Source organism: Clostridium celatum (genome assembly GCF_021412605.1).
Lineage (GTDB): Bacteria > Bacillota > Clostridia > Clostridiales > Clostridiaceae > Clostridium > Clostridium celatum.
In genome coordinates, this window is the sequence record NZ_JAJKGM010000024.1 from 1 (window position 1) to 52,661 (window position 52,661).

At 26.8% G+C, this 52,661-nt stretch carries 44 protein-coding genes and 2 pseudogenes; 37 read left to right on the forward strand and 9 right to left on the reverse strand.

Going from position 1 to position 52,661, the window contains the following annotated elements; translation table 11 throughout:
- Positions 1 to 139: 139 nt before the first annotated feature.
- The 4 genes and pseudogenes from LPC13_RS10680 to LPC13_RS17255 all read left to right on the forward strand — a co-directional run bounded on the left by LPC13_RS10680 (position 140) and on the right by LPC13_RS17255 (position 3,056).
- Positions 140 to 706, forward strand: a complete 567-nt coding sequence (locus LPC13_RS10680; RefSeq protein ID WP_005209715.1) for a sensor histidine kinase — start codon at positions 140 to 142, stop codon at positions 704 to 706.
- A 325-nt stretch (positions 707 to 1,031) separates the two neighbouring features.
- Positions 1,032 to 2,069: pseudogene (gene recA / locus LPC13_RS10685) on the forward strand (recombinase RecA).
- A gap of 270 nt (positions 2,070 to 2,339) precedes the next feature.
- Positions 2,340 to 2,702: a hypothetical protein gene (locus LPC13_RS10690; protein WP_051040629.1), complete on the forward strand. Its 363-nt coding sequence runs from the start codon at positions 2,340 to 2,342 to the stop codon at positions 2,700 to 2,702.
- 12 nt (positions 2,703 to 2,714) lie between these two features.
- Positions 2,715 to 3,056 (forward strand): hypothetical protein, encoded by a 342-nt coding sequence (locus LPC13_RS17255; protein ID WP_455423676.1) that lies wholly within the window; start codon positions 2,715 to 2,717, stop codon positions 3,054 to 3,056.
- 123 nt (positions 3,057 to 3,179) lie between these two features.
- Here LPC13_RS17255 and LPC13_RS10700 read toward each other — a convergent pair whose 3' ends face one another.
- Positions 3,180 to 3,764 carry a TetR-like C-terminal domain-containing protein gene (locus LPC13_RS10700; RefSeq protein WP_005209724.1) on the reverse strand — a complete coding sequence of 195 codons (585 nt, stop codon included), beginning with the start codon at positions 3,762 to 3,764 and terminating at the stop codon, positions 3,180 to 3,182.
- Between the two features lie 153 nt (positions 3,765 to 3,917).
- Between LPC13_RS10700 and LPC13_RS10705 the strand changes: the two genes are divergently transcribed.
- Positions 3,918 to 6,029: an efflux RND transporter permease subunit gene (locus tag LPC13_RS10705; RefSeq protein WP_005209725.1), complete on the forward strand. Its 2,112-nt coding sequence runs from the start codon at positions 3,918 to 3,920 to the stop codon at positions 6,027 to 6,029.
- A 16-nt stretch (positions 6,030 to 6,045) separates the two neighbouring features.
- Entirely contained in the window at positions 6,046 to 7,992 is a 1,947-nt protein-coding gene (locus LPC13_RS10710) for a GumC domain-containing protein (RefSeq protein ID WP_005209726.1), read from the forward strand.
- A gap of 193 nt (positions 7,993 to 8,185) precedes the next feature.
- Here LPC13_RS10710 and LPC13_RS10715 read toward each other — a convergent pair whose 3' ends face one another.
- Complete coding sequence (locus LPC13_RS10715) at positions 8,186 to 8,893, reverse strand: GntR family transcriptional regulator (RefSeq protein ID WP_195245154.1); 708 nt, start codon at positions 8,891 to 8,893, stop codon at positions 8,186 to 8,188.
- Between the two features lie 179 nt (positions 8,894 to 9,072).
- Between LPC13_RS10715 and LPC13_RS10720 the strand changes: the two genes are divergently transcribed.
- From LPC13_RS10720 to LPC13_RS10770, 11 genes are all read left to right on the forward strand, one after another.
- Positions 9,073 to 10,980, forward strand: a complete 1,908-nt coding sequence (locus LPC13_RS10720) for a beta-glucoside-specific PTS transporter subunit IIABC (RefSeq protein ID WP_040418341.1) — start codon at positions 9,073 to 9,075, stop codon at positions 10,978 to 10,980.
- A gap of 43 nt (positions 10,981 to 11,023) precedes the next feature.
- Entirely contained in the window at positions 11,024 to 12,469 is a 1,446-nt protein-coding gene (locus LPC13_RS10725; RefSeq protein ID WP_195245155.1) for a 6-phospho-beta-glucosidase, read from the forward strand.
- Positions 12,470 to 12,661: 192 nt separating this feature from the next.
- Positions 12,662 to 13,519 (forward strand): MIP/aquaporin family protein, encoded by an 858-nt coding sequence (locus LPC13_RS10730; protein WP_320414756.1) that lies wholly within the window; start codon positions 12,662 to 12,664, stop codon positions 13,517 to 13,519.
- A gap of 127 nt (positions 13,520 to 13,646) precedes the next feature.
- Entirely contained in the window at positions 13,647 to 13,796 is a 150-nt protein-coding gene (locus LPC13_RS10735) for a hypothetical protein (RefSeq protein ID WP_005209737.1), read from the forward strand.
- Between the two features lie 233 nt (positions 13,797 to 14,029).
- On the forward strand, positions 14,030 to 15,670 hold the full coding sequence (locus LPC13_RS10740; RefSeq protein WP_005209738.1) for a potassium/proton antiporter: 1,641 nt from the start codon (positions 14,030 to 14,032) through the stop codon (positions 15,668 to 15,670).
- Positions 15,671 to 15,958: 288 nt separating this feature from the next.
- Positions 15,959 to 16,774, forward strand: coding sequence for a hypothetical protein (locus LPC13_RS10745; protein ID WP_005209740.1), 816 nt, complete (start codon positions 15,959 to 15,961; stop codon positions 16,772 to 16,774).
- Positions 16,775 to 16,885: 111 nt separating this feature from the next.
- Positions 16,886 to 18,016, forward strand: a complete 1,131-nt coding sequence (locus LPC13_RS10750) for an ATP-binding protein (protein ID WP_234088801.1) — start codon at positions 16,886 to 16,888, stop codon at positions 18,014 to 18,016.
- Between the two features lie 3 nt (positions 18,017 to 18,019).
- On the forward strand, positions 18,020 to 19,429 hold the full coding sequence (locus LPC13_RS10755; protein ID WP_195245159.1) for a vWA domain-containing protein: 1,410 nt from the start codon (positions 18,020 to 18,022) through the stop codon (positions 19,427 to 19,429).
- 183 nt (positions 19,430 to 19,612) lie between these two features.
- Complete coding sequence (locus LPC13_RS10760; RefSeq protein ID WP_234088806.1) at positions 19,613 to 20,509, forward strand: tetratricopeptide repeat protein; 897 nt, start codon at positions 19,613 to 19,615, stop codon at positions 20,507 to 20,509.
- Between the two features lie 100 nt (positions 20,510 to 20,609).
- A complete protein-coding gene (locus LPC13_RS10765) occupies positions 20,610 to 21,197 on the forward strand; it encodes an ECF transporter S component (protein ID WP_005209752.1) in 588 nt (195 codons plus the stop codon).
- 315 nt (positions 21,198 to 21,512) lie between these two features.
- Positions 21,513 to 22,340 carry a glycerophosphodiester phosphodiesterase family protein gene (locus tag LPC13_RS10770; RefSeq protein ID WP_005209754.1) on the forward strand — a complete coding sequence of 276 codons (828 nt, stop codon included), beginning with the start codon at positions 21,513 to 21,515 and terminating at the stop codon, positions 22,338 to 22,340.
- Between the two features lie 36 nt (positions 22,341 to 22,376).
- Here LPC13_RS10770 and LPC13_RS10775 read toward each other — a convergent pair whose 3' ends face one another.
- The 3 genes from LPC13_RS10775 to LPC13_RS10785 form a co-directional block, all read right to left on the reverse strand.
- Positions 22,377 to 23,234 carry a hypothetical protein gene (locus LPC13_RS10775; RefSeq protein WP_005209756.1) on the reverse strand — a complete coding sequence of 286 codons (858 nt, stop codon included), beginning with the start codon at positions 23,232 to 23,234 and terminating at the stop codon, positions 22,377 to 22,379.
- 227 nt (positions 23,235 to 23,461) lie between these two features.
- Positions 23,462 to 24,496: a DNA/RNA non-specific endonuclease gene (locus LPC13_RS10780; protein ID WP_005209758.1), complete on the reverse strand. Its 1,035-nt coding sequence runs from the start codon at positions 24,494 to 24,496 to the stop codon at positions 23,462 to 23,464.
- Positions 24,497 to 24,498: 2 nt separating this feature from the next.
- Entirely contained in the window at positions 24,499 to 24,915 is a 417-nt protein-coding gene (locus LPC13_RS10785; protein ID WP_005209759.1) for a hypothetical protein, read from the reverse strand.
- 250 nt (positions 24,916 to 25,165) lie between these two features.
- Here LPC13_RS10785 and LPC13_RS10790 point away from each other — a divergent pair, with 250 nt between their 5' ends.
- Positions 25,166 to 25,795 (forward strand): histidine phosphatase family protein, encoded by a 630-nt coding sequence (locus LPC13_RS10790; RefSeq protein ID WP_005209760.1) that lies wholly within the window; start codon positions 25,166 to 25,168, stop codon positions 25,793 to 25,795.
- A gap of 169 nt (positions 25,796 to 25,964) precedes the next feature.
- On the opposite strand, the gene LPC13_RS10795 is transcribed toward LPC13_RS10790, so the two are convergent.
- Positions 25,965 to 26,612 (reverse strand): guanylate kinase, encoded by a 648-nt coding sequence (locus LPC13_RS10795; RefSeq protein WP_005209761.1) that lies wholly within the window; start codon positions 26,610 to 26,612, stop codon positions 25,965 to 25,967.
- Between the two features lie 111 nt (positions 26,613 to 26,723).
- Here LPC13_RS10795 and LPC13_RS10800 point away from each other — a divergent pair, with 111 nt between their 5' ends.
- Positions 26,724 to 27,380, forward strand: a complete 657-nt coding sequence (locus LPC13_RS10800; protein ID WP_005209762.1) for an FMN-dependent NADH-azoreductase — start codon at positions 26,724 to 26,726, stop codon at positions 27,378 to 27,380.
- 357 nt (positions 27,381 to 27,737) lie between these two features.
- On the opposite strand, the gene LPC13_RS10805 is transcribed toward LPC13_RS10800, so the two are convergent.
- Entirely contained in the window at positions 27,738 to 27,917 is a 180-nt protein-coding gene (locus tag LPC13_RS10805; protein ID WP_005209763.1) for a hypothetical protein, read from the reverse strand.
- Positions 27,918 to 28,087: 170 nt separating this feature from the next.
- Here LPC13_RS10805 and LPC13_RS10810 point away from each other — a divergent pair, with 170 nt between their 5' ends.
- The 7 genes from LPC13_RS10810 (at position 28,088) to LPC13_RS10840 (ending at position 33,707) form a co-directional block, all read left to right on the forward strand.
- On the forward strand, positions 28,088 to 28,843 hold the full coding sequence (locus LPC13_RS10810) for an AIM24 family protein (RefSeq protein WP_040418346.1): 756 nt from the start codon (positions 28,088 to 28,090) through the stop codon (positions 28,841 to 28,843).
- An 86-nt stretch (positions 28,844 to 28,929) separates the two neighbouring features.
- Positions 28,930 to 29,901 (forward strand): Gfo/Idh/MocA family protein, encoded by a 972-nt coding sequence (locus tag LPC13_RS10815; protein ID WP_005209768.1) that lies wholly within the window; start codon positions 28,930 to 28,932, stop codon positions 29,899 to 29,901.
- 300 nt (positions 29,902 to 30,201) lie between these two features.
- Positions 30,202 to 30,702, forward strand: coding sequence for a hypothetical protein (locus LPC13_RS10820; protein ID WP_234088802.1), 501 nt, complete (start codon positions 30,202 to 30,204; stop codon positions 30,700 to 30,702).
- A gap of 209 nt (positions 30,703 to 30,911) precedes the next feature.
- A complete protein-coding gene (locus LPC13_RS10825; protein ID WP_005209773.1) occupies positions 30,912 to 31,154 on the forward strand; it encodes a hypothetical protein in 243 nt (80 codons plus the stop codon).
- A 255-nt stretch (positions 31,155 to 31,409) separates the two neighbouring features.
- A complete protein-coding gene (locus tag LPC13_RS10830) occupies positions 31,410 to 32,063 on the forward strand; it encodes an SIMPL domain-containing protein (RefSeq protein WP_234088803.1) in 654 nt (217 codons plus the stop codon).
- Between the two features lie 244 nt (positions 32,064 to 32,307).
- On the forward strand, positions 32,308 to 32,745 hold the full coding sequence (locus LPC13_RS10835) for an N-acetyltransferase (RefSeq protein ID WP_005209776.1): 438 nt from the start codon (positions 32,308 to 32,310) through the stop codon (positions 32,743 to 32,745).
- A gap of 47 nt (positions 32,746 to 32,792) precedes the next feature.
- Positions 32,793 to 33,707 (forward strand): Ppx/GppA family phosphatase, encoded by a 915-nt coding sequence (locus LPC13_RS10840; protein WP_040418358.1) that lies wholly within the window; start codon positions 32,793 to 32,795, stop codon positions 33,705 to 33,707.
- Between the two features lie 78 nt (positions 33,708 to 33,785).
- On the opposite strand, the gene LPC13_RS10845 is transcribed toward LPC13_RS10840, so the two are convergent.
- Positions 33,786 to 35,519 (reverse strand): ABC-F family ATP-binding cassette domain-containing protein, encoded by a 1,734-nt coding sequence (locus LPC13_RS10845; protein ID WP_005209778.1) that lies wholly within the window; start codon positions 35,517 to 35,519, stop codon positions 33,786 to 33,788.
- A gap of 295 nt (positions 35,520 to 35,814) precedes the next feature.
- On the opposite strand from LPC13_RS10845, the gene LPC13_RS10850 reads away from it, so the two are divergent.
- The 4 genes from LPC13_RS10850 (at position 35,815) to LPC13_RS10865 (ending at position 40,236) form a co-directional block, all read left to right on the forward strand.
- On the forward strand, positions 35,815 to 36,243 hold the full coding sequence (locus LPC13_RS10850; RefSeq protein ID WP_005209779.1) for a hypothetical protein: 429 nt from the start codon (positions 35,815 to 35,817) through the stop codon (positions 36,241 to 36,243).
- A gap of 50 nt (positions 36,244 to 36,293) precedes the next feature.
- Positions 36,294 to 36,701: a secondary thiamine-phosphate synthase enzyme YjbQ gene (locus LPC13_RS10855; RefSeq protein ID WP_005209780.1), complete on the forward strand. Its 408-nt coding sequence runs from the start codon at positions 36,294 to 36,296 to the stop codon at positions 36,699 to 36,701.
- 145 nt (positions 36,702 to 36,846) lie between these two features.
- Positions 36,847 to 37,041, forward strand: a complete 195-nt coding sequence (locus LPC13_RS10860) for a hypothetical protein (RefSeq protein ID WP_005209781.1) — start codon at positions 36,847 to 36,849, stop codon at positions 37,039 to 37,041.
- Between the two features lie 24 nt (positions 37,042 to 37,065).
- The gene (locus LPC13_RS10865) at positions 37,066 to 40,236 is read left to right on the forward strand and encodes a DEAD/DEAH box helicase (protein ID WP_234088804.1); all 3,171 of its coding nucleotides are present in this window, start codon (positions 37,066 to 37,068) and stop codon (positions 40,234 to 40,236) included.
- A 12-nt stretch (positions 40,237 to 40,248) separates the two neighbouring features.
- On the opposite strand, the pseudogene LPC13_RS17180 reads toward LPC13_RS10865, so the two are convergent.
- Positions 40,249 to 40,320, reverse strand: a pseudogene (locus LPC13_RS17180) (hypothetical protein); the annotation flags it as partial.
- A gap of 232 nt (positions 40,321 to 40,552) precedes the next feature.
- On the opposite strand from LPC13_RS17180, the gene LPC13_RS10870 reads away from it, so the two are divergent.
- From LPC13_RS10870 to LPC13_RS10900, 7 genes are all read left to right on the forward strand, one after another.
- On the forward strand, positions 40,553 to 45,316 hold the full coding sequence (locus LPC13_RS10870; RefSeq protein WP_051040631.1) for a glycosyl hydrolase family 95 catalytic domain-containing protein: 4,764 nt from the start codon (positions 40,553 to 40,555) through the stop codon (positions 45,314 to 45,316).
- Positions 45,317 to 45,490: 174 nt separating this feature from the next.
- Positions 45,491 to 47,344 (forward strand): FAD-dependent oxidoreductase, encoded by a 1,854-nt coding sequence (locus LPC13_RS10875; RefSeq protein WP_005209788.1) that lies wholly within the window; start codon positions 45,491 to 45,493, stop codon positions 47,342 to 47,344.
- 10 nt (positions 47,345 to 47,354) lie between these two features.
- Entirely contained in the window at positions 47,355 to 48,284 is a 930-nt protein-coding gene (locus LPC13_RS10880; protein ID WP_005209790.1) for an ABC transporter ATP-binding protein, read from the forward strand.
- A 17-nt stretch (positions 48,285 to 48,301) separates the two neighbouring features.
- Complete coding sequence (locus LPC13_RS10885; RefSeq protein WP_005209798.1) at positions 48,302 to 49,450, forward strand: ABC transporter permease; 1,149 nt, start codon at positions 48,302 to 48,304, stop codon at positions 49,448 to 49,450.
- Entirely contained in the window at positions 49,434 to 50,555 is a 1,122-nt protein-coding gene (locus tag LPC13_RS10890) for an ABC transporter permease (protein ID WP_316319565.1), read from the forward strand. The genes LPC13_RS10885 and LPC13_RS10890 overlap by 17 nt, the downstream gene beginning before the upstream one ends.
- 69 nt (positions 50,556 to 50,624) lie before the next feature.
- A complete protein-coding gene (locus LPC13_RS10895; RefSeq protein ID WP_005209802.1) occupies positions 50,625 to 52,061 on the forward strand; it encodes a deoxyguanosinetriphosphate triphosphohydrolase in 1,437 nt (478 codons plus the stop codon).
- A gap of 116 nt (positions 52,062 to 52,177) precedes the next feature.
- Positions 52,178 to 52,564, forward strand: a complete 387-nt coding sequence (locus LPC13_RS10900) for a (deoxy)nucleoside triphosphate pyrophosphohydrolase (RefSeq protein ID WP_040418349.1) — start codon at positions 52,178 to 52,180, stop codon at positions 52,562 to 52,564.
- Positions 52,565 to 52,661 lie beyond the last annotated feature (97 nt).

The following is a 52,661-nucleotide window of genomic DNA, read 5'->3' on the forward strand; positions in this document are numbered from 1 at the left end:
ATCAATGTGAATTATTAGCTAGAAGTGCAGCATAAAAAAGTTTGACTTTTTGTGTCCAAAATATTGACATAAGACCACAACTGTACAATTAATAAATTCACTTAGTAAAAATATTGCATATGATAAACTTAAAGATTATATGAATATTATAAGTAAAAATTGTGATAATTTATTAAAAATAATAAATGATATTATAGATACTTCAAAGATAGAAAGTGGAAAATATAAAATAAATAAAAAAAATAATGATATAGTATATATAGTTGAAGAAGCTGCTCTTAATATGAGTAAATTTATAGAAGAAAAAGGAGTATCTCTTATAATTGATCCAGATATGGAGGAGAAAATTATATCCTGTGATGAAGTTGAAATAGAACGATGCATAATCAATTTATTAGGTAATGCAGTTAAGTTTACTGATAAAGGTGGAGAAATTAGAGTCTATATTAAGGAACTTAAAAATAATATTGAGATAACAATTGAAGATACAGGTATAGGAATATCACAAGAAGATCAAGAGTTTATATTCAAACGATTTTCACAAGTTGAAGGTACAGAAGTTATGAAGACAAGTAGTAGTGGTATAGGTCTTACTCTTGTTAAATATATAGTTGAACTACATCATGGATATATTAGACTTGAAAGTGAGATTAATAAAGGTAGTAGATTCACTATAGGAATTCCAGATGTACTAGAAAGTATATAGTGTAAATATTTAATATATTAAAATGAATCTTTAGTAAGCAAGACTCCAAATATTGATTTGGTGAGTGAAACTTATACCTGAAAATATGTATGAGTAGATATTTCTTATTGATACTTAGAATAAAGTTAAGATATAAACAATCTAAAAACAATAAAAAGATTAAAACTAAAATTATGGTATTACATCAATTGAAAAAAATATGCTATACTTTAAAAGTCAATGCGTTGTACCAACGGTCATACCACTTGCCGTTGGTTCAACGCATTTTTTATTTAAATAAAAATGAGCATAATTAAAAAATCAATCAAAATGGAGATGATAATAAATGGGTATTGATAATAATAAGATTGCAGCAATAGAATTAGTTATGAACCAGATAGAAAAGCAGTATGGAAAAGGATCTATTGTTAGACTTGGATCAAATACAATAATGAATATAGAAGCTATATCAACTGGTTGCTTAGCAGTAGATATAGCATTAGGGATTGGTGGAGTTCCAAGGGGGAGAATAATAGAAATATATTGACCTGAGTCTTCAGGAAAAACAACTGTTACATTGAGTATAGTGGCAGAAGCACAAAAATTAGGTGGAGTAGCAGCTTTTGTGGATGCTGAACATGCATTAGATCCATCATATGCAAGAAAGATAGGCGTTAATACAGATGAATTAATAGTTAGTCAACCTGATACGGGAGAGCAAGCACTAGAGATAGTAGAAGCTCTTGTAAGATCGAATGCAATAGATGTAATAGTAGTTGACTCTGTTGCAGCATTAGTTCCAAGAGCGGAAATAGAAGGTGAAATGGGAGATTCACATATTGGATTACAAGCTAGATTGATGTCACAAGCATTAAGAAAGCTTACTGGGGCAATTAATAAGTCTAAATGCGTAGTAATATTTATAAATCAATTGAGAGAGAAAATAGGAATTATGTTTGGAAATCCAGAAACGACAGCAGGAGGAAGAGCCCTTAAGTTTTATTCATCTGTAAGATTAGATATAAGAAAAATTGATACAATAAAAGTTGGAGATACTGTTTTAGGAAGTAGAACTAGAATAAAAGTAATAAAGAATAAAGTAGCTCCACCATTTAAACAAGCTGAATTTGATATAATGTATAATGAAGGAATTTCTAGAGAAGGTAATTTAATAGATATAGCTGTTGAAGCAGGAATAATTCAAAAGAGTGGAGCATGGTTTGCATATGAAGATATAAGATTGGGGCAAGGTAGGGAAAATTCTAAAGTTTACTTAAAGGAAAATCCAGAGGTGGCCCTAAAAATAGAAAATATTATAAGAGAAAAACATAACTTAACATTAATAAGCAATGCAAAAAATGAGAATATAGTTGTAGGGGAATAAAATAATATTGAATTTAATAAAGCAATAAAATGTAAAATATGAACTATCTCCTAGATGATGTCATATAAAATACTTCAAATTGCATATTATTATTTTTTGTAATACCTTATATCAAAGAAGTATTGTTAAACATACTATAATTAATATGAAAAAATAGTTTTTACCTTGAGCTACGTATATAAGATAAGCTATTTTGTAGAAATGTAATTTGAGGGTGAGAATATATTAAATCAATTTTGGACACCAAGAAAAGTTTATGAGCCTTGTGGTATGTTCACATATGGACACATGATTTTATTAGGATTAAGTATAATTTTATTGATAGGATTATTGGTTATTTCTAGGAATGTTGATGAAAAACAAGTAAAAAAAATAACTCGAGTATCTGCAATTATTATTACAATTCTTGAAGGTATACAGATAGGTTTTAATTTTTACTTTGGTTATACTTGGATAAATGCATGGTTTCCAATGTGGTATTGTGGTATATTTATTTACTCATTATGGTTAAGTGGTTACGGAAAGGGAAAATGGAGAAGAATGGGTGATAGTTTTCTTGCAGGAGCATCAATGATAGCAGGAGCAACATACTTAGTTTTCCCAGCAACAGCATTAACAATATATCCTACATGACATTATCTTTCTATATATAGCATGTTTTTTCATACTATGATGATTTATATAGGAATATTGTATTTTTATAAGTTGGATATAAAATTAAATAAGCAATTATATAAAAGTTATGTTAAATATTTTTTATTTTTTGCACTAATAGCATTTGTATTAAATAACTATTGTGGAAGTAATCTGATGATGCTTAAAAAGCCAGCTAATATACCAATTCCACTTGCTTATACATTATATAAGTCAATGCCTTGGGCATATACAGTTATAGTATTTATAGTATATTTATTTGTACCATATTGGGTAACTGCTTACTTAAGTAAATTTACAAAAAGATTAAAAGGATTAAAGAAATTAAAATAGAAATAATGTTTAAAAAAAAATAAGAGTATAACTAATTAGTTTTTTATGATTTTAAATTAATTTTTATATAAAAAGTGATGATATAACTTTATAGTAATATCATCACTTTTTGTTTGAATTTAACTAGTCCAATTCTGGTTGATTTAAAATAATACTACAAGTATTAAGAATTCCATTAGATAGCTTAGTTAAGTATTCTATAGAGTCTTGTCGTTCTAAAGAAATCCAATTTTGAATTAATCCAATAAAGCCAGAAAAGGCAAAGGAGTAAAAATAATCATAATTTTTTAAGTTTCCATTAGGGAATATATTACTCCAAATATCAATGCATCGTTCTTTCATTATTATCTTAAGTTTATATATAAAGTTAGAATCAGCATTTATATGAGGTCCTAATAATATAGATAGGATGTCATAATTGGTATCTATAAAAATTATAATTTCATTTAATAGTAAATATAAATCTTCTTTGGTTTCAGAAGTGAATTTATGTTTTGATATTATATCATTAAATTCTAAAAGTATATTTTCTTTAATCTGATCAATCATGTCAAATATATCAGTATAGTGGAGATAAAAGGTTTTTCTATTTATATCAGCAAGTTCTGTTAATTCTTTTACAGTTATTTTATTAATGGCTTTATTTTGCATAAGTGTAAGCAAAGCTTCATATAATATTTTTTTTGTTCTTTTTACACGTCTATCCATAAAAACTCCCTTAAATTTAAACTTTTTATTAAGTAATACTCATTCATGATTAATGTGTGTATTATACCACTAGCATACAAAGAATGGCAATTGAAAATAAACAGTTTGAAAAATATAATTTATTCAGAAAATAGTTAAAAAGGGGGATACAAAATGGAAGCATTATTTAAACAAATAGTAAAGCATAAAAAAATAATTATTAGTATCTTTTCAATTGCAGTTATAGTATGTGCAATTTGTAGCAAATTTGTATCTGTAAATTATGATATGAATGATTACCTTCCAGATGGTTCTGCATCAACTACTTCATTAGAAGTTATGGAAGAGGAGTTTGGAAGTGGAATACCTAATGCTAGAGTAATGGTATCAGATATAAGTATACCAAAAGCATTAGAGTTAAAAGATGAATTAAGTAGTATCGATGGTGTACAAGAAGTTACATGGCTTGATGATGCAGTAGATATAACCAAACCAATACAAACATTAGATTCAAAGACCGTAGAAGATTATTATAAAGATAATTCAGCATTATTTTCAGTTACAATTAGCGAAGATAAAAGAATTAGTGCTGTAAATGAAATTAGAGAATTAATTGGTGATGATAACTCTATGTCTGGTGCAGCAGTAAATACTGCTACAGCAACACAATCAACAACAAAAGAGGTAAGTAAAATAATATTATTTATAATTCCTATTTGTTTAGGTATCTTATTAATTACTACTACATCATGGATAGAACCAATACTGTTTATGTTAACAATAGGCGTAGCAATAATGTTAAATAGAGGGACAAACCTTTTATTTGGAGAAGTTTCATTTGTAACAAATGCAGCAGGAAATGTTCTACAACTTGCAGTTTCAATGGACTATGCAATTTTCTTATTACACAGATTTTCTGATTACAGAAAAGAGGGATTTGAAAATGAAGAAGCAATGGTAAAAGCATGTGTTAATTCTGTAGGTTCTATTTTTTCAAGTGGTATAACAACTGTTATAGGATTTGCAGCTCTTATATTAATGAGATTTAAAATAGGACCTGATATGGGAATAGTTATGGCTAAGGCAATAGTATTTAGTTTGATTACAGTTTTAGTTTTATTACCAGTAATAACTTTATATGCTTGCAAACTTATTGATAAGACAACGCATAAATCTTTAGTGCCTGAATTTAATGGATTTGCCAAAGTTGTATATAAACTTATGATTCCAATGATTATATTATTTAGTATTACTATAGTGCCTTTTAGATTAGCACAAGCTGAAAATAGTTTTGATTATGGGTCTTCAAAAATATTTAATGAAACTACTAAATTAGGGAGCGACACAGTAAAAATTGAAGATAAATTTGGTAAATCAAATACGTTAGTTTTAATGGTACCAAGAGGTGATTTTGCAACAGAGACAAAATTAAGTAATGAACTAAGAGAAATTAAAGAAGTTTCTTCAATTATATCTTATGTAGATAATGCTGGAGCAGAGGTTCCTACAGAATATGTTAATGAAAGCATATTAAGCAAGTTACTTTCAGATAATTATAGTCGTATGGTTATTACAGTATCAACAGATTTTGAAGGTGATGTGGCTTTCAATACAGTAGAAGAAATAAGAGAAATAGCTAAAAAATATTATTCAGATAAATATTACTTGGCAGGGGAAAGTGTTAGTACTTATGATTTAATGGACACTGTTACTGCAGATAATGTGAGGGTTAATGCAATTGCTATTGGAGTTATATTTATTGTTCTTTTAATAGCATTTAAGTCACTTCTAATTCCGATAATTTTAGTATTAGCTATTGAAACAGCAATATGGATTAATTTAGGAATACCTTATTTTGCAGGAAATAACCTTCATTATATAGCTTATTTAATTATAAGTTCTGTTCAGCTAGGAGCTACAGTTGATTATGCAATATTACTTTCTAATAGATATATGGAATATAGAAGAGAGGTTAATAAGAAAGAAGCATTATTAAATACAGTTTCAGCTGTTTCTTTATCTATTATTACTTCAGCTACAATTTTAACATTAGCAGGTTTATTGCTAGGTGTAATATCAACACATGGCATTATAAGTCAATTAGGTTCATTAATTGCAAAAGGAACTATTTTATCAACAGTTATAGTTTTATTTGTAATCCCAGGACTTTTATATTTATTAGATAAACCAATTCAAATGACAACAATAAAAGCTAATTTTAAAAATGGTAAAAAAGATGTAAATAATGAAAATGTAAATGAAGAAATACTAGTTAAGGAAATGTAAGAAGGGAGTTTTTTATATGAAAAAGAAAAAAATAATAACTATGATTTTAGCAGCAACTATTGCTAGTAATAGCATTGCACCTATATGGGCCTTTGCAGATACTAACAATTTAAATAAGGTAAATACAGATAAAGAGGAAGTTATATATATAAATTTAAATAATGATGGAACTGTTGAGGGAGCATATGCAGTTAATATATTTGACAATGAAAATGTAGTGGATTATGGAGACTATGTTTCAATAAGAAATATGAATACTGTTGATGAATTAGAATATAATGACGGACAAGTTACAGGAACTAATTCTGCAGATAAATTATATTATGAAGGAGTATTAGAAAATATAGAAATCCCTTGGAATATAGAACTTAAATATTATTTGGATGGTAAAGAAGTAACATCAAATGAAATTGCTGGTAAAAGTGGTGCTTTAGAAATAAAGTTAGATATTAGCGAAAATAAAAAATGTGATTCAAGCTTTTTTGAGAATTATGCATTACAAACAACACTTTTGTTGGATTCTGATAAATGTAAAAATATTAAAACAGATGGAGCGACTATTGCAAATGTAGGTAGTGATAAACAATTATCATATATAATTCTGGCAGGAAAAGGTGCAGAAATTAGTATAAAAGCAGATGTAGAAGATTTTGAAATGGATTCTATAGCTATAAACGGAGTTAAACTTAATCTTAATGTTGATGTGGATAATAAAGAATTAATGGACAATATTACAGAACTGCAAAATGCAATATCAGAGGTAAATTCAGGAGCGAGTTTATTAAGTGATGGAACAGTAACGTTAAAGGATGGAGCAGGAGAATTAAATAATGGAATTACTTCTCTTGATTCAGAAATAAATTCTTTAAACACAGGAATCACACAAGTAGAAGATGCACTTAAAACATTAAATAGTAAATCAGAATCATTAGTATCAGGATCAAGCGAAGTTTCAAATGCATTAAATCAAATTTCAGATGCATTAAATGATGTTAATGTATCTTCAGAAAATATATCAGCTTTAGTTGAAGCATCATCTTCTATACAAGGTGGAATTGATAGCTTAGTCCAAGGAATAGCTGATTTACAAGCAAGCGCTAATTATGAAGCGTATAAAAATTTAATGTTATCAAATGGCGCAGATATTGACTTATTACAAAATAGTAATGCTTCTACAAGTGAAGCACTTAAGAACCAAATTGCTATGTTACAAGCAAATAAAGAACAATTATTAGCAGCTGGAGTAGAAGCAGCAGACCAACAAATTATTACTATTGATACTCAAATTGAATTATTTACTCAATTAATAACATTATTACAAGGAAATAATGCAGTAATGTATGGAACAGAGAGTTATTTAAATTCCATTTCTAATGGAACATCTAACTTATTAAATGGAGCAACTGAATTACAAGTAAAATATGCTGAATTTAATAAAGCTATAGAAAATCTTACAACTACATTAAATGGATTAGTGTACAACATGTCTACATTATCTTCTGCTATAAATACATTAGTTACAGAATATAGTGCATTAGACCAAGGAATTAATGATTATACAAATGGGGTACAAGCATTACTTAATGGATATTCACAAGTTGTAAATGGAGCAACAACATTAGTAAATGGTACTTCAGAATTAAAAAGTGGAGCAGAGACACTAGTTTCAGGTACAGAAACTTTAGCTGATAAAACTACTGAATTATCAGAGGGAACTACTGAATTAAATAATCAAACAAGCGATTTAGATACACAGGTTACAGATAAAATTAATAATATGGTTGATGAATTATCAGGAAATTCAGATGAGGTTATATCATTTGTATCAAATAAAAATACAAATGTAAAATCTGTTCAATTTGTTATTAAGACACCAGAAATTCAAAAGGAAGAAGTTGAATATACAGAAACAGCAGAAGAAAGTTTAACACTATGGGAGAAAATTCTTAACTTATTTAAGTAGAAAAAGATTTAAAGATTATCTATAAAAATACTTTTTATTAGTTTTAATTAATAGCCAAACACTTTATAGTAATAATCTTAATATCATTATAAAACTAAATATATAATAAAAATAACCTATAGAGAAAAGTTTAGTAATAACTTATTCTATAGGTTATTTTTATGTAATTGAGTAATAATAAATCATTTACTTGTTATTTCATTGTTGAAGATTGAAGGAAAAATTGAGTGTTTTCGTAATTATAAATTAATTTTGAAACATTAAATAATACTCCAGAAGATAGATATATTTGTTCTAATATAAACATTGCTGGATCCCCAGTATTTAATTCTAATAGATTAGCAATATTAGTATCTAATTTTTCCAAGTGTAAATATCTATCAGAAAATCCTAGGTTTAAGTTTAGCGCAGTTTCTAGATATTCGAAAATTGATCCTTTAGCAATTTCCTTAGTAAGATATGGAACTATGCTTTTTTTATAATAAGCTTCTTCATAGCACATAATTTTACCATCTATATATCTAAGTCTTTTAACAAGATAAACCTCATCATTAATATTACATTCAAGCAGTTCAGCAATTTCTTCATCAGCATGTATAAGATCAAATTCTAATACTTTTGCTGTTATAGTAAATTCTTTTAATGTACTGGTAAAGCCTTGCGTTGTATTTAGGTCTATATAGCCACTACGATTTCTTCTTCTAACAAAAATTCCACTTCCTTGCACTTGATAAACTATTCCTTTAGATACTAAAGATTCTATAGCTTTAACAATGGTACTTTTACTTACTTTATAGTCGGAAGCAAAGTTTTCTACTGTAGGCAATTTTGTTCCTTGTGGAAAATCATTACTATAAATATAGTTTTCTATTTCGTTTGCAATTTGTTGATATTTTAGCATTTTTACTCCCTTGTCTACTTAACATATTTATATTTTCAGTATAGCATAAACAATATTTAAATTAAATATGAGAAAATGTTTTCAAAAAAACTGTTGACAAATTGTACTGGTATAATTATAATGTGAATATACAATTTAATTATTAAGGTATAAAAATATTGTTGTGGGGGATTGGAAAAATGTCAAAAACAATTCGTGATTATGAAAAACTAGCGGTAGATATAATAGAAGCCGTTGGAGGAAAAAATAATATTATTAAAGCATCAAGATGTGCCACAAGACTTAGATTAGTCTTAAAAGAAACAACTAATGAAGCAAAAGAAAAGGTTTCCGGACTTACTGGAGTAATAACAGTAGTTGAAAATGGAGGACAATTCCAAGTTGTTATAGGAACTCATGTAGGAAAAGTATTTGATAAGGTTGCAAGTGAGCTTAACTTAGATAGTAATGCTATAGAAGAAGATGCTCCAAAGGCAAGTGTTTTAAATAGAATAATTGCAACAATGTCAGCTGTGTTTGCGCCATTTATATATATCCTAGCAGCTGCTGGTATATTACAAGGTACATTGATATTAATTAATATGGTAAACCCATCATTTTCAAATACAGGTACTTATGAAGTATTAAGCTTTATGTCATGGGCACCATTTACATTCTTACCAATATTCATAGCTGTTACAGCATCTAAACATTTTAAAACTAATATGTTTATTGCAATAGCATGTTGTGCAGCATTAGTAAGTCCAGATTGGGCAGCAATAGCAGGAAGAATAGCAGATGGAGAAAGTATTAGATTCTTAGGTATTAGTTTAGCAGAAACAACTTATACATCATCAGTATTACCACCATTATTCTTAGTATGGATATTATCTTATGTTGAAAGATTTGTAGAAAAGAAATTACCAGAGGTAGTTAAATCTTTATTTACACCATTAATTTGTTTTGTAGTTATGGTTCCACTTACTATATTAGCAATAGGACCTTTATCAGATGGATTAGCTACAGCAATTGCAAATGGATATAACTATTTATATGATTTAGCACCAGCAGTTGCAGCAGCAGTTATCGGTGGATTATGGCAAGTAGTAGTAATTTTTGGAGTGCACTGGGGAGTTACACCAATGTGTTTAGCAAACTATGATATGTACGGAAGAGATACATTCCAAGCGTTCCAAACTATGGCAGTTATAGCTCAAACAGGAGCAGTTTTAGGAGTATTTATAAAAGCTAAAAGTATGGCAACAAAGAATATATCTTTATCAGCTGGTATTACAGGATTATTTGGTATCACAGAACCAGCAATATATGGAGTAAACTTAAGATTTAAGAAACCGTTTATATGTGGATGTATAGCAGGGGCTGTAGGTGCAGTTGTAGGTTCATTCTTTAATATAGCTTACTATGCTTATGCAGGTCTTCCAGGATTATTAACAGTTGTAAATGCTATTACTCCAGATAATTCAAGTTCATTTATAGGAATGTTATTAGGAGCAGCTATATCATTCTTTGGTGCAATAATACTAGTTCAAGTAGTAGGTATTGGAGAAAAGGTAGAGGATGTTCAAAAAGAAGCTAAAAATGTTAAGAGTGAAGAAGTTAATCCAGTTTTAACTGCTGGAAATAGAGAAATAAAAAGTCCTTTAGCAGGTAAAGTAATAGAATTAGCAAAAGTTAATGATCCAGTATTTTCATCAGGAGCTATGGGTAAAGGTATAGCAATAGAACCAAATGATAATAAAGTATATGCGCCATTTAATGGAACTGTAGAATTTGTTGCAGAAACAAAACATGCTATAGGTTTAAAATCAGAGGATGGAGTAGAAGTATTAATTCATGTTGGAATGGATACTGTAAAAATGAATGGAAGAGGATTTGATGTTAAAATAGCAGCAAATTCAAAAGTTAAAGCAGGAGATTTACTATTAGAGTTTGATAGAAGTGCTATAGAAAAAGAAGGATATTCTTTAATTACACCTGTTGTAATAACTAATAGTGATTCTTATGATCACAACACATTATGTGTAGATCAAGAAGTTAAAAATGGAAAAGCAATAATTAATCTAAAAGAATTAAGTATACAATCATAGTAAAAAACGAAGTACAAAATATACGAAATAAAGGAGAATAATTATGAATAAGTTACCAAATGACTTTTTATGGGGAGGAGCTTTTGCTGCTCATCAATTTGAAGGCGGATGGAACGCTGGAGGAAAGGGGCCAAGCGTTGTTGATGTAATGACAGCTGGTGCACATGGTGTTCCAAGACAAATAACTGAAACAATTATGGAAGATACTTTTTATCCAAATCATGAAGCAATAGATTTTTATGGTAGATATAAAGAAGATATAGCTTTACTTGCCGGAATGGGAATTAAATGTTTAAGAACTTCAATTGCATGGTCAAGAATATTCCCTAAGGGTGATGAATTAACTCCTAATGAAGAAGGGCTTAAATTCTATGATAATGTGTTTGATGAGTTATTAAAGTATGGAATAGAGCCAGTTATAACTTTATCTCATTTTGAATTACCATTACATTTAGCAAGAGAATATGGTGGATTTAGAAATAGAAAACTTGTAGATTTCTTTGAAAGATTTGCTGAAGTTTGTTTTAAAAGATATAAGAATAAAGTTAAGTATTGGATGACTTTTAATGAAATAAATAATCAAATGGATACTAATAACCCATTATTCTTATGGACAAACTCTGGTGTAACTCTTAAAGAAGGTGAAGATCCAAGAGCAGTTTTATATAAGGTAGCACATAATGAATTATTAGCAAGTGCAAAGGCTGTTATAAAAGGTAGAGAAATAAATCCAGAATTTAAAATTGGTTGTATGGTTTCTCATGTTCCAATATACCCATACTCTTGTAATCCAGAAGATATAATGGCAGCTGAAGAAGCTATGCGTGAAAGATTCTTCTTCTTAGATGTACATGTAAGAGGACATTATCCAAGATATGCATTAAAGGAATTTGAAAGAAAAGGCTATGATATAGGAATGCAAGAAGGTGATGCAGAAATATTAAAAGCTGGAACTGTAGATTACATTGGATTTAGTTACTATATGTCAAATGTAGTAAAGTCAGGTGTAACTAATGATAATGGAGAAGTTTCTGTAAATGGATCATTAGAAAACTCTGTAGAAAATCCATATATCAAGTCTAGTGATTGGGGATGGCCAATAGACCCAGTAGGATTAAGATATACTTTAAACCGTATGTATGATAGATATGAATTACCATTATTTATAGTTGAAAATGGTTTTGGAGCACATGATACAGTTGAAGAAAATGAAGAAATCCATGATTCATATCGTATAGATTACCTAGGAAAGCATATAGAAGAAATGAAGAAAGCTGTAAACTATGACGGTGTAGAATTAATGGGATATACTCCATGGGGAATAATAGATTTAGTATCATTCACTACAGGAGAAATGAAAAAGAGATATGGAATGATTTATGTAGATCGTGATAATGAAGGTAACGGAAGTATGAAGAGATTATGCAAAGATTCATATTACTGGTATAAAGATGTTATTCAATCAAATGGAGAAAAGATTGCTGAATAAATTTAGAATTTAAATATAGATTAATATATTTTTAAAACTGACCCAAGACAGAAGAAGGAATCACTTTGATATAAATCAGAGTGATTCCTTAATTTATGTAGATATTTCATAGAGATATATAACAAAAATAAAAATTAAATTTTAAAGTGAATAAATCAAAAATAATTAGTAGCAAAAATTATTTTAAAGCGGGTGAAATTAATGAATGTATTTTTAGCAGAATTTATAGGAGTAACAATATTAATATTTTTAGGTTGTGGTATATTAGCGGGAAATTCATTAAAAAAATCAGGGACATTTAAAATTGGAAGTGTAGCTATAAATTTAGCATGGGGATTTGCTGTTGCAATGGCGGTTTATGCTGTAGGAGATATAAGTGGAGCCCATTTAAATCCAGCAATAACAATAGCTAAGGCACTAATTGGAGACTTTCAGTGGAGATTAGTTCCAGGTTATATATTGGCTCAGGTTTTAGGAGCTATGTTTGGAAGTTTATTAGTATATATTCAGTTTTTACCACATTGGGATAAAACAGAAGATGCTGAGGTGAAATTAAGTATATTTGCTACAGCACCAGCAATAAAAAATAATATTACTAATTTCATAAGTGAATATTTAATTACTTTTATATTAGTATTTTTAATTTTTACTTTAGATAGAAATGAATTTTCAGTGGGAACAAAGCCTTTAGTTATAGGTGGATTAATATTTTCATTAGGAGTATGTTTTGGTGGAGTAACTGGAGCTGCATTAAATCCAGCTAGAGATTTTGGACCACGTTTAGCTCACTTTTTATTACCAATACCAGGCAAGGGAACTTCAAACTTTAAATATTCATGGATACCAATAATAGCGCCTATTATGGGAGGCTGTACAGGTGCAATAGCTAATTTAGCAGTATATGAAGGTATAGTTAATATTAAACTTTATGTAATGTTAATATCTACTATAGTAGTTTTATTTATAATAAAAATGGTTGAGCAAAGCAAAGAAAAAAAGATAAGTTATATGGATAAAGTGGTACAAATTAATATATTTAGTGAAAAATAATCTAATTTATATAAATAAATTTATTATTTATTAAAGTAATATTAGTAAATTAAATTACTTATTATAGAGAATTAAATTGGGTAATATAAAAATGAATTATATTAATAAGATTTAAGAGGTGAATATAATGAGTACAAAATATAAAAATACTAAAAAGAAAATGGCATCTTTAGGACTTAAGAAAGATAATAATGGTAATTATGTTTATATTGACCCAAATGATACTACTTCAGAATTTGTACCAGTAAGAAATAGAAATAAAGAATGTAATAAATAGTTAAAATTAAACTTTAATAAAAAAGGAAATGTATATAATTAATTTTTGTATGCATTTCTTTTTTTATTAAATAAGAATATGCAATATTTTTATAAGCTTTTAATACTATATTAAATTAGAAAAATTTTATTAGTTTTAGATTCAGTAGACCAATGTTTCGAATAGTATAAAGTAACACTATTTAATTTATTCATAGCAATATACGTAGATATTATTAATAAAGGGGGTAATTTATGATTAAATTAATGATTATTAGTGCATTAGTATTATTAATATGTGTTACTTCTACAAAGATATTATATAAATTTGGAGTGCCCATTCTTTTAATATTTATAGTTCTTGGAATGATTTTTGGATCTGATGGCGTTGTTGGTATATATTTTGATAATTATGATTTAGCCAATAAGATTTGCTCTATAGCATTGATATTTATTATGTTTTATGGTGGATTCGGTACTAATTGGAACATGGCTAAACCAGTGGCTATTCCATCTATATTTATGTCATCAATAGGAGTGATTTTTACAGCTGGACTAACGGGAATATTTTGTTTTTTAGTATTTAAAACAACGCTTTTAGAGGGATTACTTATAGGCTCCATAGTTGGGTCTACAGATGCGGCTTCTGTTTTTGCTATATTAAGATCTCAGAGATTAAATCTTAAGGGATCAATTGCTTCTATATTAGAAATAGAAAGTGGAAGTAATGATCCATGTGCATACATGCTTACAATAATAATATTAGAATTAATGTCTAGTGGGAATTATGGAAATATTATTCCAATGGTGTTAGGACAAATTATAGTAGCAATATTAGTAGCTGTTATATTAGCAAAATTATCTGTTTATTTTTTAAGACATTCAAAGTTTGAAATAGAAAGTTTTTATACTATATTTATAACAGCTATAGCAATACTGTCTTATTCATTAAGTGAATATTTTATGGGCAATGGATATTTAAGTGTTTATATAGCAGGAATTATTATAGGTAATAGTAAAATACCACATAAAAAGAGTATATTTCAATTTTTCGATGGTATATCATGGCTTATGCAAATAATGTTGTTCTTTTTACTTGGATTATTGGCTTTCCCATCAAGGATACCATCAGTAATGATTAAAGGTATATCAATTTCAATATTTATGATTTTAGTAGCAAGACCAATTGCAACATTTAGCATTTTAAGTTGGTTTAAGATACCTAAAAAACAACAACTTTTTATATCATGGGTAGGTATAAGGGGAGCAGCATCAATAGTTTTTGCAATATTTGCTGAAACTTATGGAGTGTTAATAGATAATGATATTTTTCATATAATATTTTTTATAGCTTTATTTTCAGTAGCAGTACAAGGAACGGTTATACCTAGATTGGCTAAAAAACTTGATTTGATAGATAATGAAGAGTCTGTTTTAAAAACATTTAATGATTATAAGGAAGATAAGAGTACAAAGTTAATAGAGTTTACAATTGATGAACATAATAGTATTGCCAATAAGACTATTATGGATGCCAATATACCAGAAGATATTCTTGTTGTTATGATAAAGCGTAAGGGGGATGTCTTTGTACCAAATGGTTCAACAGAAATTCTTCCAGGTGATACATTAGTGCTATCAGGTAATAAACTTAAACATTTTAATGAATATAAAGAGGGAAAGAGTACGACTTTAACAGAGGTTGCAGTAGAGAAAAGCAATGATATAGTTGATAAATCAATAAAAGAGGCTAATATACCAGATGATGTTCTTATAGTAATGATAAAACGTAATGGAGAGGTAATAATACCAAATGGAAGCACAGTAATTCTTGATGGAGATATATTAGTTATAACGGCAAATAACGAGGAAGAAATAGATAGTTTAATAATATAAAATAGCAAATAATTAAATTAATATATATTAAGGTAAAAAAATAAAAGCTAGAAAGTAACCAGCAATAAACTTTTTAGCTTTTAACTACATATTCAACTTAAATATAATAAGTAGAGAATATTAAAGTAAGGAAGAGTATAATGCTGAAGAATTAATATATTTAGTAAATATAATAAATCCTACTATATTTATCTACTTTAAAATAATTTCAAAAGTATTATAATTTAAATAGATAATAATAATTATTAAATAATAGTTTAAATCGGTTATGTAAATAGAGGGAATATTATGGATGAAGCTAAAATAATTGAAATGATAAAAACAAACCCTATGGGAATAAGAAATATAAATAATCCTACTAATGAAATGAAATTAATAGCCTTAGACAAGAATGGTCTTTTATTAAGATATATAACTAATCCAACAAAAGAAATGCAAGAGTTGGCTATGAAGAGGAATGTTAGAGCAATTGAATATATAAATGAACCTACAGAAGAAATGATGATAAGAGCAGTTGAAGCTGGATGGACTAATTTGAGTTATATTAAAAATCCAAGTGAAGACGTAATTAAAATAGGAATAAAGCAAAGAGGATGGGCAATTCAATATGCAAAAGATCCAAGTGAAGAATTGCAATTAATGGCAATAAGGCAAGATTATGATTCAATAAAGTATATAAAAAATCCTTATGAAAGTGTACAAGAAGAAGCAGTAAAGATAAGTTATGATGCATTAAGATATATAAAATCACCTAGCTACAATGCAGAAATTATTGCTATTAAAAATAATGAATCAGCAGTTAGATTTGTAAATAATTTAAATAAGGAAAAAATATTAAATTTCTTTAAGGAGAATATTTTAGTAATTAAATATATATCTAAAAGTGTGTTAAAAGAAATACCTAAAGAAGAAATAAAGGAAGCATTAAAAGAAGTATTATCAAAAGATGATATTGAAGAAAAATATGTTAGAGATTTTTTAAATTGTAATCTTATAAGTGTAGATAGTGAGTATATACCTATAGATAAGATGATGTTTATTTATGAATATGGAAGTAAAAAGGCGAAAAAGATAGCTGTAGATGAGAAACTAAAGATAATATAAAAGTAATTATATATGGTTAGATATTAAATAGCATGTAAAAATAGAGTCTAAAAATCAAGCGAAATATAGATGGTATAGTTTAATAAACCTTAAACTTATGGAGGAAAAGAAATGAATTTTATAGATACGTTAAAAAGTGTTGAATTAGTATTAGCTACTGGAGAAGTTCCATTAGTAGTAGGGGAAAGTGGAATAGGAAAAACAGCATTAGCAAGGGAAATAGCAAGAAAAAATTCTTGGAGCTTTGTTGTTATTGATGGAAATTTACTTAAAGAAGGAGAGATAGGGGGACTACCTACAGTAGAATCTTATGTTGCAGTGGACTCTATAGGTAATAAGGTTGAAAAAAAGACAACAATATATGCAGTTCATACAAAATTAAGGGAAATAGATGAAGAAATAGCTAAAGGAAAAAGTGTGCTTTTATTTATTGATGAAATAAATCGTTGTGAGCATACAGTACAACAAGAGCTTATGAACTTAATATTAAATAGAGAGATAAATGGATATAAGCTACATAAAGACGTAAAAATATTAGCTGCAATGAATCCATCAAGTAAATATGGTTCAGATTTTAATTATCAAGTTGTAGATATGGATGCGGCTCAAGAAAATAGATTTGTATGGCTTAATATGGAAAGCGATCATACAGCTTGGTTAAAATGGGCAATGGACATTGGAATAGAACAAAAGGTTATAGAGTTTATTTCTACATTCCCTGAATATTTACATAAAGTAAATGAAGATGATGTAAGAGCTACACCAAGAAGCTACGAAAGACTTTCAAAGACTTTTAAGATTTATAAAGATAAAATAGATGAAATCCCAAGAGAAGTATTTGTAAATGTCATAAAAGGAAATGTAGGAAAGCTAATTGCAGAAGAATTTATAAGTTTTGTTGAAGCAAATCAAAAACCGTTAATATCCTTTGAAGATATTTTTTCAGGAGATGTTCTTAGCGAAGAAGTTATAGAAAAAATTAAAGGTGAAAGTCATACAAGGCTTTATTTAACTGCGATGAATACTTTAAAAGCTTTAGAAAATAATATTCAAGGTTATAATGATGAAAAAAGTTATTATATTAATAGATTCATAGAATTTATAAAGAAGTATCCTATAGATTTAATGGTTGGAATAATGAAAGATATGAAAAATAGTTATCCTGAAACTTATAAAGTAGCTTTAGAAAATGAAAAGTTTGTAGAAGCATATTTTGAATCCTATAGTCAAATAAGGGGATAGTATATGGAAAGTTATTTTGAAAAGCAAAAAAAGGAACTTTATGAAAATATAAATGAAATTGTTAGCAGTGCAGCTATGTTTAAAGCAAAGCGTAATAGAGAAAGCTTTGATGCTGATGTACCACAAGAGTTTAAAGAGAAATTTTTTAGCCTTATAAGTAAAGTTAATTTAAGTTTAATGGAAGATAAGGATAACTTTTATGGGTATTTTTTATTCCAGATGGAAAAAGAGATAAGATTTGATATAAGTAGTCCTACTGGTGTTAACTTTAAAAATGCTAAGTATGTTATATATTTTAACCCAATAATATTTTTGCAACTTGATATAAAACAAATGGAAAGTACAATTAAACATGAAATTCATCATATATTATCTATGCATTTAGTAAGAGCAAAGGAATTAAAGGGAAAATACAGCACATTAGCAATTAATTTAGCTATGGACATAGTAGTGAATCAATATTTAAATAATTTGCCACCATATGCAACTACATTAAGAGGTGTAAATACAAAATATTCATTGAATCTGGAGCCATATAATACTTTTGAATATTATGCAGAAAAAATTCAAAATGAATTAGATTTGTTAGAGGATGATGATGAAGGTGAAGAAGATGATACTAGGATAGATGAAAATATAGAAAATCAGTATAATCCAGAAAACACTCATGATATTTGGGAAGAAAATAGTGTGCTAGATGAAAAAACTCTTAAAGACTTTACAGATAAATTTATTAGTAATGCAGAAAAAGGACAAATTCCTCTTCACATAGAAGGTATGATAGCATCTCTTAGAAAAAGTAATAGTGAACTACCTTGGAACCTATATCTTAAAAGGTTAATGGGAACAGTGGAAAGTAATAAAAAGAAAACTATAACAAGAAGGAATAGAAGACAACCTAATAGACTAGATTTAAGGGGAGAACTTAGAAATCACAAAGCAGAAATAGCAGTTGCTATTGATATAAGTGGTAGTATAAGTGATGAAGAATTTAAGCAAGCAATTAAGGAAGTACTTTCTATAGTGAAAAATTATAATCATGAAATTACAATTATAGAATGTGATAAAGAAATTAAGCGTGCCTATAAAGCTAAGTCTATGAAAGATGTAAAGGATAGGATATCATCAGGTGGTGGAACTAGATTTACTCCTGTCTTTGAATATGCTAATAATAAAAATATAAATTTACTAATATATTTTACTGATGGAAAAGGTGAAGATAAATTAAGGGTAATACCTAGAGGATATAAGACGTTATGGGTTATTTCAGGTAGAGGAGATACACTTTCCTTAAAAGAACCATATGGTGCTATTAAAAAGTTAAGTAAAGTTGAAATAAAAGATACTACGGTAGATATGAAAGATGTTAGAACTGATGGATATTCAATGAATAATCAAGAACCAATTTTTTAATAATAAAATATAAAAGGAAAAGAGGAGTAAGTTATATAAGTGGAGTAGTATTATCAGTTGATGGAGCTACTGTAATTTAATATAATGTAAGTTAGATATAATGAAATTAGTGTAAAAATAAGATTGTACCAATTAAGGTGCAATCTTATTTAATTTGGAGGATTTACTTTGGATAAGACATACATGTTTGATAACTATATATCAATAGGACGTAATTTTATGACTGAAAAAAACTATTTAAAGGCTTTGAAATTTTTTAAGAAAGCATATGAATGTAAAGAAGGAAAAGAAGATATAGATTTAATTTTAGATTTAGCATTTTTATATGATAAAATAGCACATTTTGATTTAGCTGAAAAAATGTATAGAAGAGTACTAGAACTTGATGATACTAACGCTATTGCGTATTATGGCTTAGGAATTATTTATGATGATGATGAAATGTATGAAGAAGCAATTGAGTATTATAAAAAAGCAATAGAGAATGATAATAAATATGAAAAGGCATATTTCTTTTTAGCTAATGCTTATGATGAATTAGGTAATAAGAAAGAGGCTATAAAAAATTATAAAGAAGTTTTAAAACTAAATCCAAAAGATTTATGGGCAAATGCTAATTTAGGATGTATTTATGATGAATTAGAAGATACAAAGCTTGCTTTAGAATATATGAAAAAAGCACTTGAAATAGATAGTAAACACTTTAGAATTTTATTTAATATGGGGGTATTTAACAAAAAGTTAGGTAATTTAGATTTAGCAGAAGAATATTATAAAAAATCAATAGAAGAAAATCCATATTATCCATATAGTTATTTAAATTATGCTGTAATGTATAGAGCAAAAGAAGATTATAAAAGAGCTATCGAAATAATAAATAAAGGTATAGAAGAAAATGAAGATGAAGGTTTTTTATACTATAATAGAGCGTGTTTTTATGTAGCTATTAATGAGCTAGATTTAGCTTTAGAAGATGTTCTTAAATCTATAGAATTAAATGATTTTTTTGAAGACTATATGAAAAAAGATGAGGAACTTGATGGTATAAGAAATTTAGAAAAATATAAAAAAATGTTTTAAATATTTAATTTGTGAATATGTGTATGGATACAATTGCATAAAATACCATTTTAGGTATAAAATTTATTTGAAGTTTTATAATTAAAAGGGGGTAATTATTATGAATGCACAAATAAGATTTAAAAAATTAATTCAAACAGCATTACTTGCAGCATTGTGCTTTGTATCATTTACTTATTTACAAATTAAAATTCCTATGCCAGGTGGAGATGCAACTTCACTTCACATTGGAAATGCTTTTTGTGTTTTAGCAGCTTTACTACTTGGGGGATGGTATGGTGGACTTGCTGGAGCAATAGGTATGACAATTGCAGATTTACTTGACCCAGTATATATAACAGTAGCACCAAAAACATTTGTATTAAAATTATGTATTGGTTTAATAACAGGATTAATTGCACATAAAATTGCTAAGATTAGTGAAAGTGATGATAAGAAATATATTTTAAAGTGGAGTATTATTTCATCAATTGGAGGATTAGCTTTTAATGTAATTGCAGATCCTATTGTTGGATTTTTTTATAAGCAATATGTTTTAGGACAACCACAAGATGCTGCTGTTATTTTAGCAAAATTAAGTGCAGTAACTACATTTGTAAATGCGGTAGTATCTGTAATATTAGTTGCAATTATTTATAATGCAATAAGACCAATTTTAAAGAAATCAGGTTTATTATTACCTGTTTAATATTAAGAGTAATAAAATGTACTTACAGAGTTTTGTAAGTACATTTTTTATATTTAAAATACTTTATTATTTGAATTTTATTTACAAATTAAAAATGTATATTTGTTTTAGTAACTATTTTAAGATATAACAAAGTATGATTAGTAAGTCCAATAGCAGTGATGTTTGTAGATTTAAAATATAGTTTTTTCATGTATTATGAGTAATATTATGGAACTTATATATACTAAATATATAAATTAAAATTTACTACTAAATAAATTAATACTTTAAATTTACATAAAATTAGAATTTGAGTTACATGAGGTGATATTAGTGTTAAATAAAATATCAAGACGATTAAATCTCATAATAATATTAGTTATTATTTTAATAATTAGCTTTACTTCTACAACATCTAAAATATATAATGCAGAGAAAATTAATAGTTATAAAGTAGATACAACTTGGATAACTGATAAACCAATAGCACATAGAGGTTTACATAATAAGATATATCCAGAAAATTCAATGGCAGCTTTTAATAATGCAATAAAAAATGGATATCCAATAGAATTAGATGTTAATTTTACAAAAGATATGAATGTAGTAGTTATTCATGATAATAATCTAGAGAGATTAACTGGAGTTTCTAAAAAGGTTAAAGATGTTACATATAATGAATTAAAAAATTTAAAGATATTAAATACAGAGCAAAGTATTCCATTATTTAAGGATGTCCTAAGGCTTGTAGATGGGAAAGTACCTATATTAATAGAGATAAAAGGCTGTGAAAATATCAGTGCTCTTTGTTGTGAAGTTAATAATATACTTCAGGGGTATAAGGGAGACTTTGCAATTCAATCCTTTGATAGTAGCGTTATTACATGGTACTCAAAAAATGTACCAGAAGTTAAAAAAGGTATTTTAATAAATGATATTAATGATGAAGGATCTTTGAAAAGTTATAAGAAAATTATTTCTAATACTTATGATAAAGCAGATTTTATATCAATTAACATAAATAGTTTAGAAGACAAAAGAATTCAAGATTTAAGAAAGACGGGATATACAATAATATCATGGACAATACAAAGTGAAGATAAAAAACTAAAAGCTAAAAATTATTCAGATAATTATATATTTGATAATGATAAAATATAAAAGATTTAAGAGTTCAATTGTAAAGGGGTGATATAATCACCCCTTTAATAATTCATCAGTGGATAAAATAACAGTTCCATTAATATTAGAAAAAGTTTCTGTTATTTTACTAGTAGCATTTTGGGTTCCAGGTAAAAATGATAATTTTATATCATAATTTTCAACTATGGTCATTTCTTGTATAATCCAGTTATTATCAATAGTTACATACATTATTATACTATTAAAAATAGGTGTCTCAACACTACCAGAGGATGTCATTATCTCATTAACATATGCTTTTGTAGCAAGAAGAGGATTTAAAGAGAATGAAAGTGTATATAAGTTATTATCTTTCTTTTCAATATGTTTAGAAAGAATAGTATTAGAATCAACTATATATCTAATAAAAGCAGTGGGCAATCCACCATATCGTTTTCTATATTCATCTTTAGATATTATTTCAGACTTACCATTCCAAGAGGCAGTGTCCTTAGAAATATGAGTTCCTTGTAAAATAGTAATATCATTACCATTATAAAAAATTCTATTAGCTAGTTGTTTAAAAATACTATAGCTTATAGCTTCAGAAAAATAATTTTCACCATCATACTTTTTACTTCCCTTAATACTTTGAGAAAATCCAGATGCTTTTATATAACCTGTACTTTCAGACGTGAAAGATTTGGAACTTAATAAATAATATCTTGCTATTTTAAAGTTAGTTAAGGCATCATAATTTGAAGGAGTTTTGGATGAAAAATCATCAGATTCTATTTCCGGAGGAATAGGATTATCTTCAATATTTTTTATAGAATTTAAATTTATACTACAATTAATAGAGGTAGAAGAAAGGAAAACTACACAAATAAAAGTTATAAAAACTCTTATTAAAAATTTTTTTTGATTTGACAAATTAACTCGCCTCCAAGATTTTATAATAGGTATGAAGCATAGTTTAGCATAACGAAAATATTATATCAAGTAATTAGAAAATGGTTTAATTTAAATTATAATTTAGTAGTTATTCTTATGTATTTAAAGTAAAGAGCACCTAGCAAGATTAAATATTCTTACTAGGTGCTCTTATTATAGTATTTAATTTATATTAGGTATAAGATTATTTAAATATAGCTATATGCTTACCTTGAGGCTTTTCTATATCCAGCAGCAATAGCTTCATCTTCACTATTAAAAATAACAAGATAGTTAGAATCAGCCATATTTTCATAATCTCTTTGGCCAGGACAGTGATAAATTTTAGATTTAGAATTTCCTCTTATGACAGTTGCTACATCAGAATTATTATCAGAATCATTATTAATATTTGAACTAGTGCTATTAGAAGTACTTGAATCATTAGTTGAATCAGTTGATGAATCAGTATTTATTATTTCTTCACCACTAAGGGCACTATTACCAGTTGCATAATCTATTGTAATTCCAGGTTGTATGTTATAAACAAATACGTTGAATTCAATACCTTCACCATCATCTTCTACAGATTTTGCTTCCATTTGAACGCCTGTAGCAACAAGATTATTTCCTTCAAATACTGGTGTAACTCTATATAAGACATGATTATTTGTTTCTTTTATATAGTCAGCAACCATATTTTCAAATGGTAACATTCCTTCAACATTAAAGTATCTTGTACCAGTAATTAAGTTTTCTTTATTTGCATTTTCAGCAGTTAATTGGAAACCAATTAAATGAGATCTATTATATAGGTATTTTCCACTTATGATATCATATTTAACTGATTGCCAACCGCTAGGTTTAACTGAACTTATAGATTCTCTGTTTTCAGTAGGCATTAAATCAGTTCCTATATTTGCAAAGGCAACACCACATCTTCCTAAACTATCTAATGGGCTATATTCTTCAAAGGAAGTAGTTGTTAAATCAGAGTCAGAAAAGTTAGGAACATTATCATTTAAAACTACATAGTCATTTCCAGAGTATGCTGGAATATCAGCAATATCCGTATTAAGTTTATTACCATTTTCATTAGAATTAGATGAAGGTACATTATTAGAAGAAGAGTCTTCAACTACTTGTCCACCATTTGTAGTAGAAGGAATATCAATTGTAGAACAACCAATAAATGTATTTAGGCATAGGAATACGCCTAAAAGAACAATTGTTAAATTTTTTAGTTTAAATAAATTTTTCATTATTATATTCTCCTATAAGTTTCTTTTGTTATTTTTTCATGAGATGAACCTACAAAATCTTCAGAATTTATTAATTGCCAAGAATTATTTTTTAAATCAATATCAAAGTATAAATCTGAAGGATAAAGTCTATTCCATTTATAAATAACTAAAGTATTAATTTTATTTTCATAATTAAATAATGATTTGTTTTCAACTAAACAGAAGCTAGTTTCATCACATTCATTAAGAAAATCCTCACAAACTTTAATATTTCCAGTATCAATATCTTTATATAATTTGTAGGAATATTCATTCATAAAAAGATTAGTGTCTTTAACAATATCCTTTATACTATTTCTAAGTATCTTATCTTGACTTTGTCTTCTTTTGTTAAACATCATTCCATTTTTATCATCTAAACAAACAATTATATTCATAGGTTACCTCCTTCTTTTACTCTTTGTATTATATCAAAAATATTAAAATATAGTCATATATATATTTATATTTTAAATTAATGATAGAAAAATTTTATGTGACATATAAATATAAAGTTTTATGTTAAAATAATATTAAAATTACTTAAGTATTAGGGATGTAGTATTTAAATGCAATAATAAATATTAAAATACAGATAAATTAAGTGATAAAACAACTGAAAATATAGAGACTTGGAGAGGGATTTTGATGAATACAATAATATATTTAACTAGACATGGACAAACTTTATGGAATATAGAGAAAAGATTGCAAGGAAGAGGAAATTCACCATTAACAGAAGATGGAATAGAAAGAGCTAAAGAACTGAGAGATAGAATTAAAGGAATGAATATAGATGTTATATATTCAAGTCCAATAGAAAGAGCACTTAATACTGCAAATATAATTAAGGGTGATAAAAATATAGAAGTAATAACTGATGATGGTCTTATGGAGATGTGCTTTGGTGATTATGAAGGAAGAAGAACAGATGAAGTTATGAAAGAAAATCCTAGTTGGGATATAGGTCTTATTATGAAAGGTAATACTATATTATCTGCACCTAATGGAGAAAATTTAGCAGAAGTTAGGGATAGAGTATCAAAAACTATGGATAGAATTATAGAAGAAAATAGGGGTAAAACTATTTTAATAGTAGCTCATGGAATAACTCTTAAGGCTTTGATGTATTATTTCAAAGATGATGAAGTAAATGATGAAGTTATGGGACAAGCAACTTTAACTAAAATAAATATAGATGAAAATAATAATTTTCATATAGAGTATAAAAATGATAATAGCCATTTTACAGTAAAAGAACAAAAGTTAGGATGGTAAATTCAGATATTGTTATAGAAAATTATTAAAATTAAAGTAATAAATAATATGTAGATTTTATTCTTCATATAACTAGTAAGAAGTGATACTAAATTTGTAGTTAAATTAAAAAAATGAAAACTTAAAAATATTAATAAGTAGAATAAAAATACTATTTCCAAAGAGAAGTTTATTTGGAAATAGTATTTTTTATAATCTCAACTAAATCTAATAATACAAAATCAATTCTATTATTAGCATTAATAACAAAATCGGATTTATCTTTATAACTCATAATATGTAAATTAGTTGTTCTTGTTATCATTGATAGAGTATCATCATTTCTAAAACTCATTCGTTTTTCCATGACATCTACAGGAACATCAAGATAAATGGTAATTGCTTGAGTATTTAAAAGTTCTTTCATTTTAATGGCTCCTTTATCATCTAAAACAATAATTGAGTTACCATTAAGTAAAGATGAGTTTATAGAGTTTAAGCAAGTTCCATAGTAGTTTCCGAAGTTCTCAACATACTCTAAAAAATCTCCGTTATTGATTTTTGATTCAAAATCAACTCTATCATAGAAGTAGTAATCAGTGCCATGGGTTTCGTTTTCTCTTGGATTTCTTGAAGTAGAAGTAATAATTTTTCTAAATGGAGATTTATTTAAATTGTCAATAACTAAATTTAAATTTTCTAACATTGCTAATTTAGAAGAATCATCAACTTGGTTAATTAGATTATTTAAGATAGTAATATCCTTATGAACTAGAAAGTTAGAAATTAAGCTTTTTCCTGCAGCAGATGGCCCAACCAATATAAATAATTTATTCATAATAAACACCTTTTTTAAAATTTTTATAATATATGATTTGTATATTATATCATGTTTTTTTTAGGAAACAATAACTAATGAATAGTAAATTAAATAAAGACTAAGAGGTGCATGATGGAGAGAAAATTATTATATATAAGTGTTAATTCAAAGCCGGAAGAATTATCAGCTTCTAAAACTGTAGCAAGAAAATTTATAAATAGCTTTTTAGAAAAGCATAATGACTTTAAAGTTGAGGAAGTAGATTTATATAAGGAACATATTCCAAGGTTAGAATATCAATATTTTGAAGATAGAAATTGTGTAATTAGTGAAGAAGCTGCGAAGAAATTACCAGAAAAAGATCAAAAGGAAATACGAAGAATAAGAGAGTTATGTGACCAATTTATAAGTGCAGAAATGTATGTTATAGCATCTCCAATGTGGAGTTTATCATTTCCTGCACCATTAAAGGAATACATAGATTGTATAGTTCAAGCTAATAAGACTATTTCTTTTGAAAAAGGTAAAAAACCAAAGGGATTATTAGATGATAAAAAGAGAGCTTTAGTTTATATACAATCTTCAGGTGGTAATATACCATGGGCGCTAGATCCGATAATGGATAAAGGAGAAAATTATATAGCTAAAATAATGAAGACTATTGGTATTAAGCATGTTCAAGAGCTTAAAATAGATGGAACAGGTACAACTGAAGAGGAAAGAGAAAATGCTATAAAAAAAGCTGAAGAAAAAATTGATACAATGATGGTTGATATAGATTTATAAAAAAATATTTGTTTGACAAATATTTTTTATAATATAAACTAAATTTAGTCGAGTAGCAAGAAAGCGTAAATCCAGATATATTTGCGCTTTCTTTTTTGTGTTTAGGTTTAAATGGCTTATAAATATGGTTATGGTAGCTTTCCCAAAAATACTCCTGAGGCAAAGAAAAAGCTGATGGAAATAAATCCATCAGCTTCGAACAGAAAACAAACTTAAAACAGAAAGGAACTGTTTTAAAATCACAAGTAAACAAACAGAATTAATCTGAAAGTTTACTATTTACAACGAGAAATTATATCATAATTAATATGATACAACAATATAAAAAATCATTAAAAAACGTAGCAAAAATAAATTTTATTTAGCTGGTTCCCATTTACAACGAACTGGTGAAACAATAGCTTCATCCTTCTTAAGTTCTTTAAAAGCTTTATCTATATCTTTACGATCAAGTCCTGATAATTTTTCAACTTCACCAGCACTAATTGGCTTTCCAGATTCTCTCATAACATTTAAAATAGTTTCTTTAATATCCATAATAAACCTCCGATGTTAATAATTATTATTAATTAATATTATATATTCATTATAGACATAAATCAATAAATATAATCAATATTAAATTTAATAAATAAAAATATAGTATAATATTATTATAAAATTAGTCTGGTTTATGAAATTTAATAATGTATATTGGAGGAATTATAATGATTACATATAAAAATTTATATGATAATAAGAACATTGAAGTTATAGCAAGTAAAGGTGGAGTCAAGGTCCTTGAGTATAAGAGAGATTTAAGTGTAGATACTCAAAGTGCAATAAATGCATACTTTGCATCAGAAATGAATGTAAGAAAGAGACAAGTGCTAATTGAATTAAATGGAGATGCATACACAATAAGTGCAGGAGCAATGCAATGGACTGCAGGTGCTGTGAAAATGGTAGCAGATGTTAAAGGAATTGGAGATTTTTTTGGTAAAGCAATATCTTCAAAGGTGACAAAAGAATCAGCAATTAAGCCTAAGTATGAGGGTAAAGGACTATTGATGTTAGAGCCAACATATAAACATATACTGCTTGAAGATGTTTCAGAATGGAATGGCTTAGTTCTTGATGATGGTCTTTTTCTTGCATGTGAATCTAAAATAAAACAAAAAGTAGTTGCAAGAACAAATCTTTCTTCTGCAATGCTTGGAAATGAGGGCTTATTTAACTTATGTCTTGAAGGTAATGGGATTGCAGTGTTAGAAAGTCCAGTACCAAGAGATGAACTTATTGAATTTGATTTACAAAATGATGAGGTTAGAATTGATGGTAATTATGCAATTGCATGGTCTAAGTCTTTAGATTTTAGAGTTGAAAAATCAAGTAAAAGTTTAATGGGATCTGCTGTTTCAGGAGAAGGGTTTGTAAATGTATATCGTGGAACAGGAAAAATTCTTATGGCTCCTATAGTATAAGCTATATGAGTTAAATGAAATATATAAATATATTAAATTTAAGAAAGGAGATATATTAGCTTTCATAGCTAATATAATTACAAACTATGATTAAATGGGGGATAATAGCACCAGGAACTATTGCAAATGCTTTTGCTAAAGAAATAAATAATTCACAAGATGGAAAACTTGTAGCAGTATATGGAAGGAATTTAGATAAGGCTAAAAGATTTTCAGAGAAATATAATATAGACAACTATTATAGTGATATAAATGAATTTTTAAATGATGATAATATAGATGCAGTATATATAGCTACTCCGCATAATTATCATATGGAGTATGCTATAAAGTGTATTAGAGCAAAGAAGCATATATTGTGTGAGAAGCCATTTTCATATAATTATAAAACTAGTAAAGAAGTATTAGAGTTAGCAAAGGAAAATAATATATTTATAATGGAAGCATTATGGACTTTATTTTTACCAGCAATAAAGCAAGCTAAAAAATGGATTGAAGAAAATAAAATAGGAAAAGTAAAATTAATAACAGCAAATTTTGGTTTCAAGAGTGAAGAAGATATTAACTCGAGGTTATATAATCCAAATTTAGCTGGAGGAGCATTATTGGATGTTGGAATATACCCAATATTATTTTCTAATTATATAATTGGAGATAAACCAATTGAAATAAAAGCTAATGCAACAATGACTAGAACTAATGTTGATGAAACTGATGCTATTAGTTTTAAATATACTGATGGAGAAGTAGCATCATTAACATGTTCTATTTCAACTGAAACTGATAATACAGCAGTTATTTATGGAGAAAAAGGAAAGATAGTTATACCTACTTTTTGGATGGCAAAGGAAGCTTATTTATATAGTGAGAATAATGAAGAAAAGTTTAAAGATGAATATAATGAAGCAGGTTATAAGTATGAGATTATAGAGGCTAATAGCTGTATAAGTGATAAGAAGCTAGAAAGCAATGTAGCATCACATAATTTAACTTTAGATTTAGCAGCAATAATGGATGAAATTAGAGAACAAATAGCATTAGTATATCCTTTTGAATAATATATGAATTTTTTTAATATAATATTTAGTTTAAAATTTGCAACTAAATATGGGTAAAAGTATAGACAGTATATAAATTCTAATGTGAAAGTACGGTTATTATTGTTATAAATGTAATAAAATTATTCTTGAAATAAATATAGATTTTATATATAATAAAAAAAGAAATTTATGCGCGTATAATTGTTCAGCGTGGAATCAAGTGTTTGGTTCCACGCTTATTTTTTTGTTAAATAAAAATAAAACTTACTACTGACGTTAATTCATAGGAGTAAGTTCAATTAGGGAGAGAAAATAGAAATGGAATTTTATATGAAGTTACCAAGAAATAAGAAAGAGATGGCAGTTTTTATAGGTATAATTTCAGTTATATCTGTATGTATAATTGCACCATTAATAACATGTTTTGAAGTTGGATTTAATATGACAGTGTGGGAACAAGCTATGAAAAGTGTGCCCTTTATATGGATTAGTGTTATTATAATTGTTTTACTTACTCATAAGCCAGCAGAATGGTTAACAAGAAAAATAATAAAAGAAGAAGATAGTTTTAATGCACATATTATAGTAAATACATTATGGACAGTATTTTTAATGTCAATTTTATTAACTGTAATTGGAACATGGATTGGTATAGGAAAAATAACTATGGAGCCTATTTATAAGTTTTTTTATAAATGGCCAAGAAACTTTGCAATTGCATTTGCTGTAGAAATTTTTATAGCACAACCTATTGCTAGATTTGTAATGTTAAAATTACATGAATCACAAGAGAAGAGAGTTGAACTTTCTCAAGGATAAAAAATAATTAAAAATTATTTTTTTGTTAAGAAAAAACTTACGAAAAAAATTTGAAATTGATATAATATATATATAGGAAGATCTAGTAATTACTGGGTAAACGAAAAGGATTTGTTTCGCTCTAATTCACTGAGTTTAACAAGTCCTTTTTTTCATATTGATGCATAGTAGCATTAATATAAATTAATAATTTAAGGAGGAATTCAGAAATGAAAAGAGTAAAGGCTGCCTGTATTATACAGACATTACATTTTCAATTAAAGGAGGATTTAGATCATGAGTATGCAGTGAAAATGATTAAAGACGAAGTAGATAAGTATAAAAAAAGTCTTGAAAAATCTAAAATGAAGTATAGAATTCTATCTGAAACAGAGCAAGAGGATGGATCTGTTATAATAGAGATTAAGAAACAGTATAATCAGTCACCAATTGGAAAATATTTAGAAGAATAGCTATTGAAGTACTAATTATATTATATTTAGATTATTTTACATCAGAGTTACAGCTAAATAAATATTAATAAGATTATATTATAGTAAAAGTTGATAATTGAAGTTATCAACTTTTACTTTTTTATATAAAAAGCAAAAGAATAAAAAATTGGATGGCAAATTAACATGAAAGATAAATTAAGAAGTAATTATTATTTATAATATGATAAAATATAGGTAGTTAAAGTAATTTATTAAATAAAGGGGTAAGTATAAGTGGAGAGGTTAATTACAGTTAAGGGAATTGGTAATGTAAATGTTAAGCCAGATTTAATAATTATAAATATGGAGTTAGTATCACATAAATATGATTATGAAGAAACTATGAAGTTAGCTACAGATTCAGTAAGTAAATTAGAAAAAGCTATAGAAGAAGCTGGATTTAATAAGAAAGAATTAAAAACAACAAGCTTTAATATTAGAACAAGTTATAAGAGTTATTATGATGAAAATAAGAATTACAAAAACAAATTTGATGGTTATATTTGTGAGCAAGGTTTAAAGCTTCAATTTGATTTGGATATGCAAGTATTATCAAAGGTACTTACAGCAATTACAAAGTCAGAAGTGGAACCTAGATTAAATATAAGATTTTCTGTGAAAGATAAAGATAAAGTAAATAAAGAACTTCTTATTAACGCAACAGAAAATGCAAGAAGAAAGGCAGAAGTTTTAGCTAAGGCATCTAAAGTGAATCTTGGTAAATTAGTAACTATAAATTATAACTGGAGTGAAGTAGGTATTTATTCTAAAACAACATATGAAATGGAGAATAAAAGCCTTGTTATGGAAGAAGCATATGCACCTAATATTGAACCAGATGATATAGAACTAAGTGATACTGCAACATTTGTTTGGGAAATAAAATAAATAATAGAAATATAGAAAATATACATCTAATAAAAGGTGTGTATTTTTTTAATATATACTAGAAGGTGAAAATTTTACTACTAATAAATAGTATTTTAAAAGTACTATTTGAAATTCATTATTAAAAATTCACTTAAGATGACTAAAATTTTTTAATAAAACATAAAAATTTAATAAAGAGAAATTAATTAATAAAAAATGATAAGATATAAACATATAAGATATTAGGGAGACATAAGTTGATATGATAAGAAATATAAAAAGTAAAGATATAGATAGAATAATGGGAATTTGGTTAAGAAGTACTATAAAAGCTCATGATTTTATATCTAAAGAATATTGGGAAGACAACTATAATGATGTAAGAAATATATACATACCTATGGCTGAAACAGTTGTATATGAAGATGAAGAGGATATAAAAGGTTTTATAAGTATAATAAATAATGAATTTATAGGCGCATTATTTGTGGATATAGATTATCAAGGTAGTGGTATTGGTAAAAAGTTAATAGATTATGTAATGGATAGATATAAAAAGTTAAATTTAGCAGTATATAAGGAAAATAAAAAATCAGTGGAATTTTATATTAATAGAGGATTTAAAATAATAAAAGAACAAGTAAATGAAGACTCAGGACATAATGAATATATAATGGAAAAGGCAGTAGATATAAATTAAGGTATTGATAAAATATTAAATTGAAAATGAAGTAATAGGTGAGTAAGGTGGAAAGAAGAGCAGTAATAGATATTGGATCAAACTCTGTAAGATTAATAATTTATAAAATACAAGAAGACTCAACATTTAAAGTAATTAATGAAGAAAAAAGAACAATTAGATTAGGAAGTTATTTAACAGAAGATAATTATTTAGCTGATCAGGGAATAGATACACTTATTAATGTACTAAAAGAGTTTAAATTTATATGTAAAAGATATGAAGTTACAGATATTTGTGTTGTTGCAACAGAAGCTATTAGAAGGTCTATAAATAGAGATGATATTTGTAATAAAGTTCAAGTAGATTTAGGATTAAAAATAAATATTTTATCAGGAGAAGAGGAAGCTAGATATGGATATTTAGCAATTAAAAATTCAATGAGAGAAAAGGACGCTATTTTATTGGATTTAGGTGGCTCAAGTATGGAGATTACGCTTATGAAAAATGGAGAATTAAAAGAAACTATAAGTTTACCATTAGGATGTATTCCTCTTACTAAAAGATTTAATAATATTGAAACTGAAGATGAAAGGATTAAGCTTAATACATTTATTTATGATACTATTAATGAAATATCATGGTTAATAAAAAATGATAAAATGAATGTAATTGGAATTGGTGGTATTGCAAAACATATAGCCAGAGTATATAAGGAAGATAAAGATTATCCTAAAGAATTACTTCACAATTATAGTATGACAATAGATGAAATCTCTAAAATATATAATGATTTTTTAAAATTACCTATAAATGAAAGAAGTAAAGTTAAAGGGTTATCAAAAAAGAGAGCTGAGATATTTGCAGCACCAGTTGGGGCTATTTTATCAATACTTCAATATTTAAATTCGGAAAAGCTTATTATAAGTGCTGTGGGACTTAGAGAAGGTATAATTTATGAAAATTTAAAAAATAAAATATAAAATAGGGAAACCGTTAGTTTCCCCATTTTTTATCATTATATTTGCATACAAATTATTAATTATTCAATTAGTATTAGATTAACTTAATATCTCTTCCAACTCTTCAGATAAAGATTTTGCAAGAATAAAATTATTATCTCTTAAAGCTAGTTCTATTTTTGTTTCAACTAATTTTTTCTTTTGTTCAATTTCTAAATAGTCCTTGTTAAAATGATTAGCATAAATCATCTCTTTAAATTCTTTAATACTAATTTTTCTAATTTTTTTATCTTCAATGATTAAAACATAATCTATACAGTTTGTTATAGTATAGTAATCATGAGAAACCATTAAAATAGCGCCTTTATAGTTTTTAATAGCTTTTTCTAATGCTATTTGTGAATATGTATCTAAGTGACTTGTAGGTTCATCAAGAAGTAGAAGGTCAGTTCTAATTTCACCAATTTTAGCTAGCTGAAGCAGATTTTTTTCTCCACCAGATAAAGTTCCTATCTTTTGATTAAGTAATTCTTCATTAAAATTATAACCTTCCAGATATTCTTTAATATCATCACGAGTTTTAAAACCAAGATCAAAGAACTCTTCAAGTATTGTATTAGAATAATTTAATGTTTGACCTTGAAGCTGAGATAAATAACCTATATTAATATCTTTATCTATTTCAATAGAAGAATTATTATTTTTAAAGATTTCTTGGAAAAGTGTAGATTTACCTGTACCATTTGAACCAACAATAGCTACTTTATCAGTTGATTTAATATGAAAGCTAACATTTTCTAAAAGCACTTCATCAAAAGCAACACTATAGTCATTAACTTTTAAAGCTGTTTTTTCTTCTACTTCATTAGTTGTAACGAAAATAATATTAGGTTCTTTAATATCTACAAATGGAGCTTTAATCCTACGTTTTTCTAATCTTTCTTGGAATTTAACTCTAGCCCTTAAAGTTTTTCCTCTAAATTGTTCAGCATTCTCTGTTGCTAGTTCTCTTAATTTATCTATTAAGATTTCATTTCTCTCAATTTCTTCAGTATCAGCAGTTGCTAATTCTTGCAATTCAATTTTAGTTTGAAGTAATGAGAAATTATAATCAATATAGCTACCATCAAACTCCTGTATTTCCATGTTTTCAAGATGAATAATTTTATTGAAACAATGATTTAATAAGTATCTATTATGGGTAATAATTAATGTTGTTCCTTTGTGTGAATTGATTAGATCCTTAAGAGAATTAAGATTTTTAAAATCTAAAAATACGTCTGGTTCATCCATAATAAGTAAGTCAGGACTAGTTAGCATTGATTTAATTACTTGAATAAGCTTGAATTCTCCACCACTAAGCTCAGATATTAATAAATCTTTATATTTAATTAATTCTATAAGATTTAATTTTCTATCAATAATATTTTCAAAATCATCACCATTAATTGCTTCAAATGCATCTAGAGCTTGTTGATATTTTTCAAGTAAAGTATCTATATCTGATGATGTCTCCATTTCAGCACATATAGATGTTATTTCATTTTGTAGTTTAATAAAGTCTTCTGCAAGATATTCAAAAACTGTAATATTTTTTGTTTTATCTAGCTCTTGGAATTGACGCACATATCCAATTCTACAATTTGGCTCCATTTCTAATGATCCATCAAACATATATTTTTCTGGATCCATAATTATATCTATAAGCGTACTTTTTCCACTACCATTTGTTCCTATAAAGGCACAGTGTTGACCTTCTTCTAATGTAAAGGAAATATTATTATATAGATTTTTTTGTGGAAAGGAGTAGGATAAGTTTTCAATTTTTAGCATAGTAGTACCTCTCTTTATCGCTAAAAAAGAGCCTATATTTAATAAAAATAAGCTCTTTAATATTATTATTTTATCAATGAAAATTTTACACTTGATAAAGATATTTTTTAGTTTAATATTGATAGATTAACACTTTTTTGAGCTAAGTTCAATGATTTCATATAAGTAACAAAAATTGTCATAGTAAATTTAGAATTATGGATGGCCTAGTGAGTTGAATATAATTTACTTTCTAGAATAATATTATTAAGCTAGGGAAATATTATCTTATTAATAATAAGATAAGGAGATAATTATGTTACAAAAAATAGAGGAAATTAATTTATTAAAATTAATGAAGGATATAAAAAATATGATTTCAGAAGGTAAGGTGGAATTAAAGAATGAGGATTATGAAATCAGAATAAGAAAAAATGATAATATTACTGATTTAGAACCATTAATGAAATTACTAAATATTATGGTAAAGGAAGATTACTTAGTAACAGAGCTATACTTTGAAAATAAGACTGATTTTGAAAAGTGTTTTAATGTTAAATATGAGAATAGACTAAATGAGATATTTCATAGTATAAGAATAGAAGAACTTAGATGGGAAGATGAAGACACTTATAATGGAACATTTATTTATCATGAAGTTTATGGAGGAAAATTAAAATTTGAATTAGCATGTATTAAGTATTTAGCTAGATTTCAAAGACAGATAATATGGGATATAGGTTAAGATTTAACTTATAATAGAGACAAAAATATTATTATTAATTGAGGTATGATATGAATAAGTTATATAAACATTCTTTGAAAATTGATAACAGACAAACAATGATTGATATTACAAGTATTATTGAAGAAGATATTAAAAATAGTGGTGTTGAAGAGGGAATAGCAATTATATATTGTCCGCATACAACAGCTGGAATTACTATAAATGAAAATGCTGACCCTGATGTTGTTAGGGATTTAATTTATGGCTTTGAAAAGGTATATCCAACAAATGATAAAAATTATAAACACTTTGAAGGTAATTCACATGCACATATGAAATCTTCAACTATAGGTGCATCTCAAACACTAATTATAAATGAAGGAAGATTGATTTTAGGACGCTGGCAAGATGTATACTTTTGTGAGTTTGATGGACCTAGAAATAGAACATTTTATGTTAAAATAATGGAAGGTTAGTTAATTGAAGAGAGTGTATTTGTACCTAGAATTTCTTTGAAGCTGATAGGGGATAAATTAAAAAAATTCTCAGAATTGCATATGTAATATCATAGAAGAAAAATAGAGTTTCATAAGTATAACAATAAGGTGGTGCAATTTATAAATGAAGGACTTATCAAAAAAGATAATTGAAGTAGAACTTATATCATTAGATCCTTATAGAGCGACTAGGGAAGAGGTACTTTCAGAAGATACATTTAAATATATAAATGCTATTGAAAATGAGTTTTTAAAAGAGAGTATTATATTATACTCTAATATAAGCATTATACCTAAATATGATAAAATTAATAAGTAAAGAAATTATAATGGGGGAGTAATATTGAAAGAGGGAATATATGAGCAAGTAATAAACAAAGAAATACTAGAACAACTAAACAAATTAGAACAAGAAAATTTTATTATAGATAAAGATAAAATAGATAAAGAAGAGGCAAAAGTAATTCTTTCACAATATATATCAAGAGTGATAAGAAAATCACTAAACTATATAAGAGATAAAGAAAAAGAAGATAGTGAAAAACTTATAAAACAAATAGAAGCTTGTAATAACATAATTAACATATTAAGTGAAGTGTCAAATGAAGAGGATATTAAAAAATATGAAATAGATAAAAATGGAGAAATGTTAAATGCTTTATATTCTAAGGTAAATAATAAAAGAGCACTAACTAAAAAACAGGCAATAAGGCCAGTAACTCCATTATCGCAAAGTTCATTATTCACAGGTTCAGGGCAAGAGCCGAATATGTTAGGGGAGCTTAATAAAGAAATATTATCATGTGATTCTATAGATTTATTAGTTTCTTTTGTAAAATGGAGTGGAATTAGATGTATTATTGAAAGTTTAAGAGAAGCAACGCAAAGTAATAACAAAAAACTTAGAATAATTACAACTTCATATATGGGAGCTACAGATATTAAAGCTGTTGAAGAATTAAGTAAGTTACCTAATACAGAAATAAAGATTTCTTATGACACAGAAAGAACAAGACTTCATGCAAAGGCTTATATGTTTAAAAGAGATACGGGCTTTACAACTGCATACATAGGTTCATCAAATCTTTCTAATGTTGCATTAACTTCAGGATTAGAATGGAATTTAAAGATTACGGAGCAAGATTCTTTTGATATTATAAAGAAGTTTGAAGCTACATTTGAAAGCTACTGGAATGATTTAGAGTTTGTTTCTTATAATGGAACAGAAGAAGATAAAAAAAGATTACAAGTATCTTTAAGAAAAGAGCAAAAAGATAGTGATAATGAATTAAATTTCAGCTTTGATATAAGACCATATGCTTATCAAAAAGAAATATTAGAAAAGCTTAAAGTTGAAAGAAAAATATTTAATAAAAATAAAAACTTAGTAATTGCAGCAACAGGTGTTGGTAAAACAGTAATTTCTGCTTTTGATTATAAAGATTTTTGTAAAGAAAATAGGGGCAAGGCTAATAGGATATTGTTTGTAGTTAATCGTGAAGAAATATTAAAACAAGCAAGAGATACTTTTAGGGCAATATTAAAAAATAATAATTTTGGTGAATTGATGGTAGGAGGAAGAACTCCTGAAAGCTTAGAGTATTTATTTGTATCTATTCAAAGTTTAAATAGTAGGGATTTATGTGAAATAACATCAGAGAATTATTATGATTTTATTATTGTAGATGAATTTCATCATGCGGCAGCGCCATCATATCAAAGATTATTAAGTTATTATAAACCAAAGGTATTACTTGGGTTAACTGCAACTCCTGAAAGAAATGATAATAAAGATATATTTAAATATTTTGAAGATAGAATATCGGGGGAGATAAGATTACCAGAAGCTATTGATAGAAAACTATTAAGTCCATTTCAATATTTTGCAGTATCTGATTCGGTAGATTTATCAAAGCTTAAGTGGCAAAGAAAGGGCTATAATATAAGTGAATTAGATAAAGTTTATACAGGAAATGATATAAGAGTAAATAATATATTAACAAGTTTAAATAAGTATATTACAGATATAAATGAAGTAGTAGGTTTAGGGTTTTGTGTAAGTAAAGAACATGCTAAATTTATGGCACAAAGGTTTAATGAAGCTGGAATTGAATCTTTAGCATTAACTGATGAAAGTAAAAAGGACGATAGAAATAGTGCAAAGGAAAAGTTAGTTAATGGAGAATTAAAGTTTATTTTTGTTGTGGATATATATAATGAAGGGATGGATATTCCAGAGGTCAATACTATTTTATTCTTAAGACCTACTGAAAGTTTAACAGTATTTCTGCAACAACTCGGAATGGGATTAAGACTTAGCGAAGGAAAAGAATGTTTAACAGTTCTTGATTATGTAGGGCAAGCTCATGTAAATTATAACTTTGAAGAAAAGTTTAGAGCATTAATAGGTAAAACTAACAATTCAGTAAAGAATTGTATTGAAAATGGATTTTTAAGTTTACCAAAGGGATGTTATATTCAATTAGAAAAAGAAGCTAAAGAATATATTTTAAGAAATATAAAATCTGCAGCAAACACAAAGAGTAATTTATTAAATAAGCTTAGAACTTTTAAAGGTGATACAGAACTTGAATTAACTTTAGAAAACTTCTTGAATTATCATAATTTATCTTTAGTAGACTTTTATGGAAAAAGTAAAGATAGAAGCTTTGCTAAAATGTGTGTAATGGCAGAGCAAAGAACTGATTTTAATGATGAAAATGAAGATATAATTACAAAGAAGCTATGTAATTTATTTTTTATTAATTCAAGAAGATTTATAGAATTTGTAGTTAGTTTAATAAGAAGTTATGATGATATTTCTAATGTCCACTTTAGTAATGAAGAAGGCTTAATGTTAAATATGATGTATTATATTTTCTATAATGATGCACCGCAAAAGATAGGTTTAAAATCATTAAAAGAAGGAATTAATAAACTTCTTAATAATAAGGTTATGATGAATGAGGTTTGTGATATATTAGATTATAATTATAAGCATCTTGACTTTATAGATAAAAAGGTAGATTTAGGATATGATTGTCCTTTAGACTTACATTGTGATTACTCAACAGATGTTATTATGTCTGCTTTTGGTTATTATAATGAAGAAAAGAAACCAGCTTTTAGGGAAGGTGTTAAGTATTTTGAAGATAAGAAAACAGACATATTCTTTATTACTTTAAATAAAAGTGATAAAGATTTTTCACCATCAACATTATATGAAGATTATGCAATAAATGAAAGGTTATTTCATTGGCAAACTCAAAGTAAAACTTCAATACAAAGTGCAACAGGACAAAGATATATTAATCATTTAAAGAATGGCAATAAAATAGCTCTTTTTGTTAGGAAGCATAAAGCTAGAGATGGACTTACATCTCCATTCACTTATCTTGGTACATGTGAATATAGAAGTCATAGTGGTAATAAGCCAATTAGTTTTGTATGGAAACTTCAAGAAGAGATTCCAGCAAGTATGATTAATAAAGCAAATAAAAGTATTATAATATAAGGTATAAGAAAATTATGATACTAAGGTGTGGCGCCTATATTCAAGAGGAGCCACACCTTTTGGTTTTTTCTGTAATCTTTTTTTATTGTAAAATCATTAAAGTTTTTCACAGTAAGATAATGAATACACGACTAATGCAAACATTTACAATAAAAGAAAGTTATGTTAATATATGTATAATACTTGCAACTATTATTATAAAAGGGGAAGTGCTTAATCTAAAATAATTAAAAATTTAGATTTTTTATTATTTTAGAAAATAATAAATTAAGGAGGATATTAGTAAAAAATATAGCTATTTTAGGGGGAGAGTTAAATGTTAAGGGGAAAGAATAAAAAGATATTAAAGACAATATGCTGTGCGATGCTGTGTTCTTGTATGATATTTGAAATGTCAGTATTTGCGACAGTAACAAAAGAGAACATTCAAGAAGGTAAAGGTAATACTGATAAGGATTTAACTTTATGGTATGATGAACCGGCACCAATTTCAGGGGATAATAGAATGTTAGAAAGTAAGTTATTACCTTTAGGAAATGGAAATTTGGGAAGTAGTGTTTTTGGAGGAGTGGAAAAGGAAAGAATCCACTTTAATGATAAAACATTGTGGACAGGGGGGCCAGATAATCCAGATGGAACGATGAATGATGGTACACAATATCAAGGTGGAAATAGATTGTTTGAATTTAATGAAGAGGGATATAACAATCTTATAAGTAAGTTTGATTCAAATGACCCTTTAGTACCAACAGGAAATACAGGAGTATCTAGTACATTATTTTCCAATCGGCCTAATTTAGGTTCGTGGCAGGATTTTGGTGATATATATCTTGATTTTAGCGAAATGGGGAGTAATTCAAAAAATGTTGATAATTATGAAAGAAGTTTGGATATAAAAAATGCTATTTCAGAGGTAATATATGATTATAATGAAACGACTTATTTAAGAGAGCACTTTGTAAGTTATCCTGACAATGTGTTAGTAACAAGATTATCTAAAGATGGAGATGGAAAATTAGATTTTGATGTTGAACTTAAGAAATCTTCAGCATTAAGTTCAAATGATGCAACTACCTCTATTGATGATAACAATACTACTATTAAGTTAATAGGAACATTAAATGGAAATAAAATGAAATATAGTGCTTCATTAAAGGTAATTGTAGATGGTAAAGAAAGTACTGTAGAACCAAATGGAAATAGTACTATTAAAGTAAGAAATGCTGATGAGGTAGTATTAATTTTTTCTACAGGAACTGACTATAAAAATATATATCCTGGATATCGTACAGGGGAAACAAGTGAAGAAGTAACTAATAGGGTAAATAAGGTAATTAATGATGCAGCTAAAAAAGGTTACAATACATTATTAGAAAACCATGTAAGTGATTATAAAGAGCTTTTTGATAGAGTATCATTAGATTTAAATGAAATTGCACCTAATGTTCCAACAGATGAGTTAATTGAAAATTATCGTAATGGAATATATAGCAAAGCTTTAGAGGCTTTAGTTTTTCAATATGGAAGATATTTAACTATTGCGTCTTCAAGGGAAGGCTCATTACCAAGTAATTTGGCTGGTTTATGGAGTATTGGCTCACCTTTATGGTCAGGAGATTATCATTTTAATGTAAACGTTCAAATGAATTATTGGCCAGCATTTTCTACAAATTTAGCTGAATGTGGTAAAGTTTTTGCAGACTATATGAGTAGTTTAGTTATACCAGGCAGAAAATCAGCAGAAATGAGTATAGGTGCTAAAACTGATGACTTTGAGACTACTCCAATTGGAGAAGGAAATGGATTTATGATCCATACAGCAAATAATCCCTTTGGAAAAACATGTCCTAATGGTGAAGAATATTATGGATGGAATCCTAATGGGGCAACTTGGGCATTGCAAAATGCATTTGATTATTATGAATTTACAAAGGATAAGGAGTATCTAGAGTCAACTATTTATCCTATGGTAAAAGAAGTTGCTAATATGTGGACTAACTCATTAATTGAAAGTAAAGTTCAAAAAATAGGTTCAACTGAAGAACAAAGATTAGTAGTTGCCCCATCTACATCTGCAGAACAGGGACCAATGACTGTAGGAACAACTTATGATCAATCATTGGTATGGGAAATTTTTGAGAAAGCAATAAAAGCCGCAAATATATTAGAAAAAGATTCTGATGAAATAAAAATATGGACAGAAATGCAATCTAAATTAGACCCTGTTATTATTGGGGAAGGTGGACAGATAAAAGAATGGTATCAAGAGACAACTGCAGGGAAATATTTAAATAATGGAGTGACAACTAATATACCATCTTTTAATAGAGATTATGGTGGAGAGTCACATAGACATATTTCACATTTGGTAGGACTATTTCCAGGAACTTTAATTAATAAAGATAATACAGAAGAAATTGAAGCTGCAAAGGTGTCTTTATTAGAAAGAGGCTTTAAAGCTACAGGGTGGTCTAAAGGCCATAAGCTTAATTTATGGGCAAGAACTTTAGATTCAGAAAATACTTATAAAGTAGTTCAATCAATGCTTTCAACAAACTATGCTGGTATTATGGATAATTTATTTGATTCACATGGATTTGGAACAGATCATGAACAAAGTCCAGGTTTTCAAATTGAAGGAAACTTTGGATATACATCAGGTATTGCAGAGATGCTTCTTCAAAGTCAATTAGGTTATGTTCAGTTCCTTCCAACAATTCCTGATGAATGGAGTGATGGAGAGGTTAAGGGTTTAGTAGCAAGAGGAAATTTTGTAGTGTCTGAAAAATGGCAAAATGGATTAGCAACAGAATTTACTGTTCAGTATAATGGTGATGAAAAATTAGCTGAATTTACTGGAGAATATAAAGATATAAAGAATGCAAAAGTATATGAAAATGGAAAGATAATAGATGTTGAAAAAGATGATAATAACGATAGAATAACATTTTCTATGAAGAAGGGTGCAACATATAAAATAGATTTTTCTAATGTAAATGTTGAAAGAATTATAGAAATTGCACAAGAGTTAATTAATAATATTCATAAAGATTTAATTAACTTAAAGGAAGAATTAATTATGTTATCAGAAGATGTAAAGCTTGGGGCAGATGATGATAATGTAAAATTATTAAGTGATTGTATACAAAAAGCTAATATTATTAATTCAGCATATCCAAAAGTTATTGATTGTGATGAAAAAGTATATATGATTACAAAGGATAATGAATTAACTCAGAATCAAATAGATCAAAGTTATATAGATATTTATGAAATAAAGAATAGGATGTTAAAAAATGATTCTAATATTGATATATATCTAATGGATAAAAGTAAAGCTGAGGCAATGTTAAGCAAATTTAATTCTATATTGAAAAACAATGTAGTTATATTTAGTAAAGATTCTGGTGAAGTAGATATAAATGATGCAAATCTGAGTTTATCTACAAGCGAAGATAATAATTATACTATAAGATATACGCTTGATGGTACTGACCCAATAAAAACATCCACCATATATGAAAATCCGATAAACTTAAATAAAGACAATGATAATATTATTAAAGCTGCATTATTCAAAGGAGAACAAAAAGTAAGTGAGATTTTTTCTGAAAAGTATGTAAATGAAAAGATAAGTTTTAAATCAGCTCATAGTGATAATTATTATAATAATAACAATAATTATTCACCAGATAAAGCAATAGATTCAGATAAATATACACGTTGGGCTACTAATGATAATACAAATAGTGTAGATATAACGCTTACTTTTGAAGATATTGAAACTATAAGTGCATTAAAATTTGAGCAGTTTGTATCTTATAGAAATTGGACAGATACTTATGAGATAAAGGTTTTAGTAAATGATGAGTATGTAACAGTAGCTGAAGGAGATAAGCTAGGAGATCAAAGTCAAGGGAACGGGGGAGATCGTGCAATTAAATTAGTAAACTTTAATCCCGTTTCTACAAGTTCTATTATTATTTCAATGAAAAATTGCAGTAATCCATCTTATTATAGTATAGATGCTTATAATTTCTTAGCGGAAGAAATTAATGAAAAGGGAGATTCAGAAGAATTAAATAAAGTTATTGAAGAAGCAAGTAGTATAGATAAAAATGATCCATTATACGTAAATGCAGAAGAAATATTAAGAAAAGCCTTTGATTATTCTTTAGAAAATGCTAAGGGAGTAACTGATGCTAAACAATCAGTTATGGATTCGAGAACTGTGTTCTTAAAGAAATATTTAAGTCGTTTAGGATTTGGAGAGGGTGACAAAACAGAATTACTTTTAGCTATTGAGCAGGCAAGTAAAGCAATTGATTCAGGAAGATACACTGATGAGAGTATAAAAAGATTAAATGCAGTTTTAATGAAAGCAAAAGAATTAGCTGAAAATAATGATGCAAAACAACCTGAAATTAATGAAATGATTAAAAATTTAAATGAGGCTATAAAATTGTTAGAGGAAAAATATTATACAGAATCAATACAATTAAGTGATGGTGTAATAGAAAGTGGTAGCTGGCGTGTTGTTCCTGCAAGTGAAACTAATTCAGGAAATTATTACTCAACAACAAAGGGGAGTAAATTAGTATATGAGTTTACAGGAGTAGGGATTAAGCTATATGGGGTAAAAAATAGTGATCATGGAATAATGAAACTTACACTTAAAAAGGATGGTTTAGTTCAAAAGGAAGAAATTATAGATTGCTATGAAACAGGGCGGGATTGGAATGCTCAATTAATCAACTGGCAAGACCTAGACTTAGCAACATATACTTTAGAGATAAGTCATGAGGGAAAGAGGGAAGAAGCAACTAATAGTTATATTGAAATAAAAGATATACTAGTTACTAAGGTTAAAGAAGATATTTCTACTGAGCCTAATTATGATTTGAATAATGATGGGAAAGTAAATATTGGTGATTTAGCTATTTTATCAAAACATTATGGTAAAAATAATGTAAACAATAGTGAAGAATGGCAATCTTTAAAAGTGTATGATTTAAATGTAGATAATGAAATAAACACTGAAGATATGAAATTATTAACAGATAAAATATTAGGTAATTAAATTTATGAATCAAAGATAAAATCAAAAGCTGATAGTTAATTCTATCAGCTTTTTTGTATATTATTTAATTTTATAATTTTAACCAAAGTTAATAATAATAATTAATATTTTTTTATACTCTGAATAAATTTAAATAAGAGAATAATCTATATTATAAATAATTAGGGGTATTATATGGAGTATGATGTTATTGTAATAGGGGCAGGGTTATCAGGTCTTACAGCAGCTTCTTTATTAGCAAAACGAAGTTTAAAGGTGTGTGTAGTAGAAGCACAATATAAGCCAGGTGGTTCTTGTGGAATATTTAAAAGAAAAGATGTAGTCTTTGAGCAGGGAGCAGCAATGATATATGGATTTAATGATAGGGGCTTTAGTCCACATAGATTTGTATTTAATGCATTAGAAGAACCCATAGACATAATAAAGCATGATGAACTTTATGCTATTAATTTTGGAGAACATAGAATAGTTTTTTATGAAGATATAGATATGTTCATAGAAGAACTTGTAAAAGTTTTTCCTAATGAAAAAGAGAATTTTAAAAGATTTTATACAGACTTATCAAATCAATATATTAAAATAATAGCAGAAAATCCAGCCTTTATATCACCAGATGCAATGAAAAAAGAAAAGGGGTTAAAATCACTTTTAAAACACCCAATTGAGTATATACGATTTCTAGGATATATGAATAAAAACACTAAAAGTATATTAAAAAAATATTTTAAAGATAAAAATGTATTTGATTTCTTTGACAAATTAACATCAACATATTGTTATACAAATGTTGAAGAAACTCCAGCAATATTATCTTCTATAATGTTTGTAGATAATCATTTTGGTGGTAGCTATTATCCAGCAGGTTCAACATTAAATTTAATTGGAAAATTAGAAAAAGTAATAGAAGAAAATAATGGTCATATGATCTACAACACAGAGGTAGAAGAAATAATAGTAGAAGATAATAGAGCAATTAAAGTCAAATTAGATAATGAAACTAATATAAGTGCTAAGTATATTGTTAATTCAGGTACTGTATGGAATTTATATAATAAGTTATTAAAAGAGAATGTAAGTGAAGATATTAAAAATTGGGTAAATTCTTTAGAACCATCATATCCATCTGTAGTATTATTTGCACTTGTAAAAGAAGAAGCAATTCCAAAAGGAACACTACCAATTGAAATGTTAATTGGTGATAAAACTAAGTTAGATGAAGATGAAATAACTGTTTATATTTTAAGTATAGATGATAAAACTTTATGTAAAAAAGGATATCATACTATTATGGCAATAGGCCCTACTTTTAAAGAATGGCCAAAGGGGTTTAAAAATAATTATAGTACTGAAAAATATAGAGAAATGAAGGAAGTTGAAAAAAATAGAGTATTAGATGTTTTAGAAAAAAGATTTCCAGGTTTTAAAGAAAATTTATGCCATGTAGAAATTAGTACGCCTACTACTTTAAATAGATATGCATTAAAGGAGAAGGGAAGTGTAGCAGGACCTAAACAAAAGCTAGGACAGCATATGATGAAAAGATTAAAAAGCAAGAGTGAAGTAGATAGTCTTTTTAATTGTGGAGAATCAACAGTTATGGGTACTGGAACACCAGCTGTTACTATTTCAGGAATTAGTGCTGCAAACCTTATACTAAGGGAGTTAGGCATGGAGGAGTTTGAGTATAAAGAAAATATGAAAAACTATGTGAATATAGTTAAAAAGCCTTTTGAATATAATCAAATAAAAATAGGAAAAAATGAAGAGGAAGATAAGTTAGCTAAATTAGCGTTAAAATGTCAATTTTGTGAGAAGCCATCTTGTGAAAAATCATGTAAATATAACATGCCTATAAGAGATATAAATAGAAGAGTTGCAGTAGGAAATTTTTATGGAGCTAAAAATTTATTAAAGGATTATGATATTAATCCATGTTTAAATTGTGAAAGTAAAGAATGTGAAAATCATTGTGTTAGAAAAGGTTTTGCAAAAGAAGTAAGTATAAGGGAAATAAATAGTAAGCTTTAGGAGTTATATTATGTACATCCTTCAGATTGAAAATTTGCATAAAAAGTATAATGACTTTGAGGCAATAAAAGGTATAAATTTATCAATAAATACAGGAGAAATATATGGATTATTAGGTCCTAATGGAGCAGGTAAAAGTACCTTAATAAAGGTTATATCAGGACTTGAAAAAATAACTTCTGGAAAAATAATATTTGAAGAAAGAGAAACAAATATAAATAAATATAAAAAAAATATTGGATTATTACCACAAGATATTGCCATATATCATGATTTTACAGCAAGAGAAAATGTATCATTTTTTTGCTCTTTATATGGCTATAGGGGAAAGGAGCTTAAAAGAAGAGTAAATAAAGCATTAGAATTTGTTGGACTTTTAGATATTGAAAATAAAAAATCTAATGAATTTTCAGGTGGAATGAAGAGAAGATTAAATATGGCATGTGCAATAGCGCATAGTCCTAAATTAATAATAATGGATGAGCCAACTGTTGGTATAGACCCACAGTCAAGAAATCATATTTTAGAATCAGTGAAAAAGTTAAATGAAGAAGGAGCTACAATAATATATACATCTCACTATATGGAAGAAATAGATGATCTATGCAATAATATTTCAATTATGGACAATGGAAAGATAATAGCAAGGGGAACTAAGGAGCATTTAAAATCAAGTATAATTAAGCAAAATATATGTACAATACATCTGCGAAAAGAAATTTATAATATAAAAAAACATATAAGTAAAATAGATGGTATTGAAAAAGTAGAAGTAAATGATAAGGAAATAAAATGTTATTATTCAAAAGGGGTAAATGTGATTCCATATATAATAAATATAATATCTAATAATAGTGGAGTTATAGAAAATATAAAAAGTGAAGTTCCAACATTAGAAAATGTATTTTTAACATTAACAGGAAAGCAATTAAGAGATTGATGTAACTGAGGTTAAATATGATATTAATTAGTTTAATAAAGAAAGAAATTTTACATTTTTTTAGAGACAAATCTAATGTAGCTACAATGTTTATATTTCCAGTAGTGCTCATAGTTGTAATGGGATTTTCATTAAATGGTCTTATGAATGTTGATAAGAATATATTTGAAAATGAAAAAGTTTATTATAAAGTTAATGATGTAAGTGAGGAAAATAGATATTTACAGATTTTTAAGAGCTTCAAGGAAAATAGTGAAAAAAATATGAAAATAGAATTTGAAGAGATATTAAATGAAAGTGAAGGTAAAAATAATGTTAATAACTCTTTAGGACTAGCTTTTATTAGTATATATGAAGATAAATATAATTTTTATAGAAGTGAAAAAAAGGAAAGTACAGCTCAAAAAATATTTAGAAGTGTCTTTGATGAATATTTAGAAAGGTATGCAGTGATAGATACTGTAGTAAAAGAAGATCCTAGCATTATAAATGATGTGATAAAAGAGGAAGGTAATATTATAGTAAGTGAAGAAGGAATAGATAGCAAAGGGATAAACTCATTTACTTATTATACTTTTGCAGAGCTTGTATTGATAATACTTTATATATCACAAATAACTAGCGTGTCAGCTTATAATGAAAGCTTTGAAAATACATTAACGAGATTAAAGGTATCTAAAGCAAGCGATTTTAGCATTATATTATCAAAAATTACATTAGGATTAATAGTAGGAATAATTCAAATAGTTGTAGTTTATTTTGTTAGCACATTTTTTCTACATATTAATTGGGGTGAAAATATAAGAGAAATAATAATAGTATTAATATCTCTAATAGTCTTTAGTTCAATTTTAGGAGTAACTATTAGTTTGGTATTTAAAGATAGTAAGACTGCAGCTAGTGTAATAAATACACTATTAATAATTTTAGGATTTTTAGGTGGAGCATATGTTCCAATATCATTAATAAGAGCAAATGAAATAACTAATATATTATGTCAAATGACACCTACCTATTGGGCAAACATATCATTATTAAGCTTAAGTTCTGGAATTAGTACCAATTATTCAATTATATCAATAGTTATATCTTTAGAATTATCTTTAATATTATTAGCAATATCTATTATTAGCAGTAACTTAAAGGCAGGTGATAATATTGCTTGAGATAATATTAAATACCATAAAGTTATTACTAAAGAAAAAAAGTTTTATTGTTATGGGGATATTAGCTCCTGCAATTGTTCTAATATTTTTTAGTTTTGCCTTTGGAAATGATATAACTTATAAAGTAGGAATAGTTGATAAAGATAATAATTATATATCAAATGAGATAATAGAAACTATAAATAATATAGAAGATGTAGATGTGGTAGATATAAGTAAGGATAATTATGAAATGTTACTTGCATCTCACCAAATACAAATAGCAGTTATAATAGAAGATAATTTTAGTTATAATATTCTAAACTTAAAAGAGGATAAAATTACCATTAAATCAATTTCAAATAGTGATGTTAAAGAAACTTTAATATCAATTATAAAATCGAAAGTAAACAATTTAAATTTGATAGCTAAAATAAGTGATAAAGATATAGGAAAATTTAAAGAAAAAAATGAAGCCTATAAAGAAAATTTAATTAAATATAATTTGAATGAAGCTAATGATGGTAGACCATCAATAGAAAATTCTATAGGAATAGTTATAATGATGATATTAATAAGTGGTGTTGCTATAGTTAATTTTTTAATTGAAGATGAGGAGAATAATACTAAAGAAAGAGTTTTTATTAGTGGTATAAAACAATATAAATATTATATAGCTTTGATTATAGTATTTTATTTACTATCTTCTATAAGTAGTATTATATATTATGGACTTTGCAAATTATTAAATTTGAATTTTAATATGAGTAATACTAATAATTTTTTAGTAGTTATGTTGTTACTTAATTTAGTAGCTATATCTTTAAACTTGTGTATCGTTAGCTTTACTAGAAGTAGATATGTTGCTATTACAGTTAATATATTAATTGTTATACCAACTTGTATGTTATCAGGAGTGTTTTGGGATTTTGAAGTTATGCCTAATTATATGCAAAAGATAGGAAATCTAATGCCACAGAGATGGGTATATATATGTATAGAAAATTTACAGATATATGGTAGCTTAAGCTCTATATATCAATATATTTTTTATATGATAGCTATATCTTTAATATTATTTAGTTTAAGTTTATTTATGTTTAGAATAAGGAAAATTAAAGTTTGAGAATAAAAATATTAAATATAGTCGAAATTAACTATATAGAAAAATATATAGTTAAAGGAAAGTTTAGTTATGGCTAGATTTACATGGAAACAAATATTAAATAAAAACCGTATTAGGGATTATAAAAGTACTAAAAAAGCATTAGACTGTAGAGATGAATTTGAAAATGATTATGATAGAATTTTATTTAGTGCATCATTTAGAAGACTTCAAGATAAGGCTCAAGTATTTCCCTTAGAGAAATTGGATTTTGTTAGAACAAGGCTTACACATTCTTTAGAGGTATCTTCTATTGCAAAGTCTCTTGCTATAAGTATTGGATATAAATTAATTGAAATTACAGCTAAATCAGATGACAAAGTTAATGCTGCAATGGTAGAAGATATGAGTAATATCTTAGCATGTGCAGGGCTTATACATGATTTAGGGAATCCTCCTTTTGGACATTTTGGAGAAGTTGCTATTAGAGAGTGGTTTGAAGAAAAGTTGTTTAAAAATGATGATAATACTTATACTTTTAGCTATGATAAATATAAATTTAATTTAGATAATCAAGAAGCATTAGATTTATTGAATTTTGAAGGTAATGCACAGGGGTTAAGAATTTTAACAAAGCTTCATTTTGTTATAGATAGATATGGTATGAATTTAACAACAGGAGTATTAAGTTCCGTTATAAAATATCCAATTTCATCTTTAGAATTAGAAAATAGTAAGTTAAATAAGATAGGTTATTATAAATCAGAAAGTTCAGTTTTTAAAGAAATAGCAGATGAAACTAATATATGGGGTAGTAGAAATCCTTTAGTGTATATTTTAGAAGCGGCTGATGATATAGCTTACCTTTTAGGAGATTTAGAAGATTCATTTAATAAAAAGATAATATCACATGATATTTTTAAAGCAAAATATGAGGAGTTTATTAAAGCGGAAGGATATGAAGAGAAAACATTAGAAGAAAGTCTTTCATATTATTTATCAAAAAACTATGATATAGCAAAAGAAGAATATGGGTATGAAGATCCAGGCGAATATGCATTAAAATCATTTATAATCAAGTTAAATAGATATTTAAAAGATTCAGTTGTAGAAGAGTTTCTTGCTTCTTATGATGATATTATGAATGGAAATTATCAAGGAGATTTAATAGGAAATTCAAAAGCTAAAAACATTTCTATGTTTTTAAGAAATATATCTAAAGAGTATGTTTATACAAATGAAAAAATAGTTGCTAATGAAATTGTAGGATATAACATAATTCATAGTTTATTAGATATATTTATTCCAGCTACTTTAAATAAAAATGTTAAACCGTATAAAGGGTATGATGGAAAGTTATATTCTTTAATTTCTAAAAATTATAGATTTGTTTGTGAGAATAATATAGATCAAAAAGAGTGTAGTGAAGAGTATTCAAGGTTATTATTGGTTACTGATTTTATTTGTGGTATGACAGATTCCTATGCAGCATATCTTTATCAAGAAATCAGAGGAATGAAAGTATAATTAAAAGGGTGTATAATATTAATAAATAATTCCCTAAATAGGAGTAAAATATATCGTATTAAAGTATTATTAGTATAATAATGATATTGAAAAGAGTGACTTTTAAGGAGAAACAAATGAAAAAAATAGAAGTAGTTGCAGCTGTAATAAAAAAGGATGAAAAGATATTTATAAGTAAAAGAAATTATGGTGAATTTATTGATATGTGGGAATTCCCTGGTGGAAAGATAGAAATAGGTGAATCTAAAGAAGAGGCTTTAATAAGAGAGATAAAGGAAGAGTTAGAATTAGACATTAACAATTTGGAATACTTAACAACAGTAGAGTATGATTATAAAACATTTTATTTAACGATGCATTGTTATACTTGTGAAATATGTGGAGGAACATTAAATTTAAAGGTTCATAATGATGCAAAATGGGTTACTATAGCTGAATTAGATAATCAAAAGTGGATTCCAGCAGATATTGATATAGTTGAAGCTATCAAGAAAAGAAATTAGGCAATAAATATTGCTTAATTTCTTTTTTGTGTGTGCCCAGCATGGGCAACAACTTGACGGTGAAAGTCCGTTGTGGGCTTGGTAGTGGGAACCACTA

Excerpts from the sequence above, each read along its gene's own strand:
- LPC13_RS10725 (WP_195245155.1), top strand. The coding sequence starts at position 11,024 with ATGAATAAGTTACCAAATGACTTTTTATGGGGAGGAGCTTTTGCTGCT.
- LPC13_RS10700 (WP_005209724.1), bottom strand. The coding sequence starts at position 3,764 with ATGGATAGACGTGTAAAAAGAACAAAAAAAATATTATATGAAGCTTTG.
- LPC13_RS10755 (WP_195245159.1), top strand. The coding sequence starts at position 18,020 with ATGGAAAGTTATTTTGAAAAGCAAAAAAAGGAACTTTATGAAAATATA.
- LPC13_RS10880 (WP_005209790.1), top strand. The coding sequence starts at position 47,355 with ATGTACATCCTTCAGATTGAAAATTTGCATAAAAAGTATAATGACTTT.
- LPC13_RS10680 (WP_005209715.1), top strand. The coding sequence starts at position 140 with ATGAATATTATAAGTAAAAATTGTGATAATTTATTAAAAATAATAAAT.
- LPC13_RS10735 (WP_005209737.1), top strand. The coding sequence starts at position 13,647 with ATGAGTACAAAATATAAAAATACTAAAAAGAAAATGGCATCTTTAGGA.
- LPC13_RS10900 (WP_040418349.1), top strand. The coding sequence starts at position 52,178 with ATGAAAAAAATAGAAGTAGTTGCAGCTGTAATAAAAAAGGATGAAAAG.
- LPC13_RS10690 (WP_051040629.1), top strand. The coding sequence starts at position 2,340 with ATGTTCACATATGGACACATGATTTTATTAGGATTAAGTATAATTTTA.
- LPC13_RS10760 (WP_234088806.1), top strand. The coding sequence starts at position 19,613 with ATGTTTGATAACTATATATCAATAGGACGTAATTTTATGACTGAAAAA.
- LPC13_RS10720 (WP_040418341.1), top strand. The coding sequence starts at position 9,073 with ATGTCAAAAACAATTCGTGATTATGAAAAACTAGCGGTAGATATAATA.
- LPC13_RS10855 (WP_005209780.1), top strand. The coding sequence starts at position 36,294 with ATGAATAAGTTATATAAACATTCTTTGAAAATTGATAACAGACAAACA.
- LPC13_RS10745 (WP_005209740.1), top strand. The coding sequence starts at position 15,959 with ATGGATGAAGCTAAAATAATTGAAATGATAAAAACAAACCCTATGGGA.
- LPC13_RS10805 (WP_005209763.1), bottom strand. The coding sequence starts at position 27,917 with ATGGATATTAAAGAAACTATTTTAAATGTTATGAGAGAATCTGGAAAG.
- LPC13_RS10870 (WP_051040631.1), top strand. The coding sequence starts at position 40,553 with ATGTTAAGGGGAAAGAATAAAAAGATATTAAAGACAATATGCTGTGCG.
- LPC13_RS10820 (WP_234088802.1), top strand. The coding sequence starts at position 30,202 with ATGGAATTTTATATGAAGTTACCAAGAAATAAGAAAGAGATGGCAGTT.
- LPC13_RS10795 (WP_005209761.1), bottom strand. The coding sequence starts at position 26,612 with ATGAATAAATTATTTATATTGGTTGGGCCATCTGCTGCAGGAAAAAGC.
- LPC13_RS10875 (WP_005209788.1), top strand. The coding sequence starts at position 45,491 with ATGGAGTATGATGTTATTGTAATAGGGGCAGGGTTATCAGGTCTTACA.
- LPC13_RS10710 (WP_005209726.1), top strand. The coding sequence starts at position 6,046 with ATGAAAAAGAAAAAAATAATAACTATGATTTTAGCAGCAACTATTGCT.
- LPC13_RS10815 (WP_005209768.1), top strand. The coding sequence starts at position 28,930 with ATGATTAAATGGGGGATAATAGCACCAGGAACTATTGCAAATGCTTTT.
- LPC13_RS10790 (WP_005209760.1), top strand. The coding sequence starts at position 25,166 with ATGAATACAATAATATATTTAACTAGACATGGACAAACTTTATGGAAT.
- LPC13_RS10785 (WP_005209759.1), bottom strand. The coding sequence starts at position 24,915 with ATGAATATAATTGTTTGTTTAGATGATAAAAATGGAATGATGTTTAAC.
- LPC13_RS10895 (WP_005209802.1), top strand. The coding sequence starts at position 50,625 with ATGGCTAGATTTACATGGAAACAAATATTAAATAAAAACCGTATTAGG.
- LPC13_RS10860 (WP_005209781.1), top strand. The coding sequence starts at position 36,847 with ATGAAGGACTTATCAAAAAAGATAATTGAAGTAGAACTTATATCATTA.
- LPC13_RS10750 (WP_234088801.1), top strand. The coding sequence starts at position 16,886 with ATGAATTTTATAGATACGTTAAAAAGTGTTGAATTAGTATTAGCTACT.
- LPC13_RS10850 (WP_005209779.1), top strand. The coding sequence starts at position 35,815 with ATGTTACAAAAAATAGAGGAAATTAATTTATTAAAATTAATGAAGGAT.
- LPC13_RS10765 (WP_005209752.1), top strand. The coding sequence starts at position 20,610 with ATGAATGCACAAATAAGATTTAAAAAATTAATTCAAACAGCATTACTT.
- LPC13_RS10885 (WP_005209798.1), top strand. The coding sequence starts at position 48,302 with ATGATATTAATTAGTTTAATAAAGAAAGAAATTTTACATTTTTTTAGA.
- LPC13_RS10825 (WP_005209773.1), top strand. The coding sequence starts at position 30,912 with ATGAAAAGAGTAAAGGCTGCCTGTATTATACAGACATTACATTTTCAA.
- LPC13_RS10740 (WP_005209738.1), top strand. The coding sequence starts at position 14,030 with ATGATTAAATTAATGATTATTAGTGCATTAGTATTATTAATATGTGTT.
- LPC13_RS10780 (WP_005209758.1), bottom strand. The coding sequence starts at position 24,496 with ATGAAAAATTTATTTAAACTAAAAAATTTAACAATTGTTCTTTTAGGC.
- LPC13_RS10800 (WP_005209762.1), top strand. The coding sequence starts at position 26,724 with ATGATGGAGAGAAAATTATTATATATAAGTGTTAATTCAAAGCCGGAA.
- LPC13_RS10715 (WP_195245154.1), bottom strand. The coding sequence starts at position 8,893 with ATGCTAAAATATCAACAAATTGCAAACGAAATAGAAAACTATATTTAT.
- LPC13_RS10810 (WP_040418346.1), top strand. The coding sequence starts at position 28,088 with ATGATTACATATAAAAATTTATATGATAATAAGAACATTGAAGTTATA.
- LPC13_RS10835 (WP_005209776.1), top strand. The coding sequence starts at position 32,308 with ATGATAAGAAATATAAAAAGTAAAGATATAGATAGAATAATGGGAATT.
- LPC13_RS10705 (WP_005209725.1), top strand. The coding sequence starts at position 3,918 with ATGGAAGCATTATTTAAACAAATAGTAAAGCATAAAAAAATAATTATT.
- LPC13_RS10845 (WP_005209778.1), bottom strand. The coding sequence starts at position 35,519 with ATGCTAAAAATTGAAAACTTATCCTACTCCTTTCCACAAAAAAATCTA.